Annotated in this window: 58 protein-coding genes and 3 tRNA genes (1 of these 61 running past the window's edge); 53 read left to right on the top strand and 8 right to left on the bottom strand. The window is 38.1% G+C overall.

Annotated elements, in window-relative coordinates:
* The first annotated feature begins 191 nt into the window (after positions 1-191).
* The 13 genes from AN161_RS09300 to rsmI all read left to right on the top strand — a co-directional run bounded on the left by AN161_RS09300 (position 192) and on the right by rsmI (position 9,640).
* Positions 192-626 carry an SRPBCC family protein gene (locus tag AN161_RS09300; RefSeq protein WP_053594084.1) on the top strand — a complete coding sequence of 145 codons (435 nt, stop codon included), beginning with the start codon at positions 192-194 and terminating at the stop codon, positions 624-626.
* Positions 627-912: 286 nt separating this feature from the next.
* Complete coding sequence (locus tag AN161_RS09305; RefSeq protein WP_053594085.1) at positions 913-1,467, top strand: TetR/AcrR family transcriptional regulator; 555 nt, start codon at positions 913-915, stop codon at positions 1,465-1,467.
* Positions 1,468-1,614: 147 nt separating this feature from the next.
* A complete protein-coding gene (locus AN161_RS09310) occupies positions 1,615-2,151 on the top strand; it encodes an HXXEE domain-containing protein (RefSeq protein WP_053594086.1) in 537 nt (178 codons plus the stop codon).
* A gap of 90 nt (positions 2,152-2,241) precedes the next feature.
* Entirely contained in the window at positions 2,242-3,666 is a 1,425-nt protein-coding gene (locus tag AN161_RS09315) for an aminotransferase class I/II-fold pyridoxal phosphate-dependent enzyme (RefSeq protein WP_053594087.1), read from the top strand.
* A 17-nt stretch (positions 3,667-3,683) separates the two neighbouring features.
* The gene (gene tmk, locus AN161_RS09320) at positions 3,684-4,313 is read left to right on the top strand and encodes a dTMP kinase (protein WP_053594088.1); all 630 of its coding nucleotides are present in this window, start codon (positions 3,684-3,686) and stop codon (positions 4,311-4,313) included.
* 159 nt (positions 4,314-4,472) lie between these two features.
* Complete coding sequence (locus AN161_RS09325; RefSeq protein ID WP_053594089.1) at positions 4,473-4,802, top strand: cyclic-di-AMP receptor; 330 nt, start codon at positions 4,473-4,475, stop codon at positions 4,800-4,802.
* A gap of 78 nt (positions 4,803-4,880) precedes the next feature.
* A complete protein-coding gene (locus tag AN161_RS09330; protein ID WP_053594090.1) occupies positions 4,881-5,321 on the top strand; it encodes a YaaR family protein in 441 nt (146 codons plus the stop codon).
* 193 nt (positions 5,322-5,514) lie between these two features.
* Complete coding sequence (gene holB, locus AN161_RS09335; RefSeq protein ID WP_053594091.1) at positions 5,515-6,519, top strand: DNA polymerase III subunit delta'; 1,005 nt, start codon at positions 5,515-5,517, stop codon at positions 6,517-6,519.
* Positions 6,512-7,327 (top strand): stage 0 sporulation family protein, encoded by an 816-nt coding sequence (locus AN161_RS09340; RefSeq protein ID WP_053594092.1) that lies wholly within the window; start codon positions 6,512-6,514, stop codon positions 7,325-7,327. Before holB ends, AN161_RS09340 begins: the two co-directional genes overlap by 8 nt.
* A 27-nt stretch (positions 7,328-7,354) precedes the next feature.
* Entirely contained in the window at positions 7,355-7,711 is a 357-nt protein-coding gene (gene yabA / locus AN161_RS09345) for a DNA replication initiation control protein YabA (RefSeq protein WP_053594093.1), read from the top strand.
* 63 nt (positions 7,712-7,774) lie between these two features.
* On the top strand, positions 7,775-8,524 hold the full coding sequence (locus tag AN161_RS09350) for a tRNA1(Val) (adenine(37)-N6)-methyltransferase (RefSeq protein ID WP_053594094.1): 750 nt from the start codon (positions 7,775-7,777) through the stop codon (positions 8,522-8,524).
* Complete coding sequence (locus tag AN161_RS09355) at positions 8,508-8,771, top strand: GIY-YIG nuclease family protein (protein ID WP_053594095.1); 264 nt, start codon at positions 8,508-8,510, stop codon at positions 8,769-8,771. Before AN161_RS09350 ends, AN161_RS09355 begins: the two co-directional genes overlap by 17 nt.
* Positions 8,768-9,640 carry a 16S rRNA (cytidine(1402)-2'-O)-methyltransferase gene (gene rsmI, locus AN161_RS09360; protein WP_053594096.1) on the top strand — a complete coding sequence of 291 codons (873 nt, stop codon included), beginning with the start codon at positions 8,768-8,770 and terminating at the stop codon, positions 9,638-9,640. Before AN161_RS09355 ends, rsmI begins: the two co-directional genes overlap by 4 nt.
* Here the strand turns inward: rsmI and AN161_RS28725 are convergent.
* Entirely contained in the window at positions 9,593-9,901 is a 309-nt protein-coding gene (locus AN161_RS28725; protein WP_143114700.1) for a hypothetical protein, read from the bottom strand. The two genes, rsmI and AN161_RS28725, sit on opposite strands and share 48 nt — an antisense overlap.
* Positions 9,902-10,168: 267 nt before the next feature.
* Entirely contained in the window at positions 10,169-10,453 is a 285-nt protein-coding gene (locus AN161_RS09365; protein WP_185903555.1) for an AbrB/MazE/SpoVT family DNA-binding domain-containing protein, read from the bottom strand.
* Between the two features lie 409 nt (positions 10,454-10,862).
* On the opposite strand from AN161_RS09365, the gene metG reads away from it, so the two are divergent.
* The 25 genes from metG (at position 10,863) to AN161_RS09495 (ending at position 36,814) form a co-directional block, all read left to right on the top strand.
* A complete protein-coding gene (metG, locus tag AN161_RS09370) occupies positions 10,863-12,839 on the top strand; it encodes a methionine--tRNA ligase (RefSeq protein WP_053594097.1) in 1,977 nt (658 codons plus the stop codon).
* Between the two features lie 253 nt (positions 12,840-13,092).
* Positions 13,093-13,863: a TatD family hydrolase gene (locus AN161_RS09375; protein ID WP_053594098.1), complete on the top strand. Its 771-nt coding sequence runs from the start codon at positions 13,093-13,095 to the stop codon at positions 13,861-13,863.
* 135 nt (positions 13,864-13,998) lie between these two features.
* Complete coding sequence (locus AN161_RS09380) at positions 13,999-15,228, top strand: G5 and 3D domain-containing protein (RefSeq protein WP_053594099.1); 1,230 nt, start codon at positions 13,999-14,001, stop codon at positions 15,226-15,228.
* Positions 15,229-15,527: 299 nt separating this feature from the next.
* On the top strand, positions 15,528-16,094 hold the full coding sequence (gene rnmV, locus AN161_RS09385; protein WP_053594100.1) for a ribonuclease M5: 567 nt from the start codon (positions 15,528-15,530) through the stop codon (positions 16,092-16,094).
* On the top strand, positions 16,087-16,968 hold the full coding sequence (gene rsmA / locus AN161_RS09390; protein WP_053594101.1) for a 16S rRNA (adenine(1518)-N(6)/adenine(1519)-N(6))-dimethyltransferase RsmA: 882 nt from the start codon (positions 16,087-16,089) through the stop codon (positions 16,966-16,968). The genes rnmV and rsmA overlap by 8 nt, the downstream gene beginning before the upstream one ends.
* A gap of 158 nt (positions 16,969-17,126) precedes the next feature.
* Positions 17,127-17,387, top strand: coding sequence for a Veg family protein (locus AN161_RS09395; RefSeq protein ID WP_053594102.1), 261 nt, complete (start codon positions 17,127-17,129; stop codon positions 17,385-17,387).
* A 113-nt stretch (positions 17,388-17,500) separates the two neighbouring features.
* Positions 17,501-17,683 (top strand): small, acid-soluble spore protein, alpha/beta type, encoded by a 183-nt coding sequence (locus AN161_RS09400; protein ID WP_053594103.1) that lies wholly within the window; start codon positions 17,501-17,503, stop codon positions 17,681-17,683.
* 226 nt (positions 17,684-17,909) lie between these two features.
* Positions 17,910-18,776 (top strand): 4-(cytidine 5'-diphospho)-2-C-methyl-D-erythritol kinase, encoded by an 867-nt coding sequence (gene ispE, locus AN161_RS09405; RefSeq protein ID WP_053594104.1) that lies wholly within the window; start codon positions 17,910-17,912, stop codon positions 18,774-18,776.
* Between the two features lie 56 nt (positions 18,777-18,832).
* Positions 18,833-19,666, top strand: a complete 834-nt coding sequence (gene purR / locus AN161_RS09410; protein ID WP_053594105.1) for a pur operon repressor — start codon at positions 18,833-18,835, stop codon at positions 19,664-19,666.
* Positions 19,663-20,037, top strand: a complete 375-nt coding sequence (locus tag AN161_RS09415; protein WP_053594106.1) for a RidA family protein — start codon at positions 19,663-19,665, stop codon at positions 20,035-20,037. Before purR ends, AN161_RS09415 begins: the two co-directional genes overlap by 4 nt.
* Before the next feature lie 444 nt (positions 20,038-20,481).
* A complete protein-coding gene (gene spoVG / locus AN161_RS09420) occupies positions 20,482-20,784 on the top strand; it encodes a septation regulator SpoVG (protein WP_053594107.1) in 303 nt (100 codons plus the stop codon).
* Between the two features lie 547 nt (positions 20,785-21,331).
* Entirely contained in the window at positions 21,332-22,702 is a 1,371-nt protein-coding gene (gene glmU, locus AN161_RS09425) for a bifunctional UDP-N-acetylglucosamine diphosphorylase/glucosamine-1-phosphate N-acetyltransferase GlmU (RefSeq protein WP_053594108.1), read from the top strand.
* Between the two features lie 24 nt (positions 22,703-22,726).
* Positions 22,727-23,686 (top strand): ribose-phosphate diphosphokinase, encoded by a 960-nt coding sequence (locus AN161_RS09430; RefSeq protein WP_053594109.1) that lies wholly within the window; start codon positions 22,727-22,729, stop codon positions 23,684-23,686.
* Positions 23,687-24,189: 503 nt separating this feature from the next.
* Positions 24,190-24,780 (top strand): 50S ribosomal protein L25/general stress protein Ctc, encoded by a 591-nt coding sequence (locus AN161_RS09440; protein ID WP_053594111.1) that lies wholly within the window; start codon positions 24,190-24,192, stop codon positions 24,778-24,780.
* A 343-nt stretch (positions 24,781-25,123) separates the two neighbouring features.
* Positions 25,124-25,684: an aminoacyl-tRNA hydrolase gene (gene pth / locus AN161_RS09445; protein ID WP_053594112.1), complete on the top strand. Its 561-nt coding sequence runs from the start codon at positions 25,124-25,126 to the stop codon at positions 25,682-25,684.
* A gap of 414 nt (positions 25,685-26,098) precedes the next feature.
* A complete protein-coding gene (locus tag AN161_RS09450) occupies positions 26,099-26,326 on the top strand; it encodes an anti-sigma-F factor Fin (RefSeq protein WP_053594113.1) in 228 nt (75 codons plus the stop codon).
* 138 nt (positions 26,327-26,464) lie between these two features.
* A complete protein-coding gene (gene mfd, locus AN161_RS09455; RefSeq protein WP_053594114.1) occupies positions 26,465-29,977 on the top strand; it encodes a transcription-repair coupling factor in 3,513 nt (1,170 codons plus the stop codon).
* Between the two features lie 637 nt (positions 29,978-30,614).
* The gene (gene spoVT, locus AN161_RS09460) at positions 30,615-31,151 is read left to right on the top strand and encodes a stage V sporulation protein T (protein ID WP_053594115.1); all 537 of its coding nucleotides are present in this window, start codon (positions 30,615-30,617) and stop codon (positions 31,149-31,151) included.
* Between the two features lie 288 nt (positions 31,152-31,439).
* Positions 31,440-33,062 carry a polysaccharide biosynthesis protein gene (locus AN161_RS09465; RefSeq protein ID WP_053594116.1) on the top strand — a complete coding sequence of 541 codons (1,623 nt, stop codon included), beginning with the start codon at positions 31,440-31,442 and terminating at the stop codon, positions 33,060-33,062.
* Positions 33,063-33,071: 9 nt separating this feature from the next.
* A complete protein-coding gene (gene mazG, locus AN161_RS09470; RefSeq protein ID WP_053594117.1) occupies positions 33,072-34,532 on the top strand; it encodes a nucleoside triphosphate pyrophosphohydrolase in 1,461 nt (486 codons plus the stop codon).
* A gap of 4 nt (positions 34,533-34,536) precedes the next feature.
* A complete protein-coding gene (locus AN161_RS09475) occupies positions 34,537-34,827 on the top strand; it encodes an RNA-binding S4 domain-containing protein (protein WP_053594118.1) in 291 nt (96 codons plus the stop codon).
* Positions 34,828-35,002: 175 nt separating this feature from the next.
* Positions 35,003-35,302 (top strand): sporulation protein YabP, encoded by a 300-nt coding sequence (gene yabP, locus AN161_RS09480; protein ID WP_004229167.1) that lies wholly within the window; start codon positions 35,003-35,005, stop codon positions 35,300-35,302.
* A complete protein-coding gene (yabQ, locus tag AN161_RS09485; protein ID WP_053594119.1) occupies positions 35,299-35,790 on the top strand; it encodes a spore cortex biosynthesis protein YabQ in 492 nt (163 codons plus the stop codon). The genes yabP and yabQ overlap by 4 nt, the downstream gene beginning before the upstream one ends.
* Before the next feature lie 17 nt (positions 35,791-35,807).
* Positions 35,808-36,242 carry a septum formation initiator family protein gene (locus AN161_RS09490; RefSeq protein ID WP_053594120.1) on the top strand — a complete coding sequence of 145 codons (435 nt, stop codon included), beginning with the start codon at positions 35,808-35,810 and terminating at the stop codon, positions 36,240-36,242.
* Positions 36,243-36,376: 134 nt separating this feature from the next.
* Positions 36,377-36,814 carry a S1 domain-containing RNA-binding protein gene (locus AN161_RS09495; protein WP_008180281.1) on the top strand — a complete coding sequence of 146 codons (438 nt, stop codon included), beginning with the start codon at positions 36,377-36,379 and terminating at the stop codon, positions 36,812-36,814.
* Positions 36,815-37,168: 354 nt separating this feature from the next.
* Here AN161_RS09495 and AN161_RS09500 read toward each other — a convergent pair whose 3' ends face one another.
* The 5 genes from AN161_RS09500 to AN161_RS28730 form a co-directional block, all read right to left on the bottom strand.
* Positions 37,169-37,420 (bottom strand): hypothetical protein, encoded by a 252-nt coding sequence (locus tag AN161_RS09500; RefSeq protein WP_053594121.1) that lies wholly within the window; start codon positions 37,418-37,420, stop codon positions 37,169-37,171.
* Between the two features lie 736 nt (positions 37,421-38,156).
* Positions 38,157-38,228, bottom strand: a tRNA-Glu gene (locus AN161_RS09505).
* A gap of 5 nt (positions 38,229-38,233) precedes the next feature.
* Positions 38,234-38,310: transfer RNA gene (locus tag AN161_RS09510), tRNA-Met, on the bottom strand.
* A 10-nt stretch (positions 38,311-38,320) separates the two neighbouring features.
* Positions 38,321-38,395, bottom strand: a tRNA-Gly gene (locus AN161_RS09515).
* A 149-nt stretch (positions 38,396-38,544) separates the two neighbouring features.
* Positions 38,545-38,733, bottom strand: a complete 189-nt coding sequence (locus tag AN161_RS28730; protein ID WP_143114703.1) for a hypothetical protein — start codon at positions 38,731-38,733, stop codon at positions 38,545-38,547.
* A gap of 569 nt (positions 38,734-39,302) precedes the next feature.
* Between AN161_RS28730 and AN161_RS09520 the strand changes: the two genes are divergently transcribed.
* From AN161_RS09520 to cysK, 9 genes are all read left to right on the top strand, one after another.
* Complete coding sequence (locus AN161_RS09520) at positions 39,303-41,696, top strand: SpoIIE family protein phosphatase (protein ID WP_053594122.1); 2,394 nt, start codon at positions 39,303-39,305, stop codon at positions 41,694-41,696.
* A gap of 28 nt (positions 41,697-41,724) precedes the next feature.
* The gene (gene tilS, locus AN161_RS09525; RefSeq protein ID WP_053594123.1) at positions 41,725-43,131 is read left to right on the top strand and encodes a tRNA lysidine(34) synthetase TilS; all 1,407 of its coding nucleotides are present in this window, start codon (positions 41,725-41,727) and stop codon (positions 43,129-43,131) included.
* A gap of 64 nt (positions 43,132-43,195) precedes the next feature.
* A complete protein-coding gene (hpt, locus tag AN161_RS09530) occupies positions 43,196-43,738 on the top strand; it encodes a hypoxanthine phosphoribosyltransferase (RefSeq protein ID WP_053594124.1) in 543 nt (180 codons plus the stop codon).
* A 556-nt stretch (positions 43,739-44,294) separates the two neighbouring features.
* Positions 44,295-46,319, top strand: coding sequence for an ATP-dependent zinc metalloprotease FtsH (gene ftsH, locus AN161_RS09535; protein WP_053594125.1), 2,025 nt, complete (start codon positions 44,295-44,297; stop codon positions 46,317-46,319).
* Positions 46,320-46,484: 165 nt separating this feature from the next.
* A complete protein-coding gene (locus tag AN161_RS09540) occupies positions 46,485-47,318 on the top strand; it encodes an aldo/keto reductase (RefSeq protein WP_082340016.1) in 834 nt (277 codons plus the stop codon).
* Between the two features lie 804 nt (positions 47,319-48,122).
* A complete protein-coding gene (locus AN161_RS09545) occupies positions 48,123-48,890 on the top strand; it encodes a type III pantothenate kinase (RefSeq protein WP_053594126.1) in 768 nt (255 codons plus the stop codon).
* A 21-nt stretch (positions 48,891-48,911) separates the two neighbouring features.
* Complete coding sequence (gene hslO, locus AN161_RS09550; protein WP_053594127.1) at positions 48,912-49,793, top strand: Hsp33 family molecular chaperone HslO; 882 nt, start codon at positions 48,912-48,914, stop codon at positions 49,791-49,793.
* A complete protein-coding gene (locus AN161_RS09555) occupies positions 49,777-50,748 on the top strand; it encodes a peptidyl-prolyl cis-trans isomerase (protein WP_053594128.1) in 972 nt (323 codons plus the stop codon). The genes hslO and AN161_RS09555 overlap by 17 nt, the downstream gene beginning before the upstream one ends.
* A 265-nt stretch (positions 50,749-51,013) precedes the next feature.
* Positions 51,014-51,943 carry a cysteine synthase A gene (gene cysK, locus AN161_RS09560; RefSeq protein ID WP_053594129.1) on the top strand — a complete coding sequence of 310 codons (930 nt, stop codon included), beginning with the start codon at positions 51,014-51,016 and terminating at the stop codon, positions 51,941-51,943.
* Positions 51,944-52,101: 158 nt separating this feature from the next.
* On the opposite strand, the gene AN161_RS09565 is transcribed toward cysK, so the two are convergent.
* Positions 52,102-52,950 (bottom strand): copper amine oxidase N-terminal domain-containing protein, encoded by an 849-nt coding sequence (locus AN161_RS09565; protein WP_053594130.1) that lies wholly within the window; start codon positions 52,948-52,950, stop codon positions 52,102-52,104.
* Positions 52,951-53,308: 358 nt separating this feature from the next.
* Here AN161_RS09565 and pabB point away from each other — a divergent pair, with 358 nt between their 5' ends.
* The 6 genes in view from pabB to folK are tightly spaced (at most 13 nt apart) and all read left to right on the top strand, a layout consistent with a single transcriptional unit that may run on beyond the window.
* Positions 53,309-54,688: an aminodeoxychorismate synthase, component I gene (gene pabB / locus AN161_RS09570; protein ID WP_082340019.1), complete on the top strand. Its 1,380-nt coding sequence runs from the start codon at positions 53,309-53,311 to the stop codon at positions 54,686-54,688.
* Complete coding sequence (gene pabA, locus AN161_RS09575) at positions 54,685-55,266, top strand: aminodeoxychorismate/anthranilate synthase component II (protein ID WP_053594132.1); 582 nt, start codon at positions 54,685-54,687, stop codon at positions 55,264-55,266. Before pabB ends, pabA begins: the two co-directional genes overlap by 4 nt.
* On the top strand, positions 55,267-56,106 hold the full coding sequence (gene pabC / locus AN161_RS09580) for an aminodeoxychorismate lyase (protein WP_053594133.1): 840 nt from the start codon (positions 55,267-55,269) through the stop codon (positions 56,104-56,106). It begins immediately after the preceding gene.
* A 13-nt stretch (positions 56,107-56,119) separates the two neighbouring features.
* Entirely contained in the window at positions 56,120-56,974 is an 855-nt protein-coding gene (folP, locus tag AN161_RS09585; RefSeq protein ID WP_053594134.1) for a dihydropteroate synthase, read from the top strand.
* On the top strand, positions 56,974-57,339 hold the full coding sequence (gene folB / locus AN161_RS09590; RefSeq protein ID WP_053594135.1) for a dihydroneopterin aldolase: 366 nt from the start codon (positions 56,974-56,976) through the stop codon (positions 57,337-57,339). The genes folP and folB overlap by 1 nt, the downstream gene beginning before the upstream one ends.
* On the top strand, positions 57,339-57,671 hold the 5' portion of the coding sequence (gene folK / locus AN161_RS09595; RefSeq protein ID WP_053594136.1) for a 2-amino-4-hydroxy-6-hydroxymethyldihydropteridine diphosphokinase. The gene runs 189 nt beyond the window's last position; the window shows 333 of its 522 coding nt (coding positions 1-333); its start codon is at positions 57,339-57,341; its stop codon lies off the right edge, out of view. The genes folB and folK overlap by 1 nt, the downstream gene beginning before the upstream one ends.

Here is a 57,671-nt window from a genome sequence, read left to right on the forward strand (position 1 = left end):
GAACACGGAAGTTAAGCTCTTTAGCGCCGATGGTAGTTGGGGGCTTCCCCCTGTGAGAGTAGGACGTCGCTAGGCAAAAAGTAGCCACTGAGAAATCAGTGGTTTTTTTGTTTTAATTAAACTCAGTAATAAACCCTTGAAAAATGTTAGAATTTAATTGATATAAATTAACAAATAAGGGGTGTATTGAAGTGGCAACAGGATTATATAGTGAAAATATCCAAATTGAACGAGCCAGGCTACAGGAGTTTATTCAAAATAAAGAGCAATGGGCTGTACTAATACCTGGTTATTTACATCATGAATTTCCAAATGAGCAAAATATGATTTGGGTATTTCAAGGGGATTTTGGCATTATCCAAAAAGCTGTAAAGGTTGAGCTTAAGGGCAAGGAGTCAAATCCTAATCAAGTTTTGTTTGATTTGGTAGGCTTATCAGATCCGATAAATGGTGATGGTTATTTTGAAATTACACAAAATCAAGACGGTACATGTCAGTTAGCAGGCAATTTAACAATGAAGGCAAGCGGTTTCTTAGCGGGGATGATGAATCCAATTTTAGAAAAGTTTGTACCGCAATTAGTAGAAAAGCTAGTACAAGAGATGGCGGTAAAGGCTAGTATCTAGTATGTTAGTAGAGAAACTGGCGTTAAGTACATTTTAGAATAGTTTTTACTAAAAAGAGTAGAAGGTCATTGCTATTAGATGCAATGATCTTTTTGTATTTATCACCAAAAGTTTGGGCTGATATTTTATTAAAACGTTAATAAGTCGGAACTGAAATCACCCTTACGTTATTTGTACGTATTACCTGGAATAACTTGACAGCACCTTTTATAAAGTTTAAATTTGAGTATATACTCAAATTTAAAAACGGTGGTGAAAAAGTTTGATATCAAAGAAGGATAAAATTTTGGAAGCTTCATTAGAGCTTTTTACTAAAAAGGGTTATACTGCAACGACTACTAAAGAAATAGCATTAAAGAGCGGAGTAGCAGAGGGGCTTATATTTTATTATTTTAAAGATAAAAATGAACTTCTTAATTATCTTATTCGTGAATTTTCATTTATGGGCTCACTACAAAATGAGATAAAAGAGCTTTCAAAAATGGAGCCCTATCCAGCTTTAATTAAATTTGGTCAATTATATGCCAATTTTTTATCATGTAATAAAAGCTTTTTAACTTTTATTTGGTCCCCCGAAATAGTCCAGAACACAAATGTTAGTAAGGATATTGTGGATTTTATAAATACAATGGGTGAACAAGTCAGTTCATTTTTAATAAGAACTTCTTCATGTACTGTTGAAAAAAAGACAATAGAAACAGCAGCTTCAATGTTTCTTTCAACAATATTAACGCATGTTTTAGTTGAAGAAAGAAAGACAGATAAAATGCCAATTGAAAATAATGATTATATTGAAGAGATAGCAATGTTTGTTTTAAAAGGAATGCAAAATTCCCATTAAGTAAATTTTTTTGGCTCATCACCAAAAGTTGTGGATGACATTTGTTAAAACGTGTGCAATTTATAGAAGTCGATTTGGTGAGGAGCTATTTTTTTTTGAGAAACATTTGAGTAATTACTCAATATAATTTAAAAAGGAGGAATCATTATGGAACAATGGGTAGGTATTCAAACACTTATTTGGCTATTCCCTATTATGTTTATTCTTCATGATTTTGAAGAAATTATTATGGTTGAAAAGTGGCTAAATAAGAATTCTACTATTTTGTACGAAAGATTGCCGGAAAAAATTGCTGATAGAGTTATGAAACAGTTCTCGATGTCGACAGCGCAGTTTGCGGTAGCAGTAATCGTAATATTCATGTTTGTAAGTAGTTCCACTTTTTTAGCCAATCAATATGTGAATCAAGGGCCATTTGGAGATATATACTTTTTCACTATGGTTACGCTAATCTACTTTCTACATGCGTTCACACACCTTGCACAATCTGTTTTTCTTCGTTCCATTACACCCGGTGCACTCACATCTTTAATAATCGTCATTCCATACAGTTTAATTTTGTATCGTTCGTTATTAGTCAATGAAGTTATAACGTGGAATATTATATTTGTATGCTTACCATTTTGTCTTTTATTGATCCCGGTTGCATTACTAGCACATTGGATCGGTAAAAAGGTTATCTGAATTTCACTTTATTTATATCCATTCAGCAAATGTTTTTGTAACGTAAGTGTTATAATTAACTAAGAATATAACGGAAATGGGTGTTTTGTTTTGCAAAAGAAAAAGCCGATTGTAGAAGGATTAGAACGCTTTCGACAACAACAAAATATTTCCTTTCATGTACCAGGGCATAAGCATGGAGAACTGTCCCATCTTCCTCAAGCCTTTAAAGATGTAATGCGCTACGATGTGACTGAATTATCAGGTCTTGATGACTTACATCACCCTGAGGAAATGATAGTAGAAGCAGAAAACTTATTGGCAGATACATATGGGGCGATGAAAAGCTTCTTTTTAGTAGGTGGATCTACGGTTGGAAATTTAGCGATGATTTATGCCACATGTAAAAAAGGAGATACGATTATTGTCCAACGGAATGCACATAAGTCTATATTTCATGCAATTGAGCTTGTTGGAGCAAAGCCTGTATTTGTTTCGCCGCTATGGGATGAACGAACATTAACTGCAACACATGTTTCTTATAGAGATTTAAAAGAAGCTGTTGATTATTATCCAGAGGCTCGTGCTGTAGTTTTAACATACCCTACGTATTACGGTATGACGTCTAAAGAAATACAGCAGCAGATTGCGTATTGTCATGAAAAAGGTATTCCTGTTTTAGTGGATGAAGCGCATGGAGCCCATTTTAGTGCGTGTACCTTATTTCGACCATCAGCATTGACGTTTGGTGCAGATGTAGTAGTACAGTCTGCACATAAAACATTGCCTGCTATGACAATGGCATCCTTTATGCATGTTAATTCAGATTTAATCGATGTCGACAAAATAAATCACTATTTACGTATGCTACAATCTAGTAGCCCATCCTATCTTTTATTAGCTTCTTTAGATGACGCACGCTATTATATACAGACATATATGGAGAGTGATGGTGCATATATAATAGAAAAAAGGAATCAATGGATAAAGGCACTACGGGCTATTGGCTCTTTGGAAGTTATCGAAGTAGATGATCCTATAAAATTATTGCTTCGCGTTGATGGCTATAGCGGCTTTCAATTACAAAAGGCATTAGAAGCAAAACACGTCTATGCAGAACTAGCAGATGCCAATCAAGTATTGCTTGTGCTACCTTTGTTGAAACATGGGCATCACTATCCATTTGCAGAAATACGTGTCTGTATTAAGGATGCTATAACATTGTTGTTAAGTACACCAAAGGCAGAAATAATAACGGCTTCACAAACAGCCTATAATTTTGTGGCCATTACGGAACCAGTCTATACATTTGATGAAATTGAAAAGTCGGACAAAGAATGGTTACCGTATATGCGAACAATGGGACGTATCTCTGCAAGTATGATTATTCCTTATCCACCTGGCATTCCATTGCTTGTTCCAGGCGAAAAAATTACAGTGGCAAAGCTGAGTCAGCTTGAGGAGTTACTGGCTACTGGTGCAACGTTTCAAGGAAATCACCGTTTAGAAGAAAAAATGATTGAGGTCATTAAATAGTTGGAGGCAATAACAGCATGAATTGCAATTTATTTATTACATTTGAAGGTCCAGAGGGTGCTGGAAAAACAACAGTTATTCAAAAAATAGCTGAGCGACTTACACAAGAAAATATTGATGTATTAGCAACGAGAGAACCTGGTGGCATTGAGATTGCTGAAAAAATTAGAACGATTATTTTAAACCCTGCCCATACAGCTATGGATGAGCGTACAGAGGCATTACTGTACGCAGCGGCTAGAAGTCAGCATTATTTTGAAAAAGTACGACCTGCTTTGGATGCTGGTAAAATGGTTATTTGCGATCGCTTTATTGATTCATCATTAGCATACCAAGGATATGCACGTGGTATTGGCGTCGATGAAGTATTATCTATTAATGAGTTTGCAATCGGTAAGAAGTTACCTGATGTGACAATATTATTTGACCTTGCACCAGAGGTTGGCTTAGCACGTATTCATGCTCATGGAGAGCGAGAAGTAAATCGTTTAGATGTTGAAAGTTTAGCTTTTCATAAGAAGGTTCGAGAAGGGTATTTACAGCTAGTGGAGCGTTACCCTGAACGTATACATGTCGTGAATGCAGACCAAAATATTGAGCGTGTTGTTGAAGATGTATGGTCATTATTATATGAAGCAATGCAGTAAAAGCATGAAGTTGTTTATCACATTGTGATATAATGGTAACATCTATTATTTTATTTAACAGGCATTATAATGCTTATTGAATAAAATTAAAAATAGATGCCACTGTTTTGAAGTAATGAAAATCTATTTAGGTGAATTTTATAAAAGGGGTGAGTGCGAATGAAGTTAGTCGTAGCTGTAGTGCAAGATCAAGATAGCAACCGCTTATCGAATGCTTTAACGAAAAATCAGTTTCGCGCAACTAAATTAGCGAGCACAGGAGGATTTTTACGCTCTGGAAATACGACGTTTCTTATAGGGACGGAAGACTCTCTCATACCCAAAGTTTTAGATATTATTCGTGATAATTGTCGAGCACGAGAACAAATGGTTGCACCTGTTTCACCATTAGGCGGGAATGCAGATTCCTATATACCTTATCCTGTGGAGGTAGAAGTAGGAGGAGCGACTGTTTTTGTATTACCGATTGAACAGTTTCACCATTTTTAAATCATTACGTTTAAGTAAACACATTATAAATTAGCTTTTGTGTATTTGATATAGAAAGCAAGTGGGGGCGAAAACAGCTTGAAGATCAATCAAGATATACGTGTCGGGTTAAATACTAATCGCAAAGAGCCACTGCATAACAATAATCAAAATAACCGATTTGGAGATATGGTCGTCAAGCAAGGCACCAAACTGCAAACTGAACAACTTACACGATTGCTAGGGGATATTTCTACAGCAGGTGACCGTGTTGCAAGATCACGTAATTTACGAGAACTAGCTCGTTTTAAAATGCTTGTTAAACGATTTCTACAAGAAACAGTAGAGCATGGTATGGAGTTAAAGCAATCACATACATGGAATCGTTTTGGTGAAGGAAGACGCTTAAAAATTATCGAAACCATTGATATTCGCCTTGTGGAGCTTACGCAAGATATTTTAGATGAAGAAAAGGAAGCAATCGACCTTCTTGATAAAATCGGTGAGATTAAAGGCTTATTAATTAATTTATATATGTAAAACCCGTGTCTCGTTCTCTTGTAGGCGCGGGCTTTTTTCAAATATCATTCAGCAGTCAGGTCAAGAAATGACTTGCTGAGTAACACGTAACTAATCTATCTGCTCTAGAACTGCAGATATTTCTGTACTAAAAGTGAGCAATAGGAAACAATTATGCTATGAGTGTAATTGATATAGGAAGGAATTTTAATATATGGCCAAGAATGTTGAAGAGCTATTCACACTACAACCAGTCGTAATGAAGCAGCTTCAAACGATTTTTGACAAAAAAAGATTAGCACATGCATACATTTTTGATGGCGAAAAAGGGACAGGCAAAGTAGATATTATGCAGTTTTTTGTCAAATTAATGCTATGTGAGCAACCAAATCAAAATGTTCCATGTGAAACATGTCGAAATTGCAGACGTGTTGATTCGGGTAATCATCCAAATATTCATCAAATTTATCCAGAAGGTCAATTTATAAAAATTGATCAAATACGTGAATTAATTGCAGAGATGAAGATGATGGGTATTGAAGAGGGACGTAAGATTTATGTACTTCATCATGCAGACCGTCTCAATATTGCGTCTGCAAACATGATACTTAAATTTTTAGAGGAACCTGATGGTGAGGTAACTGCGATTTTGCTAACGGAGCAGATGCAGTCAGTATTACCAACGATTCGCTCACGCTGTCAGCATATTAAATTTCAAAAAATGCCTCGACATATGTTGTTAAAGCATTTGCAGGATAACGACATTTCTTACTCGATGGCTTCTACAGTGAGCATGATGACGAACGAGCTCGAAACAGCTATATTTTTAGCAAATGATGAGCAGTTTGCACATGCTCGAAAAACAGTGTTAAAATTAGTAGAGGCAATTCGTCAGAATGTACATGAAGCAATGCTTGTTGTGCATGAAGAATGGTTGCCACTGTTTAAAGAAAAAGGCGAGATGGAGCAGGCATTGGATTTACTACTATTTGCTTACCGTGATATAGTGTCAATAAAAGCTAATCCCGAAGCAGCTTGTACTTATCCAGACATGTTACAGACATTTAAAGAAGCTGCGTTACATTCGACTTATGAACGCCTATCTAGTCAAATGGAGTCTATTTTACAGGCACGCGCATCTTTACAGCGTAACATGAATAGGACGTTAATGATGGAGCAGCTAATGCTAAATCTGCAGGAGGGATATACATTTGTATAATGTAGTGGGAGTCCGCTTTAAAAAAGCGGGTAAAATATATTATTTTGATCCAGCATCATATCTACTAGAGAACAGTCAATATGTCATTGTAGAGACAGCTCGCGGTGTAGAATATGGTAAAGTAGTTGTCCCTCAAAAGGTTGTTGGGGATAATGATGTTGTATTACCACTTAAACAAGTACTACGACCAGCGGATGAACGTGATCGTATTCAAGTAGAGGAAAATGCTGCCGAATCGAAGCGCGCATTTGAACTAGCAAGTACTAAAATCATTGAGCATAATCTAGAAATGAAGCTCGTTGATGTTGAATATACATTTGATCGTAATAAAATCATCTTTTATTTTACGGCTGAAGGACGCGTCGATTTCAGAGATCTTGTAAAAGATTTAGCTTCGGTTTTTAGAACACGTATCGAACTTCGTCAAATTGGTGTACGTGATGAGGCGAAGTTATTAGGTGGTATTGGTCCATGTGGCCGGATGCTTTGCTGCTCAACGTTTTTAGGCGATTTTGAGCCAGTTTCTATTAAAATGGCTAAAGATCAAAATTTATCTTTAAATCCATCAAAAATTTCTGGTCTCTGCGGCCGTTTAATGTGCTGCTTGAAGTATGAAAATGATGAATATGAGGAAGCAAAAGAGGGCATGCCAGACATTGGTGACATAGCGATGACACCAGATGGTCGTGGTAAAGTTGTAGGTTTAAATGTACTAGAAAGACTCATTCAAGTATATTTACAAGAGCAGGAGCGCTCAGTCGAGTATACACTAGAAGAACTGCTAGCATGCGAAAAAAATCTTATATAAGATAGAGAATTGAACGAGGTGGCTTGGGTGAAGGACCGTAATTTCTTAGATACCGTTATGGAGTTCGAACAACAGCTCGAAGCAATGCAGGACCAATTTGGTGCATTGAAACAATTTGTAGCGTTAATGATGGAGGAACATAAGGCACTCGAAACAGAAAATCATCACCTTCGTACACGTCTAGAAGAACTACTTTCTAATGAAAACTCCGTACAGGCTGCTGATGAGAAGAAAGAGAGTCCATTAGATATTGGCGAGGGCTATGATAACCTAGCACGTCTATACCAGGAAGGCTTCCATGTTTGTCATGTTCATTTCGGAAGCTCACGTAAAGGTGAAGATTGTCTGTTTTGTCTATCATTTTTAAATAAACAAAATGTGTAATAGAAGGCTGATTCCCACTATGGTGGTGTCAGTCTTTTGTTTTGTATAGTAGGAGGAAGAATCATGGAAGATTGGTTAAAGGGTGACGAACGCTTAGACTATTTATTGGCTGAGAATTTACGTATTATTCAAAGTCCCTCTGTCTTTTCGTTTTCATTGGATGCGGTGCTACTTTCGAAATTTGTCAATGTCCCATATTATAAAGGGGAAATTGTTGATTTATGCTCAGGTAACGGTGTAATCCCGCTTTTTTTAAGTGCCAGAACAAAGGGGCATATTACAGGAGTAGAAATTCAACCGCGCTTATTTGATATGGCTGAGCGAAGTATCCGTTACAATAAGTTAGAAGAGCAAATTGATATGATTCTTGGTGATGTCAAGGAAATTCCTAAGCAACTTGGTTTCGAAAAATATGATGCTGTAACCTGTAATCCACCATATTTTTTAGCACATGAAGCCAGTGATAAAAATTTAAGTGAGCATTACGCTATTGCACGTCATGAACTATATTTAACGTTAGAGGAAGCGGTCCAATCAGCAAGTAAATTATTAAAGCAAGGTGGAAAAGCAGCTTTTGTTCATCGTCCAGGTCGATTATTAGATATTGTTACGGCAATGCGTGCGAATCGATTAGAGCCTAAACGTATGCAGCTTATTTACCCGAAAGAAGGTAAGGAAGCCAATACACTATTAATAGAAGGAATTAAAGACGGTAAACCTGATTTAAAAATATTGCCGCCCCTGTATGTTTATAATGCGAATAATGAATATACAGCGGAAGTGAGAGAAATCCTTTATGGAAAAGAACAATAACCATTATTTTTATGTGTTAGAATGTGCGGATCAATCTTTTTACGCAGGCTACACGAATAATGTAGACAGACGTGTCGCTGTACATAATACTGGTAAGGGAGCAAAATATACGAGAGCACGAGGTCCAGTGGAATGTATTTATGTAGAGGAATTTGATACAAAGCAAGAGGCGATGCGTGCAGAATATGCTTTTAAACAGCTAACACGAACGCAAAAAATGAAATATATAGGGAGGGATGAGTCATGAAATCTCAGAAAAGTACAATGCATGATCATACAGGTTGTTTATATCTAGTTGCAACACCTATTGGCAACCTAGAGGATATGAGTGTGCGTGCGCTACGTATTTTAAAGGAAGCAGATATTATTGCTGCCGAGGATACGCGTAATACAAAGAAGCTATGCAACTACTTTGATATAGCAACACCACTTATAAGCTATCATGAACATAATTTAGCGGTGGGAGGGGAGAAGCTGTTAGCCTTCTTACGTGAAGGAAAAACAGTTGCATTAGTTAGTGATGCCGGTTTACCTTGTATTTCTGATCCTGGTGCAGATATAGTCGAAAAAGCAATTGAGCAAAACTTTCCAGTTGTGCCGGTACCAGGTCCCAATGCAGCAATATCAGCATTAATCGCTTCTGGATTAACACCGCAGCCATTTTTCTTTTATGGATTTTTAAATCGAGGAAAAAAAGAACGTCGACAGCAATTAGAGCAACTGAAAAAACGTCAGGAAACCATTTTGTTTTATGAGGCACCTCATCGTTTAAAGGAAACTTTAAAAGATATGGAAGCTATTCTTGGTCATCGTCGAATTGTATTAGCACGCGAGTTAACTAAAAAATTCGAAGAGTTTTTACGTGGTACATTGGCTGAAGCAGTGGAATGGTCACAAACAGAGGAAATTCGTGGAGAATTTTGTATTGTCCTTGAAGGAAATGAGAATGCCGAGGAAGAAAATAGTGAAGAAGCTTATTGGATGACAATGTCTATAATCGAACATGTCGATTATATTATTGATCATACAGGCGTTACATCAAAAGAAGCTATAAAGGAAGTAGCAAAACTACGTCAAGTAGCGAAGCGAGAAGTTTATAATGAATACCATAGTTAATGTAAAGAAAGAGGTTGCCTTAATAGGGCACCTCTTTTTTGTATATCTAAATAGGTAATTATAAAATGGCTCCTCACCGTAACGTGGGTTGATTTCCGTTCCGACTGGGCGCTTTGTTGCTGACGCTTCGCTTTCGCACAGATAAAACAATTGTAGCTGACGCTTCGCTTTCGCACAGAGCAAAGCTTCCTGAGGGCGTCCGATGAGCCGCTTCACTCGCGTAGCTCGCTCCAGGGTCTCATCTGTGACGCTGATCCCCAAGGAGTCGCCCAGTCGGAACGAAGATCAACTTATATACAAGGCTTACGTTTTAACAAATGTCACGCCCAACTTTTGGTGATGAGCATATAAACCATTTAAATTGATAATAATTGTAAAAAATAGTACCCTTAGTTATGAAAGGTCTGACATGGACATTATAAGGGACTTAAGAATTGGTTATATTATATTTTATCCCGTATTATTAGAGTTTCTCTTTATAAAAATAAAACACCTAAATCGCTGTTCTCAATTTAGGTGTGTAACAAATTATTTTTTTAAGTTAGATTGGATTTCTTTCACTAACATTTCTGCGCCTTCAGGACTTAAAATTAATTTGCCTCCAACTAGACGGAAGTTATCATCAGAAACTTCACCAGTTACAGCACATGTCATGTTAGGCATATATTTTTTTAAGATGATTTTGTCATCATCCACATAGATTTCTAAAGCGTCTTTTTCTGCAATACCTAAAGTACGGCGTAGTTCGATTGGAATTACTACACGACCTAATTCATCGACTTTACGAACGATTCCTGTTGATTTCATAATTATTTTTCCTCCTAATGTTAAAAGTTATATTGGTGTTTCGTCAAATTTCGACATAATTTCCTTGTCTGATAGTTATCATACCAAGTAATGCCATAAACGTCAATTAATTAATACACTAATATTATTGTTTTAAAAAAAATTTTTGAGGAGAAAACAGATATTTTGGTTTTTTTAAAAGGTTTTTATTATATATTTTAATTTATAGTAAAAAAGCTTCTTATTTAAGACATTAAATGGATTGATTATATCATTCGACATTTTTCGCCGTACGAGAAACTTTCAATCAATTATACCTCGGCATAATTGCGTTCGGAATCGGCTTTGTGCTTGCACACCTGCTGAAAGAAGTTGAAACGAATTTCGTACTTCGTTAGAATAGATAGTATACTGTGAAACAATGGAGGCAGTTCTTGTGAACGAACAAAATAAAACATTCTATATAACAACCCCTATTTACTACCCAAGTGGGAAATTTCATATTGGTACTGCGTATACAACTGTAGCATCGGATACAATTGCACGTTATAAACGTTTACGTGGCTATGATGTACGTTTTCTAACTGGGATGGATGAGCACGGACAAAAAATTCAAGAAAAAGCTGCAGAAGCGGGCAAGCATCCTCAAGATTACGTGAATGAAATTGCAGATGCTGCGAAAAAACTTTGGGCATTAATGGACATTTCATACGATGACTTTATTCAAACAACGCAAGAGCGTCATACGAAAGCTGTCGAAAAGATTTTCCAAAAGTTTTTAGATAATGGTGATATTTATAAAGGTGAGTATGAAGGTTGGTACTGTACACCATGTGAATCATTCTTTACTGAGACACAATTAGTAGATGGTAACTGTCCAGACTGTGGTCGTCCGGTACACAAAGTTAAAGAGGAATCTTACTTCTTTAATATGAAGAAATACGCAGATCGTCTATTAGCTTATTATGAAGAAAACCTTGAATTCATTGAGCCGGAATCTCGAAAAAATGAAATGATTAACAACTTTATTAAACCAGGGCTAGAAGATTTATCGGTATCAAGAACATCATTTGATTGGGGCATTAAAGTTCCAGGAGACCCTAAACATGTAATTTATGTATGGGTAGATGCTTTAACTAACTATATTACATCTTTAGGTTATCTTTCAGAGGATGAAACATTATTCAATAAATATTGGCCGGCAGATGTACATGTAGTTGGAAAAGACATCGTTCGCTTCCATACTATTTATTGGCCAATTTTCTTAATGGCACTAGATTTACCACTTCCTAAAAAAGTGTTTGCACATGGTTTCATAATGATGAAGGACGGTAAGATGTCTAAATCAAAGGGCAATGTTATTTATCCTGAAATGTTAATAGAACGTTATGGCTTAGATGCGACACGATACTTCCTATTGCGCGAGCTACCATTTGGCTCTGATGGTGTATTTTCGCCAGAATCTTTTGTAGAACGTACAAACTTTGACTTAGCAAACGATTTAGGAAATTTATTGAATCGTACAATATCAATGATTAATAAATATTTCGACGGCAATATTCCAACTGAAAATCTTCATTCGACAGAGTTTGATGCAGCTTTAAAAGAGCAGGCAAAATCGGTACGTATTAAATATGAAGAAAGTATGGAAAAAATGCAATTTAGTGTCGTATTAGCCGACTTATGGACGCTTGTATCGAGAACAAATAAATATATAGATGAAACTCAACCGTGGGTCCTAGCAAAAGAGGAATCAGATAAGCCAAAATTAGGCGCTGTTATGCGAAATTTGGCGGAAAGTTTACACCAAATTGCTGTCATGTTACAACCATTTATGACATCTACGCCTAAACGAATTATTGAACAATTAGGCTTGGATGACAAATTCTTAGCATGGGAAACAATTGAAACATTCGGCAATACTATTCCAGCAAACATTAAAGTGGTAGAAAAAGGTATACCGATTTTCCCACGTTTAGAAAGTGAAGTAGAAATTGCATATATTCGTGAAGAAATGCGTGGTTCAGTGAAAACTTCACAAGAAAAAGAATCAAAAGTTGAGCAAAAAACTGCGGAAATTCCAGAAATTCCTGAAATTGCTATCGATGATTTCATGAAAATTGATTTACGTGTTGCAACGGTAACAGCATGTGAATCTATCCCTAAAGCAGACAAGCTATTAAAGCTACAGGTTGATCTTGGATATGAGCAACGACAAGTAGTTTCGGGTATTGCAAAGTTCTATTCGCCAGATGAGTTAGTTGGTCAAAAAGTGATTGTAGTCGCAAACTTAAAACCAGTTAAATTACGCGGTGAATTATCGCAAGGGATGATATTAGCTGGTGAAAAAGATGGAATTTTAAAATTAGCATCAGTTGATCCAAAACTAGAAAACGGTGCAAAAGTAAAGTAAAAGATTTTAGTAAGGCCTGTTGAATGCAAAAAGTTCAGCAGGCTTTTAAAATTCGTTTAAAAAATGAGCATTTTATTATCTTGAAATAATTTATGTGTGGTAATTAATAAGTTTTTTTAGGCATATAGTAACAGATGTGGTGCCTGAGGTTAAGGGGAATGTCACAATACTAAATTGTTTGTAACAAATTTGTAATGCTTATGCAAAATATGAAATAATAATTTTTAATAAAATCTAAGTTAGGAGAATGACGATGTTCATTGATACACATGTACACTTAAACGCAGATCAGTATGAAGAAGACTTACAAGAGGTTATAGATAGAGCTCTTGAAGCGAAAGTAGAAACGATGGTTGTTGTTGGTTTCGACCGCAAAACCATTGAAAAAACAATGCAATTGGTGGAACAATATGATTTTGTTTATGGTGTCATAGGCTGGCACCCAGTAGACGCCATTGATTGTACACAAGAGGATTTAAACTGGATTGAGGAATTAGCAGCACATCCAAAAATAGTTGGTATTGGTGAAACTGGGTTGGACTACTATTGGGATAAATCCCCGAAGGATGTTCAACAAGCACTTTTCCGCAAGCAAATCCATTTAGCGCAAAAGGTGAATTTACCAATCATTATTCATAACAGGGATGCAACAGGAGATGTTGTACAAATTTTACGTGAAGAAAATGCAGCTTCCGTGGGAGGTGTTATGCATTGTTATAGTGGCAGTGTGGAAACAGCACGTGAATGTATTGCTATGAATTTTATGATTAGTCTTGGTGGGCCCGTGACATTTAAAAATGCACGTATGCCGAAGGAAGTGGCGAAAGAAATACCTTTAGAGCATTTGATGATTGAAACAGATGCGCCGTATTTAGCGCCCCATCCATATCGAGGAAAGCGTAATGAGCCAGCTTTAGTGCCATTAGTTGCAGAAGAAATTGCGCGTTTAAAAGGATTAACGATTGAGGAAATTGCACAGGTAACGACAGCCAATGCGAAAAAATTTTTTAGGATTGACGTTTAACTAGCTGAGATGCCTCCAATGCTGGATTTGTGGTTGGCTAAAAAGGCAATGTCAATTTTCTTAGAAATACATTCGGGTTGACAGTGCCAAATCTAGTCCGTATAATCCAACTTTGTATTAAGGAGGCGTTTTTTCATGTCAAATAATTCCATGAAAAACTTGTTCTTAGGATCATTGAGGAGTAAGCAAACAGTGATAAGAATCATTTCACTTGTCCTGTTTGTATCTGTAATTTCATTCGTACTTTATCAAGGTACTAAAAAAACCGTAACGCTTGATGCGAACGGAGAAGCAATCGAAGTAACAACACATGCCAAAACTGTAGAACAATTATTACAAGATGAAAATATAGACGTAGCAGAGCATGACAAAATATCACCCTCTCTGAACACCAAAATTGCTAATGGATTAGCAATTTCATGGGAACAGGCAAAAGAAGTATCTATTTCAGTTGATGGAAATCAGTCAAAAGTTTGGACAACTGAAACACTAGTGAAAGACATTTTGAAAGAAGCGAATATCGAAGTATCAGAGCATGACTCTTTAGGTCAAGGTCTAGATACAGAAATAGGAGCAGACGACAAAATCGATATTCAAAAAGCGTTTCAAGTATCGCTTGTCGATGGCGTAAATGAAAGACAAGTATGGTCCACTTCGACTACGGTCGCTAACTTTTTAAAACAACAAGGAATTCAACTTAATGAATTTGATCGTGTCGAGAATAACCTGAAGGACGTAATCACTCCGGAGAGTAAGATCGCAGTAGTTCGCGTAGAAAAGGTTATCGATGTAGTGGAAGACTCTTTAGATTTCGCAGTTGAGAAGAAGCAGGATGCTTCATTGCAAAAGGGAAAACAAAAAGTTGTAACAGCAGGCCAACAAGGTTTAATGACTAAAACGTATGAAATTGTTAAAGAGAACGGCCAAGTTGTAGCTAAAAATCTACAATCTAAAAATGTTGTAAAAGAACCGCAGGCGCAGGTGGTTGCAGTAGGTACTAAAGCTGTAGTCGCAACTGTAGCTAGTGCATCGACTCCATCGACTGTATCACGTGGTTCAACAGAGCCAACTAGCGGTAAAGAATTTTATGTAACGGCAACAGCCTATACACCTTATTGTAATGGCTGCTCGGGTACATCTGCCACTGGTATTAATTTGCGCTCAGGCTCTGGATTAAAAGTAATCGCAGTAGACCCATCTGTTATTAAACTTGGCTCAAAAGTTTGGGTTGAAGGCTATGGAACAGCTATAGCAGGGGATACTGGTGGTGCAATTAAGGGTAATAAGATCGACATACTTGTACAAACTGAAGCTCAAGCTAGTAATTGGGGAGTTAAGAAAGTGCGTATAAAAGTATTAAATTAAAAAAATTGTTAAATTAATCAAAATGTTTTTCACTAACTATGAGCTTTCCTGTTTTGACTGGCGGGAAAGCTTTTTTTATCTTTTTCCAGTAATTTTTATATTCTTGAGAATGAACTATAACTATATCTACATAAGGTAAGCAGTAGCGCCAATGGACAGTCTCCGCGGAAGTGAGGTGCCGACAATACCAAAGCCGAGGGAGAATGTTATATAAGAAAGTGAATAGCCGTGTATTTCTGTACAATCGTACAGTGCAGTTGTAAAATGGTCTGAAGATAAGGTAGAAAAGAGGAGCCTTCTTGGAAATAAAAGAAATCATTATAGTTGAAGGAAAAGATGATACAACAGCTATTAAGAGAGCTGTACAAGCAGATACATTAGAAACAAATGGATCGGCTATTTCAGAGGAGACATTGAAGCGAATTCAACATGCACAGGATAAAAGAGGTGTTATTGTTTTTACTGATCCAGATTATCCAGGACGTCGGATTCGTGCCATTATCGAGGAGCATGTAAAAGGTGTGAAGCACGCTTTTTTACCAAAGGCTAAAACAATTGCGAAAAACGGTAAAGGACTAGGCATTGAGCATGCAGCAGATGAGGATATACGAGAAGCGTTACGACATGTCTATACCCCAAGAAATGTTGAACCAATCACTGATGACATTACTCTCGATGATTTAATGATGGCACGTTTAATTGGTCATCCACAGTCGAAAATTCGACGTGATCACCTTGGAGAGATTTTGAATATTGGTGCAACAAACGGTAAACAACTTCATAAAAGATTGAAAATGTTTCAAATCACAGAAAAGCAATTTGGTGCGGCAGTCGCACAGTTAGATCAGGAGGAAAACGATGCATAAGGATATTGCAACACCAATTAGAACACAGGAAATTTTAAAAAAATATGGATTTTCATTTAAAAAAAGCTTAGGTCAGAATTTTTTAATCGATCCGAACATTTTACGAAATATTGTTAGTCATGCAAATTTAACTGAAAATAGTGGTGCAATCGAAGTTGGTCCTGGCATTGGAGCGTTAACAGAGCATTTAGCGAGAAGTGCAAAAAAGGTTGTATCTTTTGAAATTGATCAGCGATTATTACCTGTATTAGAAGATACACTTAGCCCATATAATAATGTTACTATAGTACATTCAGACATTTTAAAGGCGGATGTTGCCAAGATCATTAAGGAAGAGATGCCAGGTATTGAGGATATTATGGTCGTAGCGAATTTACCTTATTATGTGACGACACCGATTTTGATGAAATTGCTCAATGATCGTTTGCCAATTCGCGGATTTGTTGTCATGATGCAAAAGGAGGTAGCAGATCGCATTACGGCTAAACCTGGAACGAAGGAGTACGGTTCTTTATCAATTGCGATTCAATATTATGTAAAGGCTGATATCGCCATGACGGTACCGAAAACTGTTTTTATGCCGCAGCCAAATGTGGATTCTGCAGTTATCCGTCTTATTAAACATGATGAACCTCCAGTAAAAGTGATTGATGAGGATTTTTTATTTGTCGTTACACGTGCGTCGTTTGTACAACGACGAAAAACAATCTTCAATAATTTACAATCAGGTTTACCAAATGGTAAGGCACATAAAGAGAAAATTATGGATGCATTAACAGCAGTAAATATTGAACCAACTCGTCGTGGAGAGACGCTTACCATTCAAGAATTTGGAAAATTAGCCGATGCATTACACCCGACATTTGCAAAGTAAAAATTTTTTGTTAACTTTTTTTGAGTATACGTAAAAAAATATGTTGTTTTTATGAAAAATAAGTTGACAACATTTATTAGAGGCTGATAAAATATTATATTTTGTTGACATTTTTAGGCGAATCGCTTATACTGATAAATAGTGAGGTGTAAGCGAAAATGCCAAAAACTTTAGCGGACATTAAAAAGTCGTTGGATTGTCATTTGGGTAAACGTTTGCAGTTAAGAGCAAACGGTGGTCGCAAGAAAACGGTCGAGTGTGCAGGGGTATTGCGTGAGACATATCGCGCTATCTTTGTGGTTGAGCTTGATCAAGAAGACAATACGTGCAAGCGCGTATCGTATAGCTACACAGATATTTTAACTGAAGCAGTAGAGATTACATTTTTAGACGAAGCAAAGGCTGCTGTCGCAAAATAGTTTCTAGTACTTATTTCTATATTTTGAAACACTCATGTATGTTAAAAACTACATGAGTGTTTTGCGTTTTCTGGGACATACTAAAATCGTCAGTTGTTAAAGGAGGAGTTTATATGCCTAGAAAAGGTATCATGTCACCTCGTTTAAAAGAAGAGATCGCTAAAGAACTTGGATTTTATGATGTTGTGCAACGAGAAGGCTGGGGCGGCATTAAAGCTCGAGACGCCGGTAACATGGTTAAACGTGCCATCGAAATGGCTGAAAGAGCAAGTAGTGAGCAAGAGCATAATAAGTAGACTATTTTTGTTAAAATAGACCACTTATAAAAGATAACTTCATTTCAATAGGGATGAAAACTCCCTGTTGACACAACAATACAACTGACGAGAGAGAACCGTTACACCAAACAGGGGTATACGGTTCTTTTTTTCCATTTTCGCTTTCCCATTATGGTAAAATAAAATGAATAATCTTGTGAAAGATATGGCTGTTGATACGTGTAGCTATAAGGGAGGAAGAAAGATGCTTTATGTAAAGGCGCCTGCAAAAATAAATTTAACATTAGATGTGCTTTATAAAAGACCAGATAATTATCACGAAGTAGAGATGGTCATGACGACTGTTGATTTAGCTGATCGTATTAGTCTGGAATCTCGAGAAGATGGTGTAATTGAAATAATTTCAACTGATAATTTTGTGCCAAATGATCACCGTAATTTTGCTTATCAGGCAGCGCGTCTAGTTAAAGATACATACGGCATTGGACAAGGTGTATCCATTACTATAGAAAAGGAAATACCAATTGCAGCAGGTCTAGCAGGCGGAAGTAGCGATGCGGCTGCTACACTAAAGGGTTTAAATGAGCTGTGGAATTTAGGGTTATCTATAGATGAATTAGCCGAACTAGGCGCTAAAATTGGTTCAGATGTTTCATTTTGTGTCTATGGTGGCACAGCATTAGCAACGGGGCGTGGAGAAAAAATTCAGGAATTGCCTGCACCACCGAACTGTTGGATAGTCTTAGCTAAGCCTAAAATAGGTGTCTCTACTGCAGAAGTGTATGGAGGATTAAAGGTTGAAGGGTTAGAACATCCAAATACGAAGCAAATGATTCATGCTATTGAAACGGAAGATTATGAGCTACTATGTGCATCATTAGGAAATGTTTTGGAAACTGTAACTTTTAAGCTACATCCAGAAGTAGTAATGTTAAAGGAACAGATGAAGCGCTTTGGAGCAGATGCAACATTAATGAGTGGAAGCGGTCCGACGGTGTTTGGTTTAGTGGATAGTGAAGCTCGAGTGAGTCGCATTTATAATGGTTTACGTGGTTTTTGCGAAGAAGTATATGCCGTTCGGATTTTAGGCGAGCGAAATACGCTTGCTTAAAACCGCAAATTTATGTTAATTTTACCTATAAATATTCGTGTTTAGGAGAGGGTCGCATGAAATGGAAGCGTAGTGAACGACTAGTTGATATGACGTACTATTTACTAGAACATCCACATCAGCTGATCCCGCTAACTTATTTTTCTGAACTATATCAATCTGCAAAGTCTTCCATTAGTGAAGATTTGACGATTGTAAAAGAAACTTTCGAAGAAAAAGGAATCGGGTTATTGATGACAGTACCGGGCGCTGCAGGAGGAGTTAAGTATATTCCTAAAATGTCCGAGTCTGAGGTCCGTTTAGTTATTCAGGATTTAAAGGCGGAGCTTGAGCATTCAGATCGTTTGTTACCAGGCGGTTATTTATTTATGACAGACTTACTCGGCAATCCAGATTTAATTAATCGAGTTGGCAAGGTGTTTGCATCCGCATTTGCTGACCAACAAATTGACGTCATAATGACTGTAGCAACAAAAGGGATTTCTATTGCCCACGCCATTGCAAGACATTTAAATGTACCAGTTGTTGTTGTCAGAAGAGATAGTAAGGTAACTGAAGGCTCTACAGTCAGCATCAACTATGTATCTGGTTCTTCCAGAAGGATTCAGACAATGGTATTATCAAAAAGAAGCATGAAGAGTGGACAACGAGTGCTTATTACTGACGACTTTATGAAGGTCGGAGGTACAATGAACGGCATGAAAAATCTTTTAGAGGAGTTTGACTGTCAGCTAGCAGGTATTGCGGTGCTTGTAGAGGCTGAGCATGCAGATGAAACTCTAGTAGATGATTATTATTCACTAGTGAAGCTTCATGAGGTTAATGAAAAAGACCGTACAATTGCATTAAGTGAAGGTAACTATTTTTCTAAAAGGGGAAATGACAAATGAAAGTAGTAGCAACAACAAATGCACCAGCAGCAATCGGACCATATTCACAGGGGATTATTGTAAACGGCATGTTTTATAGTTCAGGTCAAATTCCGCTAACAGCAGCTGGCGAATTAGTGGAAGGTGATATCACAGCTCAAACAAATCAAGTATTTGCTAATTTAAAAGCAGTTTTAGAAGCTGCTGGAACATCTTTAGATAATATAGTTAAAACAACTGTTTTTATGAAAGATATGAACGACTTTGTTGCAATGAATGAAGTATATGCTAGCCACTTTGGCGACCATAAACCAGCTCGTTCAGCAGTAGAGGTTGCACGTTTACCAAAGGATGTAAAAGTAGAGATTGAAGTTATTGCCATCGTTAAATAAGAAATTTAATAAGCCTGCTAGAAGAGAAATGATTTGTTCTTTTAGTGGGCTTTTTTTATTAATGTCAGAACAAGTTGATTGGGAAAATGTGGGTTTTTCATTGAGTGGTAAAAGGATTTTTTTGTTGATATTTTGCTAATGTATGCCCATTTTAACTGATTGTAGCGTAGGGCAACTCGACTCCCGCTCGCAGGAAAGCAAGTAGCCGTAGCGGAAATCATAGTCTTCTAATTAATTTGGATGGATAAAAAATGGTGAATCAACATACCTAATATCAGAACAACTGTCAAACAATTGTCAAAATTTACGTAAATTAGAGGAAATATTATACTAATAAGTATTCAAATTTTTTAGAAAATTTGATAGACTATAAAAAGGAAAATATTCGGTAATAAAGAATATTATATTTTCATTTAGACATCTAAGAAGAGAGGTGGTGAGAAAATGGAAGTTACTGATGTAAGATTACGTCGAGTACAGACGGATGGTCGCATGCGTGCGATTGCTTCCATTACACTCGACAATGAGTTTGTGGTTCACGATATTCGTGTGATCGATGGTAATACAGGTTTGTTCGTTGCTATGCCAAGTAAACGAACGCCGGACGGTGAATTTAGAGATATTGCGCATCCTATTAATTCAACGACTCGTAATAAAATTCAGGAGATTATTTTAAACGAGTACCATAATTCAAGCGAAGCAGAAGCGGCGGAAAAAACAGAAGAATTAGAAGGAATTGGCGTATAGTTACAAAGAAATAAATATTAATGCTCATCACCATAACGTGTGGTTGATTTCCGTTCCGACTGGGCGCTTTGTTGCTGTGCAAAAGCGAAGAGACAGCACAAACAGGATGTTGGTCCGAAGGCTTTATCACAGGTCGTGATGCTTTTAGCCTTCGTTCTTCTGCCGGCTCGCTCCAGGGTCTCATCTGTGAAGTTGTGATCCCCAAGGAGTCGCCCAGCCTCCAATCAACCTATATAAGTGGCATACGTTTAACAAATGTCATCCATAACTTTTAGTGATAATCCATATTAATGGTTGTTAATCACATTATTACACTTTTTGTATACATTGGGTGATAATAGATAATTAGAGCTCTTCTTAATTGGAGAGTTCTTTTTATTTTGAGAATAAGAGAAAAGGAGCAGTTTTAGGACATACATATTAACATTCGAGCATAAGGTGCATTTGATTTGGAAATTCATCTTTTTGTCAACTCAACATGCCTTGAAAATAGATGAATTTTGCTATATAGTCATAAGAGAAAATGAGCGTATTGGAGGACTTACAGATGAGCAACGTTTTTGCTGTCATTTTGGCTGCAGGTCAAGGTACACGTATGAAGTCCAAATTATATAAAGTGCTCCATCCAGTATGTGGGAAGCCAATGGTACAACATGTGGTGGATCACGTTCAAACGTTAGATGTGAATCGCATCGTAACGGTTGTAGGACACGGTGCAGAAAAGGTGAAACAACAGCTTGGCGATAAAAGCGAGTATGTTTTACAGGCTGAACAGTTAGGGACAGCTCATGCTGTACAACAGGCTGAGGCAATTTTAGGCAGCGAAGAAGGGACAACATTAGTTGTTTGTGGTGATACACCACTTATTCGCCCTGAAACGATGCAAGCTTTGTTCGAGCATCACCAAGCAAAGAATGCCAAGGCCACTATTTTAACAGCTATTGCTGAAAACCCAACAGGCTATGGTCGTATTTTACGTGGCGACAATGGACAAGTGGAGCAAATTGTTGAGCAAAAAGATGCTTCAGCAGAGCAGCGATTAGTTAAAGAAATTAATACGGGCACATACTGCTTCGATAATAAAGCGTTATTTGAGACATTAAAACTTGTGAAAAACGACAATGCACAGGGCGAGTATTATTTACCTGATGTGATTGAAATTTTACAAAAACAAGGCGATGTCGTTGAAGCATATGTAACGGAAGATTTTGAAGAAACACTTGGTGTCAATGATCGTGTTGCTCTATCACAAGCAGAGGCGCTAATGCGAACAAGAATTAATGAAAAGCATATGCGTAACGGTGTCACTATTATTAATCCAGAGGCAACATATATTAGCGTAGACGCAGTGATTGGCCGAGATACTGTTATTCAGCCAGGTTCTATGATTGAAGGTGCGACTGTTATTGGTGAAGATTGTATAATCGGGCCAAACACACAAGTCATAGATAGCCGTATCGGCGATCGAACAACTGTGCATTCTTCTGTTGTGCGTGAAAGCGCTATAGCGGAAGACACAGCTATTGGACCGTTTGCTAATATTCGACCACTTTCTGATATTGGTAGCCATGTGAAGATTGGTAACTTTGTAGAAGTGAAGAAAAGTAAACTAGGTAATGACACGAAAGTATCACACTTAAGCTATATAGGCGATGCTGAAATAGGAAGTAACGTCAATATTGGTTGTGGTTCCATTACAGTAAACTATGATGGGAAAAACAAGTTCCAAACAATTATTGAAGATGATGTATTTGTAGGATGTAATACTAACTTAGTAGCACCAGTAAAAGTTGGAAAAGGTTCATTTATTGCAGCAGGATCTACAATTACAAAAGAAGTTCCTGAGGATGCACTTGCAATTGCTCGTGCAAGACAAGAAAACAAACCGAATTATGTAAGCAAATTAAATTCAAAATAATTATCAACTAAACAGGAGGCCATCATGCCGTATCATTATGCAAACTCACAATTAAAAATATTTTCACTTAATTCTAATAATCCACTTGCTCAAGAAATTGCGCAAGAAATGGGTGTTGAATTAGGTAAATCTTCTGTGAAGCACTTCAGCGATGGAGAAGTTCAAATTAGCATTGAAGAAAGTATTCGTGGTTGTGATGTGTTTATCGTGCAGTCTACTTCTGCACCTGTAAACGAACATTTAATGGAGCTTTTAATTATGGTAGATGCTGTAAAACGCGCATCTGCTCGTACAGTAAACGTTGTAATGCCTTATTATGGCTATGCTCGTCAGGACCGCAAAGCAAAAGCGCGCGAGCCAATTACAGCTAAATTAGTAGCAAACTTACTTGAAACAGCTGGTGCAACACGTGTTATCGTTTTAGATTTACATGCACCACAAATCCAAGGTTTCTTCGATATTTTAATCGATCACTTGATGGCAGTGCCTTTATTATCTGATTACTTCAAATCAAAAGGTATCCCAGAAGAAGAAATCGTTGTTGTTTCCCCAGACCATGGTGGTGTAACACGTGCTCGTAAAATGGCAGAACGTTTAAAAGCACCTATTGCAATTATTGACAAGCGCCGTCCAAAACCAAATGTTGCAGAAGTAATGAACATTGTTGGTAATGTTGATGGTAAAGTGGCAATCTTGATTGATGATATTATTGACACTGCAGGTACGATTACAATCGGAGCGGATGCATTACGTGCTGCTGGTGCGAAAGAAGTTTATGCTTGCTGCTCTCACCCAGTATTATCAGGACCAGCAATCGAGCGTATCGAAAACTCTTCGATTAAAGAATTAGTTGTAACAAATACAATCCAACTTGCTGAAGATAAAAAATCTCCAAAAATTACAGAGCTTTCAGTAGCTAAATTGATGGCAGATGCAATCTCTCGTGTCTATGAAAATAAATCTGTAAGTACTCTATTTGATTAATATAAATAAATAAATCCCGATATGTGGCTTATTAAGGACAAATCTACGTTTGCAAGTAGATTTGTCCTTTTTTATATACCCTTTTTGTTTGAATTTTCTTATAAAAGGGTATAATAGTAATTGTGACTTAATAATATTTACACTATTTTAAGAGGTTTATCGCCTAAAGTTGGGGATACATTTTGTTAAAACGTATTTTATATGAAAAAGTTGATTCGAATGGAGACTGGGCGACTCCTTGGGGCTCATCGGACGCCCCCAGGAAGCTCTGCTCTGCGCGAAAGCGAAGCGTCAGCGGCAATGTTTTATCTGCGCGAAAGCGAAGCGTCAGCGGCAATGTTTTATCTGCGNGCGCCCAGTCGGAACGGAAATCAACCTCACGTTATGATGATGAACCAAAATAGAGGTAAATATTATAATAGCCTTAACAAATGTCATTAATTTTTCAAAGTGACATTAATGATAAGGCGTAAATAATTTTTCTTGGAAGGGGACGTATAGATATGAGTACAGTATTAAGTGTTAAAAAGCGCGAATCTGGGCATCGTTCGACATTAACCCAACTTAGAAAAGGGGGAGCCATTCCTGCGGTTATTTACGGCTATAAATTAGATTCTACCCCAATTTCTATTTCAGCGAAGGAATTCAAAAAATCCATTCAAAAAAATGGGCAAAACGGTGTGTTTTCGATGGAGTTAGACGGGAAAAAAGTGAATGTTGTTGTGTCAGAAATCCAACAATGCTCTCTGAAAGATGAGGTAAATCATGTAGACTTTTTGGCAATTAATATGTCCGAAGCGATAGAAGCTGATGTGTCTATTAGACTTGTTGGAGAGTCAGTTGGTATAAGTGAAGGCGGCATTTTAATGCAGCCTAACTTAGAGGTGAAAATTAAAGTACGGCCGACAGATTTACCAGAAGCTATTGAAGTTGATATCACTAAACTTAAAATTGGTGAATCCATTACGGTGGCAGATATTCGAGATGCAATTGATTTTGATATTATTAGTGAAAATGAGCATATATTGGTAACAATAATGGCTCCAGCTGTTGTCGCTGAAGAGACGGTAGCTAGTGCACAGGAACAAGAGTAAAAAATTTTGATAAGGAAAGGCTACTAAAGAAGGCTAAAACTTCTTTAGTAGCCTTTTGCATTGGTAAAAATTTTTCAGCTTAATTATTTAGAAATATTTCAAATAAAGCATATTAAGAGTTATTCGCACGAAAGCTTTGAGCCTTCTGTCCGCACGAGTCATCGTTCTTTACTACATATGCTACTCAAAACTATTTCTCTCGTATGTATGGTTGAATTGAGGGCTTCTCCAATTATATCAAACTATAATTGAACTTTTAATTTTCAAAAATTGTCCGAAATGCTTTCTTAGTGCATGATATGGTAAAATAATGACTATTAGATTTGAAAGAAGAGGGGTACTTATGAAAATTATCGTTGGTTTAGGGAATCCAGGTAAACCTTATGAGCAGACAAGACATAATATTGGCTTTGATGTTATTGATGCATTAGCTGAAAAATGGGGTACACCTTTAACTAATTCAAAGTTTAACGGTATGTACGCAACGGTACATCGTCCTGAAGGAAAGGTTCTACTTGTTAAACCTTTAACATATATGAATTTATCAGGGGAATGTGTTGGTCCCCTTATGAACTATTTTGATATTGATGTGGAAGAGTTAATTGTTATTTATGACGATTTAGATTTAGAAACAGGTAAATTACGCCTGCGTCAAAAAGGTAGTGCAGGTGGACATAATGGTATTAAATCATTAATTCAGCATTTAGGCACGCAAGAATTTAATCGCATCCGTGTTGGGGTTAATCGCCCGCCAGCTGGTATGAAGGTAGCAGATTACGTGTTATCGAAATTCTCAAAAGAAGATCAAGCTGTCGTTGGGGACGCTATTGAAAAGTGTGTAAATGCTGTAGAAGCATCTCTTTCAAAGCCATTTCTTGATGTGATGAATCACTTTAACGGGTAACCATTAGTTAAAGTTTAATGTGGATATTACAGTTGTCTAGGATGACAATTTAACTTCTTTCAGCAAATGTCTTTTGTAGCGAAAGCGAAGCGTCAGCTACAAATGTCTTTTGTACCGATAGCGTAGCGACAGGTACAGAAGTCTCCAACCTCTGTAGCTGGTGAGATGAATGCGGATTTAAGCTACTTTTCGTGTCCAAACACCCGCTGAAAGAAGTTAAAGCCTCTGGCGGATGTCATGTTTTTTCCTGTGATTACAGCTAACTAAATTGTATCGTATAGTCTTTAACACAATGCAAAAACTATTCTCTATTTTGAAGAAACAATACGCTAAGGCAAAATTGAAAGTGCATAATCTTTTTTGGAAATGTCTATACTTTAAGTAGTAAGTTGCTTAAAGGAGGATGATTTGGAGATGTCAGTTCGCTATCGATGTCGGCATTGTGAAGTAGAAATAGGGACGCTACCATTTGATGCAGATGATACAATTCGAAAACTGCATATTTTAGAATTGGGTGAAGCGGATGATTATGTTGAGAAAGATCGACATGGACAAACGACTGTGCACTGCATTTGTGAGCAATGTGAGGATTCGCTGAGACAATATCCAGATTATCACGCACTCAATAAATGGATTCAATAATTGGAAGGATGCTTTGGCGCACATCGCGTGCGTTCAAAGCTTTTTCCGTTTAAAAAATAATAAAATAAAGATGCGTATTATAGTACTAGATTACTAGTAATGGCGAATAGAATTATGCGCTGAAAGGAGCTTTTGACTTTGGAAGTTTTACGACAGCTTGTGACGCAGGACAAACATATCACATCATTTTTACAGGAGATTCAGAGCGGTCATACTGCATCACAGCTTATTACAGGATTAACTGGAAGCGCGCGCCCGGTAATGGTCGATGCGTTATTTGAATATGTAAAAAAACCTATCTATATTGTATCTCCTAACCTATTGCAGGCACAAAAAATGGCCGACGAGCTTGTGGGACTTTTAGGTGAGGAGCATGTTCATTATTATCCTGCCGATGAGTTTATTGCCGCAGATTTGTCTGTTGCCTCTCCAGAGTTACGTGCTGAGCGTATTGCAACCCTTGATTGCCTAGCTAGAGGTGAAAAAGCTGTTTATGTGATACCAGTTGCGGGCTTACGCAAAATAATGCAGCCTAAGGGGCATTGGCTACAATATTTTTTACAAATAGCAGTAGGTGAGGAAATTCAAATTGATGAATGGCTGCAAACGTTAGTAGAGATGGGCTACGTACGTAATTCAATGGTGACTACACCTGGAGAATTCGCGCTACGTGGCGGCATATTAGATATTTATCCTCCATATCTAGAGTCGCCGATTCGTATAGAGTTATTTGATACCGAAGTGGACTCAATTCGAACATTTTCTGCGGACGATCAACGTTCAATTGATAAATTGCAGAAAGTTCGTATCCTACCCGCGTCAGAAGTTATTTTGACAAAGGAAGAAAGAATGGCATTGGCAGGTCGTTTAGAAGCTGCATTAGCGACAAGCTTAAAGAAAGTCAAAAAACAGGAGACTAAGGAGCTACTGTATCAGCATATTCAATATGATATTGAATTGTTACAGCAAGGGAATTTACCAGACTACGTAAATAAATATGGCTCGTTATTGTATGAGAAAACAGCATATTTGGGAGATTATTTTGCGCATGATGGCATTGTGCTGTTTGATGAGCTCGGACGTATTCAGGAGGTTATGGATGCCTGGGAGCGTGAAGAGGATGAATGGTTTTTATCGCTAATTGAAGAAGGTAAAATGGTGCATGATGTAAAGCCGGCATTCTCTTTGAAAGAAATTCTAGCAATGCTGTCTCAGCAAAAACTATATTTCTCATTATTTTCACGAACATTTGCGGGTGTAACCTTTAATAAGACGACAAACTTTTCTTGTAAACCAATGCAGCAATTCCATGGCCAAATGTCATTATTACAAAGTGAGGTTGAACGCTGGCTACTTGGTAAATTTACAGTACTAATTGTTGCGCGAGATAAAGATCGTGTTAAACGTGTACAGCAAATGCTTGAGGAGTATGATATCCATACGACAATTGGTGATCCGACAGAATCGGGTATTTATATTGTAGATGGCACGTTGTCCAATGGCTTTGAATTACCGCTACAACGTTTGGTGATTGTGACCGAGGATGAACTATTTAAACAACAGGCGAAGAAAAAAGCGCGTCCTCAAAAAATGACCAACGCAGAACGTATTAAAAGCTATACAGAAATTAAACCTGGCGATTATGTTGTACATGTACATCATGGTATTGGTAAATATATTGGTGTAGAAACGTTAGAGGTAAATGGTACACATAAGGATTACTTACACATTCGATACCGCGCAGATGATAAGTTATATGTACCAGTAGAGCAAATAGATTTAATTCAAAAATATGTGGCATCTGAAGACCGTGAACCGAAGCTACATAAACTAGGTGGAGCAGAGTGGAAAAAAGCCAAAGCAAAAGTATCCTCTGCTGTGCAAGATATTGCTGATGATTTAATTAAACTGTATGCGAAACGTGAAGCAGAGAAGGGCCATGCATTTGCGATTGACAACGATGATCAGCGCAATTTTGAGGCTTCATTCCCTTATGAAGAAACAGAAGATCAGCTACGTTCAATTATTGAAGTAAAACGCGATATGGAGCGTGAACGCCCTATGGATCGTCTTGTATGTGGAGACGTAGGGTATGGTAAAACGGAGGTAGCGATTCGTGCTGCATTTAAAGCAATTCAAGATGGCAAGCAAGTAGCGTTCCTTGTGCCGACAACGATTTTAGCGCAGCAACATTACGAAACGATTCGTGAGCGGTTCCAAGACTTTGCTATTAATGTAGGCCTCTTGTCTCGTTTCCGTACAAAAAAAGAGCAAACAGCGACGTTAAAGGGTCTAAAAGAAGGGCAAGTTGATATTGTCATTGGAACGCATCGAATTTTATCTAAAGATTTATTATTCCAAGATCTTGGACTGCTAATTGTTGATGAGGAGCAACGTTTTGGTGTAACGCATAAGGAAAAAATTAAACAACTAAAAACGAATGTTGATGTATTAACGCTAACGGCAACTCCGATTCCAAGAACTCTTCATATGTCGATGGTAGGTGTTCGTGATTTATCGGTAATAGAAACCCCGCCAGCAAACCGTTTCCCTGTGCAAACCTATGTAATGGAGCATAGCGGTGCATTAGTGCGAGAAGCTATTGAGAGAGAAATGGCGCGTGGTGGTCAAGTATTCTACTTATACAATCGTGTAGAAGATATGGCCCGTAAAGTTGATGAAATTCAAATGCTTGTCCCAGAAGCACGTGTTGGGCATGCACACGGTAAAATGACGGAATCAGAATTAGAATCTGTCATATTAGCCTTTTTAGAAGGTGACTATGATGTACTTGTGACGACAACCATTATCGAGACGGGTGTGGATATACCAAATGTGAACACATTGATTGTTCACGATGCTGATCGAATGGGCTTAGCGCAGCTTTATCAATTGCGTGGCCGTGTTGGGCGTTCAAATAGGGTGGCATATGCATACTTTATGTATCAACGTGATAAAGTTCTTACAGATGTGGCTGAGCAACGATTACAGGCGATTAAAGAATTCACAGAGTTAGGTTCAGGCTTTAAAATTGCTATGCGTGACTTATCTATTCGTGGTGCTGGTAACCTACTTGGAGCACAACAGCATGGCTTTATTGATTCTGTCGGTTTTGACTTGTATTCACAAATGCTGGAAGAGGCGATTGCTGAGCGTCAAACAGGTGTGAAAAAAGAAGAGAAGCCTGACATTGAAATTTTATTGAGTGTTGATGCGTATATCCCGGATGTATACATTCCTGACGGCTATCAAAAAATTCAAATGTATAAACGTATTAAAGCAATGGATCAAGTAGAGGAGTACAGCGAAATCATGGAGGAATTAGAGGATCGCTTCGGTGATCTTCCGATTGAAACCGAGCGCTTACTGCGAATTGCACGTATGAAGGTATGGGGCCTAGGTGCAGGCGTAATATCTGTGAAAGAAAAGCAAAAGGTCATCACAATATTGTTGACTGAAGAAGGTACAGCACAAGTTGATGGCGGTAAAGTTGTTGAAGAATCCATGAAATTTGAGCGTGCCGTCGGTTTTGGGATGGATAGTATGCAATTGAAATTAACGATTGATGAACGAAAATGTGGAAAATATCAACCCTTTGATATTTTAGAAGAAATGATGCAAATTATTGCTAAAGCAAAAAAACAGCAATAGAAGAAAAGCTGATCTTACCTCTCGAGGGTAATGATCAGCTTTTCTTGTTTAGTAGGGCTCTTCTGCAAAACGAGAAAAGCTGATTATAGCTCTTAAGGATAATGATCGGCAACGAGCGTCGAAATGTCAAAATTGAATTGGTTATTATCGCTCAATAAATTTTTTCAGAAATCATTTATAGAAATTTGTTCTGTGGTTAATCTAAGATAACAAGTGTTGATTAGGAAAATATAGGTTTATTATTGAGCGATAAAAGGATTTTTTTATTGATATTTTGCTTATGTGTGCCCATTTTTTCTGATTGTAGCGAAGGGCTACTCGAGTGTTCCTGTCGCTTCGCTTTCGTCGCAGAGCAAAGCTTCCCGCGGGAAAGCGAGTAGCCCGTAGCGGAAATCAGCGCCTTCTAATTAATTAGGATGGATAAAAATGGTTAATCAACACACCTGCTAAGATAAGTGATTGAAGTTAAAATTCTACATGCAAAAGTATTTAAAGCACAATTTGGGCTTTCAAGGTTTTTTTAAAAATATTGTTGGCTGTGAAATCCTTTTTCTTCAGTTTTTGCATAGATTGCTTCATAAAAAACCATACTATAGTTGAATAAAAATTTCATTGTAGCGAAAGCGAGGCATTAAGAATGAAGGCAACAGGAATTGTTCGTCGTATTGATGATTTAGGGCGTGTGGTTATTCCAAAAGAAATTCGTAGGACGCTGCGTATTCGTGAGGGTGACCCGCTAGAAATTTATACAGACCGCGAAGGCGAAGTCATTTTAAAGAAATATTCTCCAATAAATGACCTGGGGGAATTTGCAAGAGAATATGTTGAAACATTGTATGAGACATTAGGTACTCCAGCATTTGTAACTGACCGAGATGAAGTAATTGCTGTCTCAGGAATCGGTAAGAAAGAGTATATTAATCGTCGTATTACATCCTTTGCGGAAAGTTTTATGGACGAGCGGTCAACAAAAATAGAAAAAATGGAAACAACTATAGAGATTGTTCCTGGACAATATGAGCAAGTAAAGTCATATTGTGCAACGCCTATTATGGTGAATGGGGATCCAATCGGCTGTATTATCGTTTTATCTAAGGTACATTTTGTCGGTGAGGTTGAAGTAAAAGTTGCGGAAACAGCTGCTAGTTTCTTAGCTAAACAAATGAATAGTTGATAAAAATTTAAAGTTATTGCGCTGACCTTTTAGGCTGAACAATAACTTTTTTTTCGTACATAGTTGTATACAGAATATTTATCCCGCATTAACGGGCAGTAATTTATCTGTACCGAAAGTGGAGAAGTAAGGGGGGAGATCAACTGCCCGTAAAAGCCCGTGAAAACTAATAATCAGTGGAAACCCCCACTGATTAAAATTTCACTTTATGGTGGTGCTATCGAGAGCGTCAAACTTTTGAGGTATGCTATACTATTGGCATTGTTATAGAAGGAAAGAGGGCAATTTATGTCGGAACGTTTTGGCATGAAAAGCTACATGAAGGGCGCGGCCTTACTTACAATTGCTGCTCTTATTGTGAAGGTTCTTAGTGCAATTTATCGTGTGCCTTTTCAAAATCTTGTTGGTGATGAAGGGTTTTATATTTACCAGCAGGTGTATCCAATTATATCTATTTTTGTCGTATGGACATCGAGTGGCTTTGCAGTAGCCATTTCTAAAATGTTAGCAGATAATGATTGTATTTTAGACCCACTGGAGCGAAATCAGAAACGGAGCAGTACTATGCGTATTGTTTTTCGTTATTTAACAGTACTGTCGTTGTTGTTTTTTGCTGTTTTATTTGGAGGTGCTGAAATACTTGCACAGCTCATGGGTGATACTCAACTAGCGCCTTTAATACGGACTGGTTCATTTATAGTGCTTGTCATGCCAGCTCTTGCTATTTTAAAGGGCGGCTTCCAATCAAGAGGCATTATGGAGCCGATTGCTTACGCACAAGTCCTTGAACAGGCTGTTAGAGTATCTGTCATTTTAGCAGGTACATTTATCATTATGACGACGACAAAATCGCTATATAGTGCTGGACAAATGGCCATTATAGGTACAGTCATTGGTGAAGTTGTAGGCTTTTTATTACTTGCGTTTATCTTTAAAAAACGTTTTGGCCTATTTAAAGACAAGAAGCAACAGCAACGTATCGAAAGTTTTCCCGTTATTAAAGAGGTAACATTGCTAAGCTTAAGTGTAAGCATGAGTGGCCTATTATTGTTAGGCTATCAGCTAGTTGATTCCTTTACTATTTATTCACTATTAATCGAAGGTGGAATGGAACAGACGATAGCTAAGGAAACAAAAGGTATTTATGACCGTGGGCAGCCACTGGTACAGCTCGGAGTTGTCATTGCTTCTTCACTTTCACTCGCTATTGTGCCTCTTGTTGCACATATGAACAAAAAACAAGAAGGCCGTAGCGCAATACCGTTTATTCAGCTAACGTATAGAGCGTCTGTATTATTTGGATGGGCAGCATCTCTAGGTTTAATACTCATTATGCCTTATATTAATGCAATGCTCTTTAAAACAGATGCGCTGTCGGAAGTGCTTATGATATATGTGTTACAGATTGTTCCTTTGTCAATTATTTTGACATTTACAGCTATTCTGCAAGGTTATGGAAAATTAAAAAAGCCAGCTTTATTTTTGATTGTAGGTTTTATATTAAAAATAATATTGAATGTGCTGACAATTAATTTATTTGGTGTATTAGGTGCGGCCATTGCTAACAATTTGGGTCTATTGTTTACAGCACTGATGCTTGTTTTCTATTTAAAGAAAATGACGGCTATTCAATTAGCGCCAGCAAGTTTTTACAAAAAAATTGGTGTTGCATCATTCAGCATGGCAGCTGTAATACTAGTTTGGCTACAGTTTGTACCAACGTTATTAAACCAATATCTATCACCTCGATTTGTCGCAGTGATAGCAAGTTTAACGGCCGTGTGTTTAGGAGCATTTGTAATGATTACAGTAATTGCAAAGTTACGAGTGCTTGCTGAAAAAGAGTGGTACTTACTGCCGTTTGGGCGCAGAATGGCTGTTTATCAATTATGGTTAAATCGGAAGAAGTAGGTGGATTGATTGAATACTTTAACAGTTATAGGATTAGGTGCAGGTGACTTTAATCAGCTGCAAATGGGTGTCTATAAAAAATTAAAGGCAGCTAGAAAATTATATGTTCGAACAGTGGATCATCCTGTATTAGATGAATTGTCAACGGAGGGCTTACAATTTGAAAGCTTTGACGGTGTTTATGAAAAATATAATTCATTCCAGCCTGTGTATGAAGAAATTGCAGAAAAGCTTGTGACTGCGGCAGCAATTGAAGATGTGATGTACGCTGTACCAGGACATCCACTTGTTGCAGAGCAGACTGTACAATTGCTTATTGCAGCTGCGGATGAGGGGAAAGTAAATTTAGTCATTGAAGGTGGGCAAAGTTTCTTAGATCCAATTTTTGGCGCGTTGAAAATTGATCCAATTGAGGGCTTTCAACTACTTGATGGCACTAGCTTTTCTATGCATGACATCAACATGCGTCAACATATTTTAATAGCCCAAGTATATGATTCATTCAGTGCATCAGAAGTAAAGCTAACGTTAATGGAGAAATACGATGACGAATACCCTGTTACAGTTGTTACAGCAGCGGGCTCGTCACAGGAAAAGCTGGTGACAGTACCACTTTATGAACTTGACCAAAGCGTTGAGGTGAACAATTTAACAACGGTATATGTACCACCTGTGAAATCACAAGAAGAGGCATTACGAGACTGGACAACCTTCCGTCAAATTATTGCTATTTTACGAGGTCCGAATGGCTGTCCGTGGGATCAAAAGCAAACGCATGAATCGCTGAAAAAGTATTTACTAGAAGAAGCACACGAATATTTGGCAGCAGTGGATGCAGAGGATGACTTTGCGATGATCGAGGAGCTTGGAGATGTACTATTACAAGTATTCCTTCATGCACAAATCGGAGAAGATCAAGGCTACTTTACGTTGGAGGATGTTTTAGCTTCAATTAGTGAAAAAATGATTCGTCGACATCCGCATGTATTTGGAGATGTATCGGTGGAAGATGCAGAGGGAGTTGTAGCCAATTGGGAAGTTATAAAAGCAGAAGAAAAGGGTATAAGTGATAAGCCGCTATTAAAAGAGGAATATCGGGCTTCCTCTGCTCTACAAACAGCGTATAATTATCAAAAAAGAGCTGCAAAGGTAGGATTTGATTGGCCTGATGTGGATGGTGCATGGGACAAGTTTGCAGAGGAGTGGCAGGAATTTCGTCATGAGGTGACGAATGGTACAAATACGTCACGTCTTGATGAATTTGGAGATGTATTGTTCACACTTGTGAATTTAGCACGTTTCTACAAGCTATCTCCAGAAGAGGCTATGTTACATGCGAATGAGAAGTTTGCGAGACGCTTTGGATATGTGGAAGCGAAGGTAAAGGAAAGTGGAAAGCCGTTTTCTGATTATACATTAGAACAATTAGATGCTTTCTGGAATGAAGCGAAGCAGCTAGAAAAGGAGTAAAAATATGCGATTAGATAAATTTTTAAAAGTATCACGTTTAATTAAGCGTCGTACATTAGCAAAAGAAGTGGCAGACCAAGGTCGTATTACGATAAACGGTAAAGTAGCAAAGGCTAGTAGTACTGTTAAAGCAGGCGATGAGCTAGCCATACGTTTTGGGCAAAAAATTGTGACAGCACGTGTAGAAGAATTACGTGATACTGTGAAAAAAGAAGATGCAGCAAAAATGTTTACTATTCTGAAAGAAGAGCGTCTAGAAAAAATTGATCCTGAATTTATTGATGACGAGGACTAATAAAACTTAACAGCACCTTAACAATATATGTAAGAGTCTTCTGAAGTTGTCGCTTTGCTTTTGCTATAAATATGCTGAGTGGGGATAAAAGTGTACAACTTTAATAAAGTTGTCATGCTTTTAAGGTTGTCCGCATAAAGTGAACAGAAGCTAGGACGACTAAAGGAGGAAGAAAATGACGCTACATCAAGAAAGTAATCGTTACACAATTCCATCTGGAGAGCATATTTTAACGATTCGTAATCGTAAAAGAATGGACATGACTTCTGTAAAATCAATTGAACGCTTTGATCAGGAAGAGTTTTTCATCAAGACGTCCCAAGGGCATTTGTTAATCCGTGGAGAGGAACTGCATATCGTTCATTTAGATGTTGACAAAGGGTTATTGACACTCGAAGGAACTGTAAAAACCTTACAGTATGACGAGGAGGAAAGTGGCTTCTCGAAAGGTTTCCTTCATAAATTGTTTGGATGATTGTCAGTGAACAATTTGTTCAGCTATTAGTCATGGTTTTGAGCGGTATAGCAGTCGGGTTCATTATTGATAGTGTAAGGCTCATTGTTTTTTCAACTCCAAAAAGGTCAAGCCTTCGAAGATGGACAATGGTATTTGAATTACTTACTTGGATTCTACTTGGAGGCCTGACATACTATTTATTATTTTGGCTGAAGGATGGCGCTTGGCGGGCTTATGACCCGCTAGCGCAAATAGCCGGAATTTTTTTGTATCAAACGTTTTTTCAAACTTTTTTACGTTTCGTCGCAAGGGTTGTGGTGAATATAACATGGAGACCCTTGTGGTTCATCGTACGAATAATAATTGCTATCATTCGACAAATTTTGAATATATTGATAAATATTGGATCGTTTGTTTTAAGACCTTTTGTCAAAATTTATTCGTATTTGTCCTACACTTTTTTAAAAAAATTCCGATTTATCAAGTATAATAAAAGACAACAATAATTTTCGGAGGTGCGGGCATGACTAGACGTCGTTCATCAAATGATGACCAACAAAACTTTACTAAACTTGATAATGACTATGTCCGTAACACGGATAAAGCTATAAATCGTAAAATGCAAGCGCGGAAACGAAAAATGCGCCGTATTGTCTTTTTTGCGATTGTGCCAGTCGGTATTATTGCCTTTCTCTTCAATATACTTTCGCATCAAAATGAAACGCTAGCTACGAAAGAGCTGAAAAAGGATGAAGCGAATCAGCATCTCTCTGAATTGAATGACGAACGAGATTCATTAAATCTTAAAATTAAACAGTTAGAAGATGATGAATACATCGCGAAGTTATTACGCAAAGATTATTTCTTATCCGAAGAAGGTGAAATTATTTTCATAATACCGGAAGAGAAAGATAAAAAGGACGAAATACCACAAAAGAAAGATAAAAAAGACGACTGAAAAGCTATGTATTGTTGACACTCTTTTTTAGTTATATATAATGAAAAGAGAAACTTATTGCAGTAAAAAGTTTGATTAAATTGATTACATGACTCAAATGAGTCGCTTAATTTTTAAGGAGGAGCATTTTTTTTATGTCAATTGAAGTAGGCAGCAAGGTACAAGGTAAAGTAACAGGAATCACAAATTTTGGAGCATTCGTTGAGCTGCCAGATGGCAAAACAGGCTTAGTACACATCAGTGAAGTTGCTGACAATTATGTAAAAGATATCAATGAGCATCTAAAAGTTGGAGATGAAGTTGAAGTAAAAGTGATGAATGTTGAAGCGGACGGAAAGATCGGTCTTTCAATCCGTAAAGCAAAGCCTCAAGCAGAGAGACCAGAGAGACCAGAGCGTCCAGCACGTCCACGTCGCGATAATCGTTCTAATGATCGCAACGATCGTCATCAGCCAAAAGAGAATTTTGAGCAAAAAATGGCTCGTTTCTTAAAAGATAGTGATGAACGCCTAGCAACACTTAAACGTGCTACAGAGTCAAAACGCGGTGGTCGCGGAGCTAGAAGAGGGTAGTTTGCTGACTGTTTTAATCGTAGAAAAAGTGTATTAAATAGAGTTGGGATTAGCTTTTTAATAAAGCTAATCCCTTTTTTTAACTTATTTCAGCAAATGTCTTATGTATCGAAAGCGTAGCGACAGGTAAAAATGAATGCGGGTCTAAGTTACTTTTCAGCGGGTGTACAAACATCCGCCGAAAGAAGTTAAAGCCTCTGGCGGATGTCACGGAAATCGGAAAGGAGTGCTTAAAAAGGATGTTAGCCTAAAATCATCGCATCCATGCGATAACGGCTAACTGACCTGCATCATGAATCCTTGCATACTTCTCATCTACCTATAAGTCATAATAACAAGGATCTATGAAACTTCCTACAACGTGGATGTCGGTCTTTTTTTCTTTTTAGGAGCTGGCACTGGTGCTTGTTCAGTAGGCGCTTCTGAAGACTTTTCGACTGGGTAAACAACCATTTTGACAAGTAAAAACACACCATATACACTAACCGCTAGTCCAGTGAGGAGTAAAAAAATTTGTACAGCAAATGGTAAATTAATAAGAATGGATACGAGAATAATCATAGAGCCACTTCCACAAATTAAAGCAGCTTTTGTTAATGAACTCAAAGGAAATAAACCTCCTAGTTTACAGATTTTCCAAACGAGAAAGCCCATGCAGGGTGTAGCCCGTCTTTAGACATGGGATGAAAGTGAGGTCAGACAAGAGGTACCTTAATTGTCTGAAAGGGTGTTATACTTCATGTATAGACAAGTAAAAGTCTATAAAATACGCTCGTTCATTGAAAATTGGATATTGTATAAGGTTCGATAGCCTAATTCATGCTATCGGTAAAACAATATGTGTCGTCATGAAAAAGACGCTAAAACATATCGAACGAACCAACTATACGCTATGGTAACAGTAGCGTAGCCCTATCTGCTATATGCACTGGATAGGGAGAGGTAATGGGATACCCCAATCTTGAGAGCTGTTCAAAACAGAAATGGACTGCGAACGCTTAGTTACTCAGGAATCCCACTGACATTAGTCAGCTTGTCCCTTTATGGGTGGGAGTCTCAAACGTTCTTTTCATTATTAGTATGCCATATTTTTTGCCTCATCACCATATGGGTGATTTCCGTTCCGACAGGGCGCTTTCATGGGCCGCTTGGGCAACAAATGTTTTTTGTGCGAAAGCAACAACAACACGATGTTGGTCACGAAGTTTATTTTTGTAGACAGAAAAAAACAAAGTAAATATGGCATTTCTAGTATGCTTATAATTTAAAAGGCTGCTGCACTATTCTATTAACCGCAAAAAAATAGGCGCCTCAGAAATAATTCTGAGACGCCTATTTGAGATGACCCCTACGGGATTCGAACCCGTGTTACCGCCGTGAAAGGGCGGTGTCTTAACCACTTGACCAAGGGGCCTACTATGGTGGCGGCCGAGGGGATCGAACCCCCGACCTTACGGGTATGAACCGTACGCTCTAGCCAGCTGAGCTAGGCCGCCGTGACAATTATGGAGCGGAAGACGAGGTTCGAACTCGCGACCCCCACCTTGGCAAGGTGGTGTTCTACCACTGAACTACTTCCGCATTTCGTTTTAAGCAACAAGATAAATAATACAAGCCATTGTTCCTAACGTCAAGTAGTTTTTTGAAAAAAATTAATAAAAATATATAGTTTTATTAATTATTTAAAGATTTGCTAACAAAAAGAGGGAGTATTATCTTTTGATAGCTCATCACCATAACGTGTGGTTGATTTCCGTTTCGACTAGGCGCTTTGTAGCTGCCGCTTTGCTTTCGCTACAGAAAACATTTGCCGCTGACGCTTCGCTTTCGCGCAGATAAAACATTGTTGCTGCCGCTACGCTTTCGCACAGAAAACATCCGCTTCGCTGCAGGGTCTCGTCTGTGACGCTAATCCCCAAGGAGTCGCCCGGTCGGAACGAAGATCAACTCTTATCAAAGGTGTTTGGACTCACTGAAAAGGAACCACATCTTCACCCATCTCACCACCTTCAAAGGTAGGAGTCTTCTACTGAATGAAGATAAATGGCATACGTTTTAACAAATGTTATCCACAAATTTTGGTGATGATCCCTTTTAATGGGGAATTTATCAAACTTTTTGTTCTTAAGTAGAAAAGTATCAGCATAACTGCTGACTATAGTATTTTGACGAAATAGGGAACATCGATCAATGAAAAAGAAAAGGTAGAAAGGGCACTAGACCTCTCATGGCATAGATTTTGTAACGTATCTTATGTAACGACAGTGGAACTGATTTGCGTAAATTTTCGGAATTTTAAAAACTAATTACATAGAAAGCGATGTTTCTAAGCTTGTACAGCTTATCGTTTTTGTAGAAATTGTTGCCATTTCTCGTATTTATGTATATGTATTCGTCGAAATCTTTATATTTTTTTTAGTCACAGTCAGACAATCTTTCCGCACATAATTTTTTATAATAGCCAAAAGTGCAGAAAGGGGATAGTGAAATGACGAGTATTGAATGGTATAACACAGCAAATGTAGATGACCAAAAATTAGGAGCTAAGAAAAGGCAATTGCTGATCGGCTCTCTATTTTTTTTAACATCCTTTTTTTTAGCTCAGTCTGTTGTATTTGAAGCGGCTGTACCTTTCTCAGTTCCTTTTTGGGCAATTATTCGAACGAAGTATAAGGAATATGCCAAATATGTTTTGTTTGGTGGTTTAATAGGGTGTTTTTTTCTTGGCTTTGGACAAGTCTTCATTTTAGCGTTGCAAATCGCTATGTATGAATGTATTATGCGCTTCCGCTATTGGCAGCTACCACAAAGTATTGCAGTCTCTTTAGCGGTACTGCTTGTACAGATGATGTGGCAAGGGGTTATGTATCAAGGCTTACCACCGGTGCTTGTACAATTTTATGTAGGTTGTGAAGCAGCTTTAGCTCTTACTATGACGCTGTTTATGCAAGTGTTGTTTGTTAATTCTTATGAATGGTTTACGAGTCATTGGACATATGAGAAGCTAGGCTCTGGATTAGTTGTATTTGCTGCTATACTTACAGGAATGCAAGCAGTTGTCATTAGCTATTTTTCACTCCCTATTTTTTTGTTACAACTATTAATTTGCTTCGGAGCATTAGTAGGAAGTGTACCATTAGCGACGGTAATTGGAGCCGTGCTCGGGGCTCTCATAGGTGTTGCAAAACTATCATTTACAGGTATGCTGTCTGTAGCAACTTTAACGGGGTTGTGTGCAGGGATGGGGGCTCGTGCTGGAAGATTTGGTGTAGCAATTGGCAGCATTTTGCCTAGTGTGTTTTTTTTATTTTACGATGCAACATTGCCATTAGATAGTGTTTATTTTACATCGATTGCTATTGGGAGTATTGTTTTTCTAACTATCCCGAAAAAATATTCTGATAAGGTGCGGGGCAAGCTGTTTCCGCAGCGTGAGGAGGTCTTGCTTGCCCGTCAAAATTGGTTAACAGAGCATGTTACGTATAAACTAGAGCATTTTCAGCATTTTGTACAATTTATGAAGGAGCTTGTATTTGAGCGCTTTATGACGGCCCCGGTAGAAGAGGTAAAGGAAGTGTCACCAATGAATACATGTTTAAGCTGCTTCCGCTATGATCGCTGCTGGGGAGCGCAAAGTAACGGCATGGACAAGCTTATGACGGACTGGTTTCATATGAAAGGCGTTGGAAAGGAATCCGCTATTCATCGTGTCGAAGAACAAATACGCTATAAATGTGTGAAATCAGCGAAAATTTTTGAAGAATTAGAAACAGAGCTGTATAGAGAGCGCATTAATGGACAGTATTTTCATGGTAAGAAAATGATTGCACTTCAGCTGCGTGATATGAGTAATCATCTAAATCAATTAATAGCGGAGATGAAAGAAGAGACTATTTCATTCGTCAGTGTAGAAAAGGACATTACGCAACGATTAAAAGATGCGCATATTGAATGTTTTCAACTAGATGTACTAAGCAATAAGCCCGGAGCACGAAAAATTGTCTGTGCCTTATCACCAGCACGTGTCGATTGGGAGGAAGACACGACATTAGCTGAACGGATGATACTGCCAATTTTATACGATATTTTTGAAGAACCATTTGAAATTGAAAAAGTAGTAGCATGTGATATACCGTTTCGTCACATTCAAGTAAGCTTTAGATCAGCTATTAGCTTTGAAGTAGAGTATGATATATATAGCATGTCTAAAGATGCGACGTTATATTCAGGTGACTCCCATGCATTATTTCAATTACATCCTGGACTATTTGCAATTTTATTGTCAGATGGTATGGGGCAGAGTAAAGAAGCACAGCATGAAAGTAGAAAATTGATACATTTAATGCGGGAATGCTTAAATTACAATATGAACCCAGAAACTGCGATGCATACGTTGCATTATGTCATGTCTTTAAAACAACAAAATGATATGTATGCAACGCTTGATTTTGCCCTTGTCGATTTACAACACGGTGATTTATGGTCGTGGAAGGCCGGGGGGATGTCTACGTATATTTTACGTGGAAAAGAGGTGCTGAAGGTTGAAAGCAATGCAGCGCCTGTAGGGTTTTTATCCATTTCGGCAGTCGAGGCTGAAAAAAGAAAGCTTAAAGCGGGCGATGTAATTTTGATGCACTCTGATGGATTATTTTCAAGTGTTGATGATTGGGACGAGCAGGAGGAGGCATTTTTAGCGTATGCACAACAGGTAGCAGGCACTACTAAATCTATACAGGAAAAACTAACAACGATTATGCAATCTTTCCAATCTTACTATGACATTGACGACGATTGCACTGTATTGATGCTGGAGGTTACGCATGTTGTACCTACATGGGCTGTGTTTAGACCAGTTCAACATTCTATGAGCAAATCATCATAATAGAAAACGAAAAGGGGAGGAGAAGCGTTTGTCACTTGAATTAAAGGTCAAATTATTTATTGAAAAAGAGCAATTATTACAACAAGACGACCATCTTCTCGTCGCCGTTTCGGGTGGAGTAGATTCAATGGCTTTACTCCATTATTTTGTCAAAGCAAAAGGACAATGGGGAATTACAGTAGAAGCCATACATGTTGATCATATGTTAAGAGGTGAAGAATCTGCTGAGGATAGAGCCTTTGTTCAAAAATATTGTGATGAGCATGGTGTATACTTACATGCAAAGGCTATTCCAATACCAGAAATCATGGCTTTAGAGAATGGAAATACACAGCTTATTTGTCGTAGAGAACGGTATCAATATTTTAAAGAGGTCATGCAAAAAACAAATGCTAGCAAGCTTGTAACTGCACATCATGCGGACGACCAACTGGAGTCAGTATTAATGGCCCTGACAAAAAATGCAACGATAAATAGTATGCAAGGTATACGTTCACAACGTTTTTTTAAAGGGAAATCATTAATTCGTCCGTTTTTAACGGTTACAAAGTCCGAAATTAGGGAATATTTACTTAAACAAGGTTTGGATTATCGGGAAGACGCTAGCAATTCTAAAGACACCTATGTACGCAATCGTTTTAGACATCATGTGGTGCCTTTATTGGAGGCAGAAAACCCAAGAGTAACAGAGCAGGTGACCCATTTTACAAAGCAATTGCAAGAAGATGATGCCTATTTAATGACATTAGCGGAGGATGTATTTTCTAGAACAGTAAAAAGAATAGCCGGAAATACATATAGCATGGAAATTGAAGCTTTTCAATTGGTACCACTTGCTTTACAAAGGAGGCTCATTTTAATACTATTAAACTATATTTACAAAGATTCAAATACGATACAAAGTTATGCTTTATTGACTTCAATTTCAAAGCTTTGTGATACGATAGCTGGGAATGCCGAGGTTCACTTGCCAGAAGGTTTTATAGCAGTTCGCCGTTACGGAAAGTTAATGATTCAGAAGAAAGACCCATTAGAAGGTCAAGCTTCTCTTGAGAAAAAGATTATTGCGACTGCTAATGGGTGGACAACACTGGCAAATGGTGAACGTTTATGCGTAGTCAAGTTGCCTGATTTATCATCTGAAATGCTAACGGATACTGCACAAATTTTTTATTTTAACGCTAGCAAACTCAAACTTCCACTCTATGTTAGGGTACGTAAGGAAGGGGACAGAATGCTGTTAAAAGGAATGGATCAGCCAAAACGCTTATCTCGCCTTTTTATAGATGAAAAGATTCCTTTAAATGAGCGAAATAGCTGGCCGTTACTGATTTCTCAATATGATGAGGTCGTAGCGGTAATTGGTGTGCGTATGGGAATGCTTTTTTCAACCACTCCACAACCAAACGATGATACAGTGCTCATCGTAGACTAAGGTCTTTGTAAAATTTCACAGCAAATGGTTGAAAAATTTTTTATACACACGAGGAGGAATCGATATGTTACAAAATGACATCGAAAAAGTTATGATTACAGAAGAACAATTGCAAGAAAGAATCGCTGATTTAGGTGCACAATTGACAGCGGAATACAAAGATTCATTCCCGCTAGCTGTTGGTGTTCTAAAAGGGGCAATGCCTTTTATGACAGACTTGATGAAACGTTTCGATTCTTTCATTGAGCTAGACTTTATGGATGTTTCTAGCTATGGCAATGCCACAGTTTCGTCAGGCGAAGTAAAGATTCTAAAGGATTTAAATACAAGCGTTGAGGGGCGTGACGTATTAATTATCGAGGATATCATTGATAGCGGCTTAACTTTAAGCTATTTAGTAGACCTATTTAAATACCGCAAAGCAAAATCCATCAAAATCGTTACATTGTTAGATAAACCATCAGGTCGTAAAGTAAACTTAGCTGCTGATTATGTTGGTTTTGAAGTTCCAGACGGTTTTGTTGTAGGATATGGTTTAGATTACGCAGAAAAATATCGTAATTTACCATATATCGGCATTTTAAAGCCAGCAGTCTATTCTTTCTAACGAGTAAGAAGTTAACGAAAGAACACCAGTTATGAAAAGTGAAAACCTTTAGCGAAGGTCATAGATTTTTTTCTCATCACCAAAGGTTAGGGATGAGATTTGTTAAAACGTTTGCCATGTATATAAGTTGATTGGAGTGAGGCTGGCGACTTTTGGGGGTCAGCGTCACAGATGAGGAAAAGCATCACGTCCTGTGATAACACCTTCGTGACCAACGCCCTGCTGCTTCGCTTTCGCGCAAAAAACATCTATTGCCCTAGCGGCTCATCGGACGCCCTCAGGAAAGAAAAGCGCTCAGTCGGAACGGAAATCAACCGTATGGGAATGAACTTTTTTTAACATAATTCAAAAATCTAGGCACATTGTTCAACTGTATCAAGATAAAGTAACTGGTACAGCTACGCTGGGATATAGTTAAATAAATGCATAAATATGTTTCGATTTCGACAAAAATCGGACGAAACTTTTTTAAAGTAGGGCTTTTCGTTGTATGATGAAATCATGATATGTTAAGATTTTACTTATAATTTTTCTGTTTGTAATGAGGAGGCTGGAGATGAATCGAATATTTCGATATACCATATTCTATTTACTGATTTTCTTAGTGATTATCGGTATTTTTGGTACTTTCAATGGTGGTAACGCACCAACGAAAGAGTTATCTTATTATGAGTTCCAAGAAGCTCTAGATAAGAAAGAAATAACAAGTGCTACAATTCAACCTGATAAATCAGTTTACATCGTAGAAGGTACACTGAAGGGTTATGAAAAAGGGGAAAGCTTTACTGCAAACCTCCCTCGTGATAACCAATCTTTAATGGAACGCATCGATGAGGCTGCTAAGGATAAGAATAGTAATATTAAATATTTAACAGCACCAGAAACAAGTGGATGGATTCAGTTCTTTACAGGGATTATTCCTTTCATCATTATCATTTTCTTATTCTTCTTCCTAATGAGTCAATCTCAAGGTGGCGGTAATAAAGTGATGAGCTTTGGTAAAAGTAAAGCTAAACTTTATGACGACCAGAAGAAAAAAGTTCGTTTTACAGATGTAGCGGGTGCTGATGAAGAGAAAGCTGAGCTTGTAGAGGTTGTTGATTTCTTAAAAGATCACCGCAAATTTACTGAAATAGGTGCTCGTATTCCAAAGGGTATCTTACTCGTAGGTCCTCCTGGTACAGGTAAAACATTACTTGCACGAGCAGTGGCGGGTGAAGCAGGCGTACCATTCTTCTCGATTTCAGGTTCTGACTTCGTAGAAATGTTTGTCGGTGTCGGTGCATCACGTGTTCGTGACTTATTTGAAAATGCAAAGAAAAACGCACCGTGTATCATCTTTATTGATGAGATTGATGCAGTAGGTCGTCAACGTGGCGCAGGTCTTGGTGGTGGCCATGACGAGCGTGAACAAACATTGAACCAATTGTTAGTTGAAATGGATGGTTTCGGGGCAAACGAAGGTATTATTATTATCGCTGCAACAAACCGCCCAGATATTTTAGATAAAGCGTTATTACGTCCTGGTCGATTTGACCGTCAAATTACAGTAGGACATCCTGATGTAAAAGGTCGTGAAGCAATTCTAAAAGTACATGCGCGCAACAAACCTTTATCAGATACAGTGGATTTAGCAGCTGTTGCACAACGTACACCAGGTTTCTCAGGTGCCGATTTAGAGAACTTGTTAAATGAAGCAGCACTTGTGGCTGCTCGTAAAAGCAAACGTACAATTAATATGGCAGATATCGATGAGGCATCTGACCGAGTAATTGCTGGTCCAGCAAAAGCTAGCCGCGTTTACTCAGCGAAAGAGAAGAAACTTGTAGCCTTCCATGAAGCTGGGCACGTAGTTGTTGGTTTAGAGTTAGATGAAGCAGATACAGTACACAAAGTAACAATCGTCCCTCGTGGCCAAGCTGGAGGTTACGCGATTATGTTACCGAAGGAAGAACGTTTCTTCACAACAAAACAAGAGTTACTAGACCGTATTGCAGGACTTCTTGGTGGTCGTGTGGCGGAGGAAATCGTACTTGGTGAAGTATCTACCGGGGCACATAACGACTTCCAAAAGGTAACTAGTATTGCGCGTGCCATGGTCACTGAATATGGTATGAGTGAAAATCTTGGTGCAATGCAGTTTGGGTCAAGTCAGGGTGGTAATGTATTCCTAGGTCGTGACTTTAATTCAGATCAAAACTATTCTGATTCAGTCGCTTATGAAATTGATAAAGAAATGCAAAAAATTATTGATTCACAATATGAGCGTACTAAACGAATCCTAACTGAAAAACGTGGATTACTTGATTTAGTTGCTAACACATTGATGAAAAAAGAAACATTGAATGCGCAAGAAATCGAACATTTACGTGATCACGGTGTCTTACCGGAACCAGAGGCTGAAACGGTTGTAGAAGAAGCTCCCAAAGCTGAAGCTCAACCAACATTAGATGTAGTTGGTGAACCAGTTGTTAAAAAAGAATTGCTTAACAATGAGCCGAATCCAACAACAGCTGATTTACCTAAAGAGGGCAGAGAGCCAAATGATACACCAAAAGGTATCGATGAAAAGCGTGATTAATATGGGAAAGACTGTTTACGATTTTAGTAAGCAGTCTTTTTCTTTGCCTTTTTTCAGTATTAGGTATTAGGATATAGATATTATCTTACGCAAATGCGTAATAGAGGCTCTATAAGATTTTTAACAAGTGTTAAATAGAGCCAAAACAGATAGGAGTGTTGAAATGTGGGAAACGTAACATTGAATAATGGTCTAGAAATGCCGTTAATCGGCTATGGCGTCTTTCGAGTACCTGAAGGGGATGACTTGGCTGAAGCGGTAAAAACGGCTATTGCGAAAGGTTACCGTAGCATTGATACTGCGCAAGTATATCGCAATGAAGAAAGTGTTGGGCGAGGTATTCGTGCAGCGATTGACGAGGGCTTAGTAACACGTGAAGAACTATTCGTAACATCAAAGGTTTGGAATGATGGACTCTCCTATGAAGAAACACTTGCAGCTTATGATAGTAGTTTAGCGAAATTAGGATTAGATTATTTAGATTTATATTTAGTTCACTGGCCAGGTATAGATACAAATTATGTTGATGTTTATAAAGCGCTTGAAAAGATCTATCAGGATAAACGTGTACGCTCAGTTGGTGTTAGTAATTTCCATGTTCTCCATTTAGAAAATTTATTAAAGGAAACATCAGTTATTCCTGTTATTAATCAAATTGAATTTCATCCACACTTAATTCAAGAGGAAGTACGTGCATATTGTAAGGAAAAAGGAATACAGGTAGAAGCATGGTCACCACTAATGAATGGTTCTTTGTTGGAAGAAGCACTGATTCAGCAGCTAGCTTCTAAATATGGCAAAACACCAGCACAAATTGTGTTACGCTATGATGTTCAGCATGGTGTAGTAACTATTCCAAAAACAATGACTCCTGCACGTATGACGGAAAATCTAACTGTCTTTGACTTTGCATTAACAGAGGACGAAATGGCTCAGTTAGATGCATTAAATGATGGATTACGTTGCGGACCAGACCCAGAAAAATTTAATTTTAAATAATATGAAAGGAGCTACCTAAGAGGGGTATCTCCTTTCAAATAAATTTCATACAAAAAAGTGAAGTTGATTTCCGTTCCAGGCTACTCGCTTTGTCGCTGACGCTTCGCTTTCGCGCAGAGCAGAGCTTCCTGTGGGCGAGCGTCGAGCCGCTTCCTTCGCTTGCGCTCCGTGCAGGGTCTCGCCTGTCTCGCTTTCCCACGGGAGTCGAGTAGCCTTCCACTCCAATCAGCGGTAGCGTAGAACTTTTATAAAATATTATCCATTTCATAAGTGAATAATATTGCGACCTATAACAGGGAAGTAATTGTAGACCTGTTATTGCTAACGCTACGCTTTCGCACAAAAACACCTTTTGTTGAAGTTTTTTATAACTATAAATAGAGTGCCCTGCCAGAAGATAAACACTAAGTAGATTGGTTGATCGAAGTGGAGGCTGGGCGACTCCTTGGGGATCAGCAATAGGGGAACGAAGGCTAAAACCATCACATCCTGTGATAACGCCTTCGTGACCAACATCATGTTGGCCCGAGACCCTGGAGCGCAGCGAAGCGGAAATCAACCCCACGTTTTGGTGATAGGAATTAAATTTAATTTGAAAGGAGCTACCTAAGATGTGGGTGGCTCCTTTTTGGAGTGAGTGAATGCTATTTCATAGGAATAAAAGTATGGTATCATTTTCTAAAGTGTTAACTTTTTTCAGCGGATCTTGATTTTTTGTGCATGAGTATGCATTGTTTTAGTTGTATCAATCACATAGTGACAGGTACAATTACGATGAGGGGCAATAAATAGGAGGCATCAATCATGATTTTAGTTTTAGATGCGGGAAATTCGAATATCGTATTAGGTGTCTATGATGAAAACGATCAATTGGCCTTCCATTGGCGTATGGTGACAGACCTTCATAAAACAGAAGATGAATACGCAATGCAAGTTTTATCTTTCTTTAATCATGCAGGCATTTCATTTGAACAGATTACAGGCATTATTATATCCTCTGTTGTACCACCAATCATGTTTTCGTTAGAAGCGATGTGTCAAAAGTATTTTCGTAAAAAACCGCTCGTTGTCGGACCAGGTGTGAAAACAGGATTGAATATTAAATATGAAAACCCACGTGAAGTTGGTTCAGACCGCATAGTGAACGCTATTGCAGCTCTTGATGTTTATAAAGCACCACTGATTATTGTTGATTTTGGTACTGCCACAACATATTGTTACTTAAACGAAAAGGGCGATTATATGGGCGGTGCTATCGCTCCAGGTATTTCGATTTCAACGGAGGCGCTCTATACACAGGCAGCTAGATTACCACGTATTGAAATCTTGCGCTCTACACATATTGTTGGAAAGACAACTGTATCCGCGATGCAGGCCGGAATTTTTTATGGCTTTGTTGGGCAAGTTGAGGGAATTGTTAATCGCATGAAAGCACAAAGTAAGGAAGAGCCTTTAGTTATTGCTACTGGAGGATTAGCAAATTTAATTGCTGGGGAGACGCAAGCTATTGATATAGTCGACCCGTTTTTAACATTAAAAGGCTTATATAAGCTATATAAACGCAATCAATAAGAAATGAGGGACATTTCATTTATGAAAGACTATTTAGTACGAGGTTTAGGGTTCAACGGACAGGTTCGTGTTTTTGCAGCTTGTACAACAGCAACGGTAGGAGAAGCGCAACGTCGTCATCATACATGGCCTGTTGTGTCGGCAGCCCTTGGTCGTTCTATGACTGCTGCTGTGATGATGGGTGCCATGTTAAAAGGTGAAGAAAAAATCACCATTAAAATTGAGGGGAACGGTCCGATCGGTCCAATGGTGATTGACAGTAATGCGCATGGTGAAGTGCGTGGCTTTGTAACAAATCCTCACGTTCATTTCGATTTAAACGAGCACGGCAAGCTTGATGTTCGAGCAGGTGTTGGAACAGAGGGTGCATTAACAATCGTAAAAGATCTTGGTTTAAGAGACATGTTTTCTGGACAAACGCCAATTGTATCAGGTGAAATTGCTGAGGACTTTACTTACTATTTCGCTACTTCAGAACAAGTGCCTTCATCAGTTGGATTAGGGGTTTTAGTAAACCCAGATAACACAATTCTTGCAGCTGGAGGATTCATTCTTCAATTAATGCCAGGCTGTGAAGAACAGACAATCAATCAAATCGAACAACATCTTGCTACTATAGAGCCTGTTTCAAAAATGATTGAAAAAGGCTTTACACCAGAGCAAATTTTAGAAGCTGTATTAGGAGAAGGCCATCTACAAATTTTAGATTCCATGCCGGTAGAATTTAAATGTCAATGTTCAAAAGAGCGATTTGGTGCAGCGATTTTAGGGTTAGGGACACAGGAAATTCGAGAAATGATTGAAGAGGATGGCGGAGCAGAAGCAGAATGTCACTTCTGTTTAGAAACATACCATTTCTCAAAAGAAGAGCTAGAAGGATTTATCGATGAGCTCAACGCGTAATCGACGACCTTCATCTGCTACAACGCCCAACCAAACGCCCTTTTCGCAACGCCGTTTAAAGACAAAACCTGCTTTAACAGTCATTGTAATCTTGTTATTAGGAAATATTTTATGGATTATTGCTTGGTTAATCCCAAATAAAGGTCATGAAATTGGTAGCGACGAACAAGTCGCTGCCGTTGACGGAGATATTATCACACGTCAAGATTGGATGGTTGCCATGGAAGAACGCTATGGTAAAGAGACACTACAAAATTTAGTGAATGAATCTGTGATGGATAAGGCAGCTAAAAAATTTAAAATACAAGTAACGGATAAAGAGATTGATTTAGAGTTAGCTTTAATGCGTTCTGCTCAGGATAAATTTGATACAGCAATGCAAAATCTTTCAGCTGAGCAGTTGCAACAAAAAATTCGCTCACAGCTTATTTTAGATAAGGTACTGACAAAGGATGTAGTTATAAAAGAAGGCAGTATTGAAAAATATTATGAGGAAAATCAGGCACTGTACAATACGAAAACAAGCTATCGTACGAACTTTATTGAGGTGGAATCCAAAAAAGGCGCTGAGGAAGCAGTAAGTGGAATAAAAAAAGCCTCTGATTTTTCAGTGTTGGCACGTGAAATCTCAGTAGACAGCGCGTCAGCTAGCTTAGGTGGAGATATCGGTTTCCTCACAGAAAAACAGGCGAATATCGATCCTGCCATTTTAAATGCAGCGAAGGCTTTAAAAGCAGGAGAGGTTAGTAAAGCATTTAAGCTTGATAACGGTCATTACGGCATTGTACAAGTTCAAGAGATAATAGAAGGGCAATCCTTTACATATGACGATGTGAAAGAACATATTGAACGTGAGCTTGCGTTAGAGCAAGTGCCACAATCTGTTACACCAGAAGCATTTTGGTCTGAATTCAATGCAACTTGGTATTACGGAGAGGCAAAAAAAGGTAAATAACAGATTGCTTCGAAAATGAGCTTGAAAAATCTGCAAGATATCTGCGGGAAAATGAGCCAGGAAAATCCTGCAGACGTTTGGCGTCAACAGAGTAACGGCTACCCTAGGATATTAAGCGGATTTTTTTGATTACCTTCGTTTAGATTGGTTGCAATAAATATTCTGAAAATATAAGTTTTATTTATTGACAATCGAATGGAAAAATTGATAAAATCAAAATAAGTAAAACCTATAAAAATAGTAGGGATTAGGAGTGGATTGATAAATGAGTAGATTAGCGAACTCAGTAGCTGAATTAGTTGGTAAAACACCAATTGTAAAGTTAAATCATGCAACAGGTGAAAACGAAGGTACTGTTTATGTGAAATTAGAATATTTCAACCCGGGCAGCTCAGTAAAAGATCGTTTAGCTTTAGCGATGATTGAAGCGGCTGAGAAAGATGATACATTAAAGCCAGGTGGTACAATTATTGAGCCTACTTCTGGTAATACAGGTATTGGTCTTGCGATGATTGCTGCAGCTAAAGGTTATAAAGCGATTTTAGTAATGCCAGAAACTATGAGCTTAGAACGTCGCAACTTATTACGTGCATATGGTGCAGAGCTTGTATTAACACCTGGACCAGCAGGTATGAAAGGTGCAATTTCTAAGGCGGAGGAATTAGCTGCTGAGCATGGCTACTTCTTACCACAACAATTCACGAACCCAGCCAATGCAGTTGTTCACCGTTTAACAACTGGTCCAGAAATTGTAGAAGCATTTGAAGGTTTAACATTAGATGCATTTGTTGCTGGTGTCGGTACAGGTGGTACAATTACGGGTGCGGGTGCCGTGTTAAAAGAGAAATATCCAGATATTGAAATTATTGCTGTTGAGCCAAAAGATTCACCAGTACTTTCTGGCGGTCAACCAGGACCTCATAAAATTCAAGGTATCGGAGCTGGCTTCGTACCTGAAGTGTTAGATACAGATGTATATTCTTCTGTATCCCCAGTTGAAAATGAGATTGCTTTTGAGGTAGCTCGTAAAGTAGCACGTGAAGAAGGTATCTTATGTGGTATTTCATCAGGTGCAGCTATTCATGTTGCAATTGAAGCTGCAAAACGTTTAGGTAAGGGCTCAAATGTTCTTGCAATCGTGCCTTCTAATGGTGAACGTTATTTATCAACACCTTTATATCAATTTGAAGACTAATCTAATTATTTGTATGTAAGGACTCCTTTAACGAGGAGTCTTTTTTTATTATCTATTGTGCCGAGGCATAATGGATAATAAAAAAACTGCCCGTAAATGTTAGCGGTATAACTAACACCTATGGAGCAGTTCAAAAAATATGATTAGGATAGATTTCACTATACAACTGTATTACTTAAAACTTTTACGAAGCCATTGTTAGTGGCAGTATTAATTAACTGATTAATAGATTCAAGTGCTTTATCAGTGAATAAATACCATTTATCTGCAGTGACATCATGAATTAATACTTCTGGGTATCCTTTCAATTCTTCATCTGAGAAGGGTTTATTTAAAGAATAAAGGTCAAACTGTTGAATGCTTTTATTTTCATGACTCATAAAATTATATTGACCAAGTTTATAATAGGAACCTGGATCGTCTAGATTAATTTGCCATGAATAGTTAGTAGGGGCATCAACAATTTTTCCTTTATTTTCAGTGAAAACTTTAGATAAGGCTTTATTATAGGTGTTCCCTTGGATCTGCTGTACGACCCCACCCATTGTCATGTGGTATTCATATTGAATAGCTTTTACTTTTACATTGTTCATAACCAATGGCTCAGTATTCACTGTTACTGTGGAATTTTGATAATTGACCTGACAACCAAAGGTCTCTGCAATAAATCGAATAGGAACAAATAGTCTATTGTTCTTTAAATATGGTTTGACATCAAGTAACTCTGTTTTACCGTTTTTTATGACGGTGTTGCTATTCGGCTTTAATGTTATCTGCATTTTATTATTTGTTAGTGTTACTTTTGAATCTGTCCAATTTACTGTTGCTCCCAAATTTTCACTGATAACACGCAAAGGCACCATTGTTCGATTATTCTTAACTTCTGGTGCAGCATCTGTAGTAATGACAACACCATCTATCTTAATAGTACTATGTGCTGCATATGCAGGTAGAGAAGTCAGCATGAGTATCATTGCAAGAAAAATTCCTGAAAAAACCTTTTTCAATAATAACAGCTCCTTTTTATAAAATAAATATACACAATTAGTAAATATTTCTATTTACTATAAATATAGCAAAAGCCCTTCTTTTAGACAATAAGTAGAAATACATATAATGAATTAAATGGATCATCACCAATAGAGGTGGGAGACTTCTGTACCTGTCGCTACGCTTTCGCTACAGAAAACATTTGTAGCTGACGCTTCGCTTTCGCTACAGAAAACATTTGCTGCAAGAAGTTAAATATTGCGTGGCAATTGAAAAATATTCGCTTCAAAGCAATATTCAAGTTAAGATGGAATCACATCATATGACTTGAAGGGGAATGGCAACTTGAAGACGATACTTACGAAAACAATAACGATGGATGCAGACTCGTTTTTTTATAGTTATAAGAAGCAAATAGATGCAGAACAAGCACATGTATTTTTAGAAAGTGGTCGCGGTGGGAATTTTACGATAGCTGCTTGGAATCCGTTGGCTACGGCACAATCAGTCGAGGATGGTTTACTTGTAAAGTGGAGAAATGGTAAGGCTGAAAATTTAAATGGTGATCCCCTTGCTTTACTGGAAGACTTAGTGGAGAAATATCACGTTTCATATAATGCTGAGCTTCCTGTTTTTCAAGGTGGAGCTATTGGGTTTGTTGCATACGATTACGCTCGTAAAATTGAAGTGTTACCTAATACTGCTGTAGATGATTTACAAATACCGGATATCTATTTTTATATTTTTGATTGCTGGGCAGTACACGATGTGGAAACAAATAAAGTAACCCTTATGAAGCTAACAGACTGTAATGTGGATTTGGAGGAATGGGCTACTGTGTGGCAAGAGGCCGCGCAAGAAGGATTGCTTACACGTAAATTTGAAAAAACAAGCGCTGTAGAAATAGTAAATGACGAAAGTGAATTGTTAGTATCATTTGCAGGGACTGCCTTTGAAGAAGCGGTAAGTAAAATCCAAACATACATAGCGCAAGGCGATGTATTTCAAGTGAATTTGTCAGTACGTCAATCTAAAAAGTTAAACGCAACTGCAATGGATGTATATGAAGCGTTACGTGCATTTAATCCTTCACCTTATATGGCTTATATAGAAGCACCGGATTTTGCTGTCGTTTCTGGTTCACCCGAGCTTTTGGTGAAGCGTCATGGTAATGAGTTGTCTACTCGACCGATTGCTGGCACACGACCAAGAGGAAAATCCGAGGCGGAGGATTTAGCATTAGCACAGGAATTGATTGATAACGACAAGGAACGTGCTGAACATGTAATGCTTGTTGATTTAGAGCGCAATGATTTAGGACGAGTATCTACATTTGGAACGGTTGAAGTAGATGAGTTCATGGTGATTGAACGCTATTCACACGTGATGCATATTGTTTCTAACGTACGAGGAGAAATAGCTGAAGGGAAAACGAATGCAGACGTTATCCGTGCCATGTTCCCAGGAGGGACGATCACAGGTGCACCGAAAATCCGTACGATGGAAATTATTGAAGAGTTAGAACCTGTAAGACGAGGATTATATACGGGTTCAATTGGCTGGCTAGGCTTCACAGGTGATATGGAGTTTAATATTGTCATTCGTACAGCATTTGTTAAAGATGGAGTAGCACATATTCAGGCGGGAGCAGGCATTGTTATTGATTCTGTTCCAGAAAGAGAATACCAAGAATCTTTAAATAAAGCGAAGGCGATGTGGCAGGCGAAGGCAATGGCAGAGGAGCGAGCAAAATGATTTTAATGATTGATAACTACGATTCTTTTACGTATAACCTTGTACAGTATTTTGGGGAATTTGGTCATGAATTAGTGGTCAAAAGAAACGATGTATTAACGGTGAAAGATATTGAGCAGCTTGCACCAGATATGATTGTTATTTCGCCAGGCCCATGCAGCCCAAATGAAGCGGGTGAAAGCCTGAACATTATTAAGTATTTCGCGGGAAATATTCCGATTTTAGGCGTTTGTCTTGGCCATCAAGCCATTGCTCAAGTATTCGGAGGGAATGTCATTCGAGCTGAGCGTTTGATGCATGGTAAAACATCACCTGTGTTACATGCTGAAATAGGTTTGCATAAGGGGATGCCAAATCCATTCGATGCTACTCGATACCATTCCTTAATTGTAGAAAAAGAAACATTACCGGCATGTTTTGAAGTGACGGCATGGACAGAAGAAGGCGAAATTATGGGTGTTCGTCATAAGGATTATCCAATCGAGGGCGTGCAATACCATCCTGAATCGATTATGACAGAACAAGGTAAAAAGCTTCTACGTCAGTTTATAGATTTGTATGTTGAGGGAGCGAAGTAAATGCTGTGCTGGATGAATGGAGACTACATAGCGGCGCAGGATTTGCGCATTTCACCATTTGATCATGGATTTTTATATGGGTTAGGCTTTTTTGAAACGTTTCGAACGTATAAGGGCAAGGTATTTTGTTGGGAAGCACATATGGAAAGGTTGCAAACTGCGCTTTCTCAATATCGTATTCATATGCCGTATACTGACGAGGATGTACTGAAGGTTGTTCAGCTATTAAATGAACAGGCCAATGGACAGGATGGGTATTTCCGTATAAATGTCTCAGCTGGAGAGCATAGTATCGGTTTGCAGCCTGCTGAATATAGACAACCGAATGTTATTGTTTTTCGCAAAGAATTACATGATACACCTCGAGGTATGGAAAAAAACGCACAATGGCTTGTAACACCGCGTAATACTCCTGAAAAAGGGCTTCGAGTGAAATCACACCATTATGGCAATAACGTTCTTGGGCGTTTTGAGATGCCATCTCTGGCGCAACAAGAGGGCTTCTTTTTAACGGAAGATGGCTTTGTTGCTGAAGGTGTAACATCAAATATCTTTTGGATGAAAGATGATATACTATATACGCCTTCCTTAGAGACTGGTATTTTACCTGGAATTATCCGAGCGTGGGTAATTGAGCGAGCACAATCTCTAGGGATCAAGGTAAGAGAAGGTTTTTTTACTAAAGAGGATGTAGAGCAAAGTTCAGAGTGCTTTATTACTAACTCTATACAAGAGCTTGTTCCAATTCTTAACTTAGAGAGCAAGCAGTTATTAGGCAATAAAGGGCCTGTTTATTCGCGTTTACATGAAGCATTTGTCAATGAAGTGGAACAAGAATAGAAGGAGAGTTTACATGCTAGAAAAATATACAACAACATTAACTATCAACGGTATCACGTTAGACTATACAGCAGAAACTTTTGTGATGGGTATTTTAAATGTCACACCGGATTCATTTTCAGATGGAGGAAAGTTTAATAACGTCGAAGCTGCTGTAGAGCAAGCGAAAAAAATGGTAGCTGAAGGTGCTAAAATTATTGATGTTGGCGGAGAATCAACAAGGCCAGGTTATGAACGTATCTCTGATGAAGATGAAATTGCACGAATTGTGCCAGTTATTCAAGCGTTAGTAGCTGAAGTGCAGGCAGTTATCTCGGTTGATACGTATAAAGCGAACGTAGCTCGTGCGGCTATTGAAGCTGGTGCGCATATTATTAATGATATTTGGGGAGCGAAAGCTGAATCTGAGATCGCTCAGGTGGCTGCAGATTTAAATGTACCGATTATTTTAATGCACAATCGAGACAACACCGATTATGGTACTGATTTCTGGACGACAGCAAAGGCAGACTTAGAGAAGAGTATTGCTATTGCTCGAAATGCAGGTATCCCTGATAACCATATTATTTTAGATCCAGGCATTGGCTTTGCCAAAACTACAGCGCAAAATATAGAAATGATGCAGCATTTAGAGGATTTAGTAGCAATGGGTTATCCTGTTTTGCTAGCTACTTCGCGTAAATCAATGATTGGTAATGTTTTGAAGTTGCCTGTTGAGGAGCGTATAGAAGGTACGGGAGCAACAGTTGTTTACGGTATTGAAAAGGGCTGTCATATGATTCGTGTGCATGATGTAAAGGAAATGGCACGAGCTACACATATGGCTGATATATTAGTTGGTAAACGAAATTATAAGGAGGAAGCGTGATGGACTATATTCATTTAAAGGATATGCAGTTTTACGGCTATCACGGTGTTTTAGCTGCAGAAACGACACTCGGTCAACGCTTCCGTGCCAATGTTTCACTTGCCGTAGATATGACAAAGGCTGGAGAAACTGATGATTTGAATTATACGGTGAACTATGCAGAGGTTTATGTGTTATGTCGTGATATCGTGGAAGGCGAGCCGTTCAAGCTTATTGAAGCACTTGTATCCAAAATAGCAAACAGTATTTTAGAGACATACTCAGAAAAGGTTAAGGGTGTTCGCGTGGAGCTTATTAAACCAGACCCACCAATCCATGGCTATTATAAAGAAGTATCGGTAGAGGTAACGAGAGGTGATTACTAATGAATGATGTGTATTTATCGATCGGTACAAATATGGGAGAGCGATTTGAAAACCTACAATATGCTGTTACCCTTTTAAAGGGCAAAGAGGAAATTGAAGTTGTACACATTTCTTCTGTTTATGAAACAGCTGCTGTAGGCTACACTGACCAAGCAGATTTTTTAAATATTGCTGTTCATATTAAAACGAGTTATTCATCTTCCGAAATGCTGAAAATTTGCCAATGGGTTGAAAGTGAACTTGGGCGTGTGCGTGAATTTCGATGGGGCCCTCGAATCATAGACCTTGACATTCTGCTGTACAATCACGAAAATATTGAAACAGAGAGCTTA

It is taken from the genome of Lysinibacillus sp. FJAT-14222 (genome assembly GCF_001278875.1).
In the GTDB taxonomy this organism is placed as follows: Bacteria; Bacillota; Bacilli; order Bacillales_A; family Planococcaceae; genus Lysinibacillus; species Lysinibacillus agricola.

Excerpts from the sequence above, each read along its gene's own strand:
- spoVT (WP_053594115.1), top strand. The coding sequence starts at position 30,615 with ATGAAGGCAACAGGAATTGTTCGTCGTATTGATGATTTAGGGCGTGTG.
- pabB (WP_082340019.1), top strand. The coding sequence starts at position 53,309 with ATGGATGCAGACTCGTTTTTTTATAGTTATAAGAAGCAAATAGATGCA.
- tmk (WP_053594088.1), top strand. The coding sequence starts at position 3,684 with ATGAATTGCAATTTATTTATTACATTTGAAGGTCCAGAGGGTGCTGGA.
- folP (WP_053594134.1), top strand. The coding sequence starts at position 56,120 with ATGCTAGAAAAATATACAACAACATTAACTATCAACGGTATCACGTTA.
- AN161_RS09380 (WP_053594099.1), top strand. The coding sequence starts at position 13,999 with ATGTCAAATAATTCCATGAAAAACTTGTTCTTAGGATCATTGAGGAGT.
- glmU (WP_053594108.1), top strand. The coding sequence starts at position 21,332 with ATGAGCAACGTTTTTGCTGTCATTTTGGCTGCAGGTCAAGGTACACGT.
- rsmI (WP_053594096.1), top strand. The coding sequence starts at position 8,768 with ATGAAATCTCAGAAAAGTACAATGCATGATCATACAGGTTGTTTATAT.
- ftsH (WP_053594125.1), top strand. The coding sequence starts at position 44,295 with ATGAATCGAATATTTCGATATACCATATTCTATTTACTGATTTTCTTA.
- AN161_RS09545 (WP_053594126.1), top strand. The coding sequence starts at position 48,123 with ATGATTTTAGTTTTAGATGCGGGAAATTCGAATATCGTATTAGGTGTC.
- yabP (WP_004229167.1), top strand. The coding sequence starts at position 35,003 with ATGACGCTACATCAAGAAAGTAATCGTTACACAATTCCATCTGGAGAG.
- AN161_RS09430 (WP_053594109.1), top strand. The coding sequence starts at position 22,727 with ATGCCGTATCATTATGCAAACTCACAATTAAAAATATTTTCACTTAAT.
- pabA (WP_053594132.1), top strand. The coding sequence starts at position 54,685 with ATGATTTTAATGATTGATAACTACGATTCTTTTACGTATAACCTTGTA.
- AN161_RS09520 (WP_053594122.1), top strand. The coding sequence starts at position 39,303 with ATGACGAGTATTGAATGGTATAACACAGCAAATGTAGATGACCAAAAA.
- pth (WP_053594112.1), top strand. The coding sequence starts at position 25,124 with ATGAAAATTATCGTTGGTTTAGGGAATCCAGGTAAACCTTATGAGCAG.
- yabQ (WP_053594119.1), top strand. The coding sequence starts at position 35,299 with ATGATTGTCAGTGAACAATTTGTTCAGCTATTAGTCATGGTTTTGAGC.
- holB (WP_053594091.1), top strand. The coding sequence starts at position 5,515 with ATGGCCAAGAATGTTGAAGAGCTATTCACACTACAACCAGTCGTAATG.
- AN161_RS09440 (WP_053594111.1), top strand. The coding sequence starts at position 24,190 with ATGAGTACAGTATTAAGTGTTAAAAAGCGCGAATCTGGGCATCGTTCG.
- AN161_RS09450 (WP_053594113.1), top strand. The coding sequence starts at position 26,099 with ATGTCAGTTCGCTATCGATGTCGGCATTGTGAAGTAGAAATAGGGACG.
- rsmA (WP_053594101.1), top strand. The coding sequence starts at position 16,087 with ATGCATAAGGATATTGCAACACCAATTAGAACACAGGAAATTTTAAAA.
- pabC (WP_053594133.1), top strand. The coding sequence starts at position 55,267 with ATGCTGTGCTGGATGAATGGAGACTACATAGCGGCGCAGGATTTGCGC.
- AN161_RS09355 (WP_053594095.1), top strand. The coding sequence starts at position 8,508 with ATGGAAAAGAACAATAACCATTATTTTTATGTGTTAGAATGTGCGGAT.
- AN161_RS09555 (WP_053594128.1), top strand. The coding sequence starts at position 49,777 with ATGAGCTCAACGCGTAATCGACGACCTTCATCTGCTACAACGCCCAAC.
- cysK (WP_053594129.1), top strand. The coding sequence starts at position 51,014 with ATGAGTAGATTAGCGAACTCAGTAGCTGAATTAGTTGGTAAAACACCA.
- AN161_RS09325 (WP_053594089.1), top strand. The coding sequence starts at position 4,473 with ATGAAGTTAGTCGTAGCTGTAGTGCAAGATCAAGATAGCAACCGCTTA.
- folB (WP_053594135.1), top strand. The coding sequence starts at position 56,974 with ATGGACTATATTCATTTAAAGGATATGCAGTTTTACGGCTATCACGGT.
- AN161_RS09475 (WP_053594118.1), top strand. The coding sequence starts at position 34,537 with ATGCGATTAGATAAATTTTTAAAAGTATCACGTTTAATTAAGCGTCGT.
- AN161_RS09465 (WP_053594116.1), top strand. The coding sequence starts at position 31,440 with ATGTCGGAACGTTTTGGCATGAAAAGCTACATGAAGGGCGCGGCCTTA.
- AN161_RS09415 (WP_053594106.1), top strand. The coding sequence starts at position 19,663 with ATGAAAGTAGTAGCAACAACAAATGCACCAGCAGCAATCGGACCATAT.
- AN161_RS09400 (WP_053594103.1), top strand. The coding sequence starts at position 17,501 with ATGCCTAGAAAAGGTATCATGTCACCTCGTTTAAAAGAAGAGATCGCT.
- ispE (WP_053594104.1), top strand. The coding sequence starts at position 17,910 with ATGCTTTATGTAAAGGCGCCTGCAAAAATAAATTTAACATTAGATGTG.
- hpt (WP_053594124.1), top strand. The coding sequence starts at position 43,196 with ATGTTACAAAATGACATCGAAAAAGTTATGATTACAGAAGAACAATTG.
- AN161_RS09490 (WP_053594120.1), top strand. The coding sequence starts at position 35,808 with ATGACTAGACGTCGTTCATCAAATGATGACCAACAAAACTTTACTAAA.
- hslO (WP_053594127.1), top strand. The coding sequence starts at position 48,912 with ATGAAAGACTATTTAGTACGAGGTTTAGGGTTCAACGGACAGGTTCGT.
- AN161_RS09350 (WP_053594094.1), top strand. The coding sequence starts at position 7,775 with ATGGAAGATTGGTTAAAGGGTGACGAACGCTTAGACTATTTATTGGCT.
- AN161_RS09375 (WP_053594098.1), top strand. The coding sequence starts at position 13,093 with ATGTTCATTGATACACATGTACACTTAAACGCAGATCAGTATGAAGAA.
- purR (WP_053594105.1), top strand. The coding sequence starts at position 18,833 with ATGAAATGGAAGCGTAGTGAACGACTAGTTGATATGACGTACTATTTA.
- spoVG (WP_053594107.1), top strand. The coding sequence starts at position 20,482 with ATGGAAGTTACTGATGTAAGATTACGTCGAGTACAGACGGATGGTCGC.
- AN161_RS09310 (WP_053594086.1), top strand. The coding sequence starts at position 1,615 with ATGGAACAATGGGTAGGTATTCAAACACTTATTTGGCTATTCCCTATT.
- AN161_RS09495 (WP_008180281.1), top strand. The coding sequence starts at position 36,377 with ATGTCAATTGAAGTAGGCAGCAAGGTACAAGGTAAAGTAACAGGAATC.
- AN161_RS09395 (WP_053594102.1), top strand. The coding sequence starts at position 17,127 with ATGCCAAAAACTTTAGCGGACATTAAAAAGTCGTTGGATTGTCATTTG.